The sequence below is a fragment of the Mesorhizobium liriopis genome (assembly GCF_024053505.1).
Lineage (GTDB): Bacteria > Pseudomonadota > Alphaproteobacteria > Rhizobiales > Rhizobiaceae > Mesorhizobium_B > Mesorhizobium_B liriopis.
Genome location: NZ_JAMXQS010000005.1, coordinates 283343 through 339237, shown reverse-complemented (window position 1 = coordinate 339237; position 55895 = coordinate 283343). Strand labels below are relative to the sequence as shown.

Annotated in this window: 55 protein-coding genes, 1 tRNA gene, 2 pseudogenes and 1 other annotated feature (1 of these 59 cut by a window edge); of the genes and pseudogenes, 19 read left to right on the top strand and 39 right to left on the bottom strand. The window is 63.5% G+C overall.

Features of this window, described 5'->3' with window-relative positions:
* Positions 1-968: the 5' portion of a phospholipase D family protein gene (locus NGM99_RS11620; RefSeq protein WP_252819042.1), read on the bottom strand. Its footprint begins 598 nt before the window's first position; 968 of the gene's 1566 nt are visible here — the first part of the coding sequence; it begins with the start codon at positions 966-968; its stop codon lies beyond the left edge, outside the window.
* 312 nt (positions 969-1280) lie between these two features.
* Here NGM99_RS11620 and NGM99_RS11615 point away from each other — a divergent pair, with 312 nt between their 5' ends.
* Positions 1281-2039, top strand: a complete 759-nt coding sequence (locus NGM99_RS11615) for an endonuclease/exonuclease/phosphatase family protein (RefSeq protein WP_252819217.1) — start codon at positions 1281-1283, stop codon at positions 2037-2039.
* 22 nt (positions 2040-2061) lie between these two features.
* Here the strand turns inward: NGM99_RS11615 and NGM99_RS11610 are convergent, their stop codons facing one another.
* Positions 2062-3540: a SulP family inorganic anion transporter gene (locus tag NGM99_RS11610; RefSeq protein ID WP_252819040.1), complete on the bottom strand. Its 1479-nt coding sequence runs from the start codon at positions 3538-3540 to the stop codon at positions 2062-2064.
* A gap of 71 nt (positions 3541-3611) precedes the next feature.
* Positions 3612-3667 (bottom strand) — a sequence feature (sul1 is cis-regulatory element that is thought to sense ions involved in sulfur or methionine metabolism; They are found in Alphaproteobacteria).
* A 60-nt stretch (positions 3668-3727) separates the two neighbouring features.
* Positions 3728-4726 carry an adenosine kinase gene (locus NGM99_RS11605; protein ID WP_252819038.1) on the bottom strand — a complete coding sequence of 333 codons (999 nt, stop codon included), beginning with the start codon at positions 4724-4726 and terminating at the stop codon, positions 3728-3730.
* A gap of 122 nt (positions 4727-4848) precedes the next feature.
* Between NGM99_RS11605 and NGM99_RS11600 the strand changes: the two genes are divergently transcribed.
* Positions 4849-5301 carry a DUF2214 family protein gene (locus NGM99_RS11600; RefSeq protein ID WP_252819036.1) on the top strand — a complete coding sequence of 151 codons (453 nt, stop codon included), beginning with the start codon at positions 4849-4851 and terminating at the stop codon, positions 5299-5301.
* On the opposite strand, the gene nth is transcribed toward NGM99_RS11600, so the two are convergent.
* On the bottom strand, positions 5298-6068 hold the full coding sequence (gene nth / locus NGM99_RS11595; protein WP_252819034.1) for an endonuclease III: 771 nt from the start codon (positions 6066-6068) through the stop codon (positions 5298-5300). The two genes, NGM99_RS11600 and nth, sit on opposite strands and share 4 nt — an antisense overlap.
* A 43-nt stretch (positions 6069-6111) precedes the next feature.
* Here nth and NGM99_RS11590 point away from each other — a divergent pair, with 43 nt between their 5' ends.
* The gene (locus NGM99_RS11590; protein WP_252819032.1) at positions 6112-6609 is read left to right on the top strand and encodes a DUF2244 domain-containing protein; all 498 of its coding nucleotides are present in this window, start codon (positions 6112-6114) and stop codon (positions 6607-6609) included.
* 4 nt (positions 6610-6613) lie between these two features.
* Here the strand turns inward: NGM99_RS11590 and NGM99_RS11585 are convergent, their stop codons facing one another.
* Both NGM99_RS11585 and NGM99_RS11580 read right to left on the bottom strand, forming a co-directional pair.
* Positions 6614-6913: a type II toxin-antitoxin system RelE/ParE family toxin gene (locus NGM99_RS11585; RefSeq protein WP_252819030.1), complete on the bottom strand. Its 300-nt coding sequence runs from the start codon at positions 6911-6913 to the stop codon at positions 6614-6616.
* Positions 6906-7109: a hypothetical protein gene (locus NGM99_RS11580; protein ID WP_252819028.1), complete on the bottom strand. Its 204-nt coding sequence runs from the start codon at positions 7107-7109 to the stop codon at positions 6906-6908. The genes NGM99_RS11585 and NGM99_RS11580 overlap by 8 nt, the downstream gene beginning before the upstream one ends.
* A gap of 64 nt (positions 7110-7173) precedes the next feature.
* Here NGM99_RS11580 and NGM99_RS11575 point away from each other — a divergent pair, with 64 nt between their 5' ends.
* Entirely contained in the window at positions 7174-8619 is a 1446-nt protein-coding gene (locus tag NGM99_RS11575; protein ID WP_289852460.1) for an amidase, read from the top strand.
* Between the two features lie 10 nt (positions 8620-8629).
* Here the strand turns inward: NGM99_RS11575 and NGM99_RS11570 are convergent, their stop codons facing one another.
* Positions 8630-9565, bottom strand: coding sequence for a nucleoside hydrolase (locus NGM99_RS11570; protein WP_252819025.1), 936 nt, complete (start codon positions 9563-9565; stop codon positions 8630-8632).
* Between the two features lie 150 nt (positions 9566-9715).
* Between NGM99_RS11570 and NGM99_RS11565 the strand changes: the two genes are divergently transcribed.
* On the top strand, positions 9716-10147 hold the full coding sequence (locus NGM99_RS11565) for an Hsp20 family protein (protein ID WP_252819024.1): 432 nt from the start codon (positions 9716-9718) through the stop codon (positions 10145-10147).
* 72 nt (positions 10148-10219) lie between these two features.
* Positions 10220-10474, top strand: a complete 255-nt coding sequence (locus tag NGM99_RS11560) for a BQ00720 family protein (RefSeq protein ID WP_252819022.1) — start codon at positions 10220-10222, stop codon at positions 10472-10474.
* Positions 10475-10537: 63 nt separating this feature from the next.
* Here the strand turns inward: NGM99_RS11560 and NGM99_RS11555 are convergent, their stop codons facing one another.
* Complete coding sequence (locus NGM99_RS11555) at positions 10538-11035, bottom strand: methylated-DNA--[protein]-cysteine S-methyltransferase (RefSeq protein WP_252819020.1); 498 nt, start codon at positions 11033-11035, stop codon at positions 10538-10540.
* 93 nt (positions 11036-11128) lie between these two features.
* On the opposite strand from NGM99_RS11555, the gene NGM99_RS11550 reads away from it, so the two are divergent.
* Complete coding sequence (locus NGM99_RS11550) at positions 11129-13897, top strand: [protein-PII] uridylyltransferase (RefSeq protein WP_353937407.1); 2769 nt, start codon at positions 11129-11131, stop codon at positions 13895-13897.
* A 681-nt stretch (positions 13898-14578) separates the two neighbouring features.
* Positions 14579-16153 carry a murein biosynthesis integral membrane protein MurJ gene (murJ, locus tag NGM99_RS11545; protein WP_252819018.1) on the top strand — a complete coding sequence of 525 codons (1575 nt, stop codon included), beginning with the start codon at positions 14579-14581 and terminating at the stop codon, positions 16151-16153.
* 65 nt (positions 16154-16218) lie between these two features.
* Here murJ and pncB read toward each other — a convergent pair whose 3' ends face one another.
* Positions 16219-17523, bottom strand: a complete 1305-nt coding sequence (pncB, locus tag NGM99_RS11540; RefSeq protein WP_252819016.1) for a nicotinate phosphoribosyltransferase — start codon at positions 17521-17523, stop codon at positions 16219-16221.
* 117 nt (positions 17524-17640) lie between these two features.
* A complete protein-coding gene (locus NGM99_RS11535; protein ID WP_252819014.1) occupies positions 17641-19077 on the bottom strand; it encodes an MATE family efflux transporter in 1437 nt (478 codons plus the stop codon).
* Between NGM99_RS11535 and NGM99_RS11530 the strand changes: the two genes are divergently transcribed.
* A complete protein-coding gene (locus NGM99_RS11530) occupies positions 19064-19327 on the top strand; it encodes a hypothetical protein (RefSeq protein WP_252819012.1) in 264 nt (87 codons plus the stop codon). The genes NGM99_RS11535 and NGM99_RS11530 overlap by 14 nt on opposite strands.
* A gap of 34 nt (positions 19328-19361) precedes the next feature.
* Here NGM99_RS11530 and NGM99_RS11525 read toward each other — a convergent pair whose 3' ends face one another.
* Entirely contained in the window at positions 19362-19745 is a 384-nt protein-coding gene (locus NGM99_RS11525) for a hypothetical protein (protein ID WP_252819010.1), read from the bottom strand.
* A gap of 295 nt (positions 19746-20040) precedes the next feature.
* On the opposite strand from NGM99_RS11525, the gene ilvD reads away from it, so the two are divergent.
* A complete protein-coding gene (gene ilvD / locus NGM99_RS11520; protein WP_252819008.1) occupies positions 20041-21885 on the top strand; it encodes a dihydroxy-acid dehydratase in 1845 nt (614 codons plus the stop codon).
* Position 21886: 1 nt separating this feature from the next.
* Here the strand turns inward: ilvD and NGM99_RS11515 are convergent, their stop codons facing one another.
* The 9 genes from NGM99_RS11515 to NGM99_RS11475 form a co-directional block, all read right to left on the bottom strand.
* A complete protein-coding gene (locus tag NGM99_RS11515; RefSeq protein ID WP_252819215.1) occupies positions 21887-23485 on the bottom strand; it encodes an FGGY-family carbohydrate kinase in 1599 nt (532 codons plus the stop codon).
* 2 nt (positions 23486-23487) lie between these two features.
* Positions 23488-24186, bottom strand: coding sequence for an HAD family hydrolase (locus NGM99_RS11510; RefSeq protein ID WP_252819006.1), 699 nt, complete (start codon positions 24184-24186; stop codon positions 23488-23490).
* A gap of 4 nt (positions 24187-24190) precedes the next feature.
* A complete protein-coding gene (locus NGM99_RS11505; protein WP_252819004.1) occupies positions 24191-25669 on the bottom strand; it encodes a mannitol dehydrogenase family protein in 1479 nt (492 codons plus the stop codon).
* A gap of 66 nt (positions 25670-25735) precedes the next feature.
* Positions 25736-26506: an L-iditol 2-dehydrogenase gene (locus NGM99_RS11500; RefSeq protein ID WP_252819002.1), complete on the bottom strand. Its 771-nt coding sequence runs from the start codon at positions 26504-26506 to the stop codon at positions 25736-25738.
* 31 nt (positions 26507-26537) lie between these two features.
* Complete coding sequence (locus NGM99_RS11495) at positions 26538-27542, bottom strand: ABC transporter ATP-binding protein (RefSeq protein ID WP_252818999.1); 1005 nt, start codon at positions 27540-27542, stop codon at positions 26538-26540.
* A 72-nt stretch (positions 27543-27614) separates the two neighbouring features.
* Positions 27615-28439, bottom strand: coding sequence for a carbohydrate ABC transporter permease (locus tag NGM99_RS11490; RefSeq protein ID WP_252818997.1), 825 nt, complete (start codon positions 28437-28439; stop codon positions 27615-27617).
* Positions 28440-28457: 18 nt separating this feature from the next.
* Positions 28458-29327, bottom strand: a complete 870-nt coding sequence (locus NGM99_RS11485) for a carbohydrate ABC transporter permease (RefSeq protein ID WP_252818995.1) — start codon at positions 29325-29327, stop codon at positions 28458-28460.
* Between the two features lie 323 nt (positions 29328-29650).
* Complete coding sequence (locus tag NGM99_RS11480) at positions 29651-30961, bottom strand: ABC transporter substrate-binding protein (protein ID WP_252818993.1); 1311 nt, start codon at positions 30959-30961, stop codon at positions 29651-29653.
* Between the two features lie 85 nt (positions 30962-31046).
* Positions 31047-32003: a LysR substrate-binding domain-containing protein gene (locus NGM99_RS11475; RefSeq protein ID WP_252818991.1), complete on the bottom strand. Its 957-nt coding sequence runs from the start codon at positions 32001-32003 to the stop codon at positions 31047-31049.
* A 109-nt stretch (positions 32004-32112) separates the two neighbouring features.
* Here NGM99_RS11475 and NGM99_RS11470 point away from each other — a divergent pair, with 109 nt between their 5' ends.
* Positions 32113-32319, top strand: a complete 207-nt coding sequence (locus NGM99_RS11470) for a hypothetical protein (protein WP_252818989.1) — start codon at positions 32113-32115, stop codon at positions 32317-32319.
* Here NGM99_RS11470 and NGM99_RS11465 read toward each other — a convergent pair whose 3' ends face one another.
* Positions 32320-33282 carry a sugar-binding transcriptional regulator gene (locus NGM99_RS11465; RefSeq protein ID WP_252818987.1) on the bottom strand — a complete coding sequence of 321 codons (963 nt, stop codon included), beginning with the start codon at positions 33280-33282 and terminating at the stop codon, positions 32320-32322. It lies immediately after the preceding gene.
* A gap of 209 nt (positions 33283-33491) precedes the next feature.
* Here NGM99_RS11465 and NGM99_RS11460 point away from each other — a divergent pair, with 209 nt between their 5' ends.
* Positions 33492-34127, top strand: a complete 636-nt coding sequence (locus NGM99_RS11460; RefSeq protein WP_252819212.1) for an HAD family hydrolase — start codon at positions 33492-33494, stop codon at positions 34125-34127.
* Between the two features lie 38 nt (positions 34128-34165).
* Positions 34166-34354: a hypothetical protein gene (locus NGM99_RS11455; protein ID WP_252818985.1), complete on the top strand. Its 189-nt coding sequence runs from the start codon at positions 34166-34168 to the stop codon at positions 34352-34354.
* Positions 34355-34475: 121 nt separating this feature from the next.
* Here the strand turns inward: NGM99_RS11455 and NGM99_RS11450 are convergent, their stop codons facing one another.
* The 3 genes from NGM99_RS11450 to NGM99_RS11440 all read right to left on the bottom strand — a co-directional run bounded on the left by NGM99_RS11450 (position 34476) and on the right by NGM99_RS11440 (position 36927).
* Positions 34476-35639, bottom strand: a complete 1164-nt coding sequence (locus tag NGM99_RS11450; RefSeq protein WP_252818984.1) for an L-dopachrome tautomerase-related protein — start codon at positions 35637-35639, stop codon at positions 34476-34478.
* A 73-nt stretch (positions 35640-35712) separates the two neighbouring features.
* The gene (locus tag NGM99_RS11445; RefSeq protein WP_252818983.1) at positions 35713-35949 is read right to left on the bottom strand and encodes a hypothetical protein; all 237 of its coding nucleotides are present in this window, start codon (positions 35947-35949) and stop codon (positions 35713-35715) included.
* 237 nt (positions 35950-36186) lie between these two features.
* The gene (locus tag NGM99_RS11440; RefSeq protein WP_252818982.1) at positions 36187-36927 is read right to left on the bottom strand and encodes a Crp/Fnr family transcriptional regulator; all 741 of its coding nucleotides are present in this window, start codon (positions 36925-36927) and stop codon (positions 36187-36189) included.
* A gap of 397 nt (positions 36928-37324) precedes the next feature.
* On the opposite strand from NGM99_RS11440, the gene NGM99_RS11435 reads away from it, so the two are divergent.
* Together NGM99_RS11435 and NGM99_RS11430 are read left to right on the top strand one after the other, a co-directional pair.
* Positions 37325-39187 carry an HWE histidine kinase domain-containing protein gene (locus tag NGM99_RS11435; RefSeq protein ID WP_252819210.1) on the top strand — a complete coding sequence of 621 codons (1863 nt, stop codon included), beginning with the start codon at positions 37325-37327 and terminating at the stop codon, positions 39185-39187.
* Complete coding sequence (locus tag NGM99_RS11430) at positions 39184-39741, top strand: DNA-3-methyladenine glycosylase (RefSeq protein ID WP_252818981.1); 558 nt, start codon at positions 39184-39186, stop codon at positions 39739-39741. The genes NGM99_RS11435 and NGM99_RS11430 overlap by 4 nt, the downstream gene beginning before the upstream one ends.
* A 61-nt stretch (positions 39742-39802) precedes the next feature.
* Here NGM99_RS11430 and NGM99_RS11425 read toward each other — a convergent pair whose 3' ends face one another.
* On the bottom strand, positions 39803-40711 hold the full coding sequence (locus tag NGM99_RS11425) for a hypothetical protein (protein ID WP_252818980.1): 909 nt from the start codon (positions 40709-40711) through the stop codon (positions 39803-39805).
* Between the two features lie 95 nt (positions 40712-40806).
* Positions 40807-40959 carry a hypothetical protein gene (locus NGM99_RS11420; protein WP_252818979.1) on the bottom strand — a complete coding sequence of 51 codons (153 nt, stop codon included), beginning with the start codon at positions 40957-40959 and terminating at the stop codon, positions 40807-40809.
* Positions 40960-41091: 132 nt separating this feature from the next.
* Here NGM99_RS11420 and NGM99_RS11415 point away from each other — a divergent pair, with 132 nt between their 5' ends.
* Together NGM99_RS11415 and NGM99_RS11410 are read left to right on the top strand one after the other, a co-directional pair.
* Complete coding sequence (locus NGM99_RS11415; protein ID WP_252818978.1) at positions 41092-41796, top strand: glutathione binding-like protein; 705 nt, start codon at positions 41092-41094, stop codon at positions 41794-41796.
* A gap of 59 nt (positions 41797-41855) precedes the next feature.
* Positions 41856-42194 carry a hypothetical protein gene (locus NGM99_RS11410; RefSeq protein ID WP_252818977.1) on the top strand — a complete coding sequence of 113 codons (339 nt, stop codon included), beginning with the start codon at positions 41856-41858 and terminating at the stop codon, positions 42192-42194.
* A 153-nt stretch (positions 42195-42347) separates the two neighbouring features.
* Here the strand turns inward: NGM99_RS11410 and NGM99_RS11405 are convergent, their stop codons facing one another.
* Together NGM99_RS11405 and ggt are read right to left on the bottom strand one after the other, a co-directional pair.
* Positions 42348-42992 carry a nucleoside triphosphate hydrolase gene (locus tag NGM99_RS11405; RefSeq protein ID WP_435371426.1) on the bottom strand — a complete coding sequence of 215 codons (645 nt, stop codon included), beginning with the start codon at positions 42990-42992 and terminating at the stop codon, positions 42348-42350.
* Positions 42993-43048: 56 nt separating this feature from the next.
* Entirely contained in the window at positions 43049-44788 is a 1740-nt protein-coding gene (gene ggt, locus NGM99_RS11400; RefSeq protein WP_353937406.1) for a gamma-glutamyltransferase, read from the bottom strand.
* 295 nt (positions 44789-45083) lie between these two features.
* Between ggt and NGM99_RS11395 the strand changes: the two genes are divergently transcribed.
* Positions 45084-45160: transfer RNA gene (locus NGM99_RS11395), tRNA-Arg, on the top strand.
* Positions 45161-45536: 376 nt separating this feature from the next.
* Positions 45537-45810 (top strand): annotated as a pseudogene (locus NGM99_RS11390) (aldehyde dehydrogenase (NADP(+))); the annotation flags it as partial.
* A gap of 142 nt (positions 45811-45952) precedes the next feature.
* Here the strand turns inward: NGM99_RS11390 and NGM99_RS11385 are convergent.
* From NGM99_RS11385 to NGM99_RS11335, 11 genes and pseudogenes are all read right to left on the bottom strand, one after another.
* A complete protein-coding gene (locus NGM99_RS11385) occupies positions 45953-46921 on the bottom strand; it encodes a dihydrodipicolinate synthase family protein (protein WP_252818975.1) in 969 nt (322 codons plus the stop codon).
* Positions 46922-47574: 653 nt separating this feature from the next.
* The gene (locus tag NGM99_RS11380; protein ID WP_252818974.1) at positions 47575-47754 is read right to left on the bottom strand and encodes a hypothetical protein; all 180 of its coding nucleotides are present in this window, start codon (positions 47752-47754) and stop codon (positions 47575-47577) included.
* Positions 47755-47973: 219 nt separating this feature from the next.
* Entirely contained in the window at positions 47974-48993 is a 1020-nt protein-coding gene (locus tag NGM99_RS11375) for a PAS domain S-box protein (protein WP_252818973.1), read from the bottom strand.
* Positions 48994-49299: 306 nt separating this feature from the next.
* The gene (locus NGM99_RS11370; RefSeq protein WP_252818972.1) at positions 49300-49629 is read right to left on the bottom strand and encodes a DUF6894 family protein; all 330 of its coding nucleotides are present in this window, start codon (positions 49627-49629) and stop codon (positions 49300-49302) included.
* Entirely contained in the window at positions 49622-49990 is a 369-nt protein-coding gene (locus tag NGM99_RS11365; protein WP_252818971.1) for a response regulator, read from the bottom strand. The genes NGM99_RS11370 and NGM99_RS11365 overlap by 8 nt, the downstream gene beginning before the upstream one ends.
* Entirely contained in the window at positions 49983-50864 is an 882-nt protein-coding gene (locus NGM99_RS11360; RefSeq protein ID WP_252818970.1) for a sensor histidine kinase, read from the bottom strand. The genes NGM99_RS11365 and NGM99_RS11360 overlap by 8 nt, the downstream gene beginning before the upstream one ends.
* A gap of 30 nt (positions 50865-50894) precedes the next feature.
* On the bottom strand, positions 50895-52022 hold the full coding sequence (locus NGM99_RS11355) for a GAF domain-containing protein (RefSeq protein WP_252818969.1): 1128 nt from the start codon (positions 52020-52022) through the stop codon (positions 50895-50897).
* Entirely contained in the window at positions 51961-52311 is a 351-nt protein-coding gene (locus NGM99_RS11350; RefSeq protein WP_289852458.1) for a PAS domain-containing protein, read from the bottom strand. Before NGM99_RS11350 ends, NGM99_RS11355 begins: the two co-directional genes overlap by 62 nt.
* 12 nt (positions 52312-52323) lie before the next feature.
* A pseudogene (locus tag NGM99_RS11345) lies at positions 52324-53070 on the bottom strand (GAF domain-containing protein); the annotation flags it as partial.
* Between the two features lie 15 nt (positions 53071-53085).
* On the bottom strand, positions 53086-54000 hold the full coding sequence (locus NGM99_RS11340; protein ID WP_252818968.1) for a PAS domain S-box protein: 915 nt from the start codon (positions 53998-54000) through the stop codon (positions 53086-53088).
* A 513-nt stretch (positions 54001-54513) separates the two neighbouring features.
* Positions 54514-55326, bottom strand: a complete 813-nt coding sequence (locus tag NGM99_RS11335) for a DUF1206 domain-containing protein (RefSeq protein WP_252818967.1) — start codon at positions 55324-55326, stop codon at positions 54514-54516.
* Between the last annotated feature and the right edge of the window lie 569 nt (positions 55327-55895).

Below are 55895 nucleotides of genomic sequence, written 5' to 3'. Positions count from 1 at the left end.
ATGGCGCGGCTGATCCAGTCGCCCTCATGCTTGTCGAGGATTTTCTCCGGCGGGTCGGAAATGACCCGCGCCTCGGTAGTCCAATGGAACGCCGCCTGGCCGTTCACCACTGCGGCGACATCCGCTTCCCGATGCAGGCGGTCGAGATAAGGCTTGGCCGCCTCGCCCTTTGCCACCTTTTCGAGCTTGGCGCGCAGGCGATCGAGCTGCCGTGCGCGGCGAGCGGGCCGTGTGAGGTGAAAGGCGCTGATGGGCAGAACCGTGTCGCTGTTCCAGAAGCGGTCGAAGATGGCTTCCGTCTCGCCCACGGCCGGGCCGACCATGCAGAGATCCATGTCGCGGAAATTGGCGCTCTGGTGCGCATCGAAATAGGCGTCGCCGATATTGCGTCCGCCGACCACTGCGATCCGCCCATCGGCGATCCAAGCCTTGTTGTGCATGCGCCGGTTGACGCTGAACGCGCGGAGAACAAGCTCAATCCCTCTTTTGAGCGGGCTCGTGCGCGAACGGCTCGGATTGAACAGCCGCACCTCAATGTGGGGGTGGCTGTCGAGGATGGCATAGGTCCTGTCGCCCGTGCGCGTGTTGATGTCGTCGATCAAAAGACGCACGCGCACGCCGCGATCGGCCGCTGCCAGCACCTCGCGGCCGAGCAGGCGACCGGTGAGGTCGTCCCTCCAATAATAATATTGCAGGTCGAGGCTCCGCCCCGCCTGGCGCGCGGTGAGTGCGCGCAAGGCGAAGGCCTGGGTGTTGGAGGACACCAGCATCAGCCCGCTATGGTCCGGGTTTTGCTCAAGCCGTGGCCGGATCGTGCGGTCGAGCGGGGTTGCGTCATCGGCAACGGGCAATGCGGTCGCAGGCGCGCCCTTGGCGCTGCGCGCGAAGCGGCCATAGGAATAGACTGTCGCAAAGGATGCGGCTGCAAACAGCGCGACCCACGACAGAACCATCCACACAACTGGCATTCACGACTCCTTGACCGACATCTCTAACGAAATTGCGGCATTTCGGTTCGCCGAAACCCATTCCTTCGTTCCGCATTAACCAAGCCATGCCAGCCTTTCGCCATGCGAGTTCCGTATCCTCCCGCCTTGCGGCTTTTCGCGCGGCCTCTACAACATGACGGCAAGACGAACCGGGAAGCCGCCTGCATGACGTCGCCGAAGAGCCGAAAGGACAAGAACCGCTCCCGCGAGGCTCTTGCCAGCGCCTGCGAGGGTGCGGGCATCGGACGGTTCGGCCCATTGCTCGCTTCCGCCATCCGACAGGACCGGAAGATGTATACGGCGGTGGAGGGCGGCTCGGGCGATATTCTGGTCGCCTCCTACAACATCCACAAATGCGTCGGCCTCGACCGGCGCTTCGACCCGCACCGTATCGCGACCGTGATCAAGGAGATCGACCCGGACGTGATCGCGCTCCAGGAAGCCGACCAGCGCTTCGGCGAGCGCGTCGGTCTGCTCGATCTCAAGATGCTCAAGCGCGAATGCGGTCTCGTCGCGGTTCCCATGTCGATCCCTCAGCCGGGTCATGGCTGGCATGGCAATGTGGTCCTGTTCCGCGACGGGATCGTGTCGAACGCGACGCAAATCGTCTTGCCTGGCGTTGAGCCGCGCGGTGCGCTGGTGGTCGATCTCGAGCTTGGCGCGGGCCCGATCCGCATCATCGCAGCCCATCTGGGGCTGTTGCGCCGCTCGCGCGCCCAGCAGGTCGAGACGCTTCTGGCCTCCGCCCAGCCGGAGGACGGTCGCCCCACCGTGCTGATGGGCGATCTCAACGAATGGCGCCTGGGCGAGCGCTCGGCACTTCAGAAGCTCGCGCCCTCATTCGGCCCGCTCCATGCGGCGATCCCGAGCTTTCCCTCGCGGTTCCCTGTGCTGGCACTCGACCGCATCCTCAGCCTACCGGCCGGCGCCATTGCGGGCGTGCGCCTGCATGACACGCCGCTTGCGCGCATCGCCTCCGACCACCTGCCGCTGAAAGCCGCGGTCACCCTGCCTCGCGCGGCGGCCGCCAAGACCAGCGCCGCCGCCTGAGCCAACCCGGTCTCCCGGTCTCTCAATGCCCGAAGGCGCGCTCCAGCACCTTCGGATCGTTGTGAACCGCAAGCTTGTCCATGATCGTGGCGCTCGCCTGGTTCATGCCGACCACCTCTGCTTCCACGCCGAGCTTGCGAAATTTCAGCACGGCCTGATCGACTGCGTTCACCCCCGTCAGATCCCAGATATGCGCCGCTGAGACATCGATCACGACATGCTTGATCGGCTCGCGGAAATCGAAGCTTTCGAGGAAAGACTCGGCTGAAGCAAAGAACAGCTGGCCTTCCACGCGGTAGGTCCGTGTTGCGCCTTCGAGCACGGACGAGACGCGGAAAATCTGCGCGACCTTCCAGGCAAAGAAGATGCCGGACAAGAGCACGCCGACGCCCACGCCCAATGCAAGGTTGTGCGTGCCGACGACCGTCAGCACGGTTGCCACCATCACGACGCTCGACCGGCGCGGATGCTTGCGCAGGTCGTTGAGCGAACCCCAGTTGAAAGTGCCGACTGAGACCATGATCATGATGGCGACGAGCGCCGGCATCGGAATGATGCGCACCCAGTCGGCAAGCAGCAGCAGAAGCACGATCAGGAAGGCGCCGGCCACGAAGGTCGAAAGCCGTCCGCGCCCGCCGGAGCGCACATTGATCACCGATTGCCCGATCATCGCGCAGCCCGCCATGGCACCGAAGCAGCCCGAGACGAAATTGGCGATGCCCTGGCCCACCGCCTCGCGGTTCTTGTCGCTCGGCGTGTCGGTCATCTGGTCGACGATGGATGCGGTCAGCAGGCTTTCGAGCAGGCCGACAGCTGCCACGCTGATCGAGTAGGGCAGGATGATCCAGAGCGTCTCGAGGGTCATCGGCACCTGCGGCCAGAGCAGTGTCGGCAAGGTCGAAGGCAGTTCGCCCAGGTCGCCCACCGTGCGCACCTCGACCGGCACGAAGAGCGTGAAGGCGGTAAGCAGCACGATCGCCACGAGCGGTGAAGGCACGGCGCGGGTCAGCCTCGGAAACAGGTAGATGATGGCGAGTGCTGCCGCGATCATCACATAGGTCGCGGGCGTCACGTTCGTCAGTTCAGGCAGTTGCGCCATGAAGATCAGGATGGCGAGAGCATTGACGAAGCCCGTCATCACCGAGCGCGACACGAAGCGCATCAGGACGCCGACCTTTGCCAAGCCCATGACCACCTGAAGCAGGCCGGCCAGAACCGTTGCCGCCAGGAGATATTCCAGCCCATACTCGCGCACGAGCGTGCCCATCAGCACGGCTGTGGCAGCCGTTGCCGCCGATATCATGCCCGGCCGCCCGCCCGTGAACGCAATCACGATGGCGATGATGAAGGAGGCATAGAGCCCGATCTTGGGATCGACGCCCGCGATGATCGAGAAGCCGATGGCCTCCGGGATCAAGGCCAGCGCCACGACGATGCCGGCGAGCACGTCGCCGCGAATATTGCCGAGCCAGTCCCGGCGAATGGTTTGAAGGGAAGTCATGGTGGTCCGAAGAAGTCACAGCAAGGCCGGCCGCATGGGAATGGCGACGGAAGACGATAATGGCTTGCTGGGATTGTCCGGCGGATCGGCGGCCGGAAGAGCCACCCGGAATTTCACCGGGTCCAGGATGGATGGGGAGTGATTAGCTTGGAGGAGGGGTGGGTGGCAAGGCCATAGTTCGGCGGGCTCACCCTGCCATCAAGCCCCGCGCCTCAGCCTCCCGCCGCAAATCCTGCTTCGGGCGAGGCCCGATCTGCTGGATCACGAGCCCTGCTGCCAGCGACCCCAGCCTCCCGCAATCGCGCAGGGAGCGGCCCGTCGTATAGCCGAACAGAAAGCCCGCCGCGTAGAGATCGCCCGCGCCGGTCGTATCCACCAGCCGCTCGATCTTTATCGCCTCGACCACTTCCGTCTCGTCCCCGCGCACCACCACCGAGCCGTGTTCTGAGCGCGTGACCGCCGCCAGCTTGCACTCTTTTCGCACGCGTTCCAGCGCGTCCTCGAAGGACTGCGTCTCGTAAAGCGATTTCAGTTCGCTCTCATTGGCGAACACGATGTCCACCGTGCCTGAGCGCATGAGGTCCAAGAACTCGTCGCGATAGCGGTCCACGCAGAACGGGTCCGACAGCGTCATCGCGACCTCACGGCCGCCCTCATGGGCGAAATGCGCGGTCTGGCGGATCATCGTCTTTGCGAGCGGCGGGTCCCACAGATAGCCTTCGAAATAGGTGACGGAAGAGTTGCGCGCCTTGTCTTCCTCGACATCGTCGGGCCCGAGTTCGAGGCACGCACCGAGATAGGTGTTCATGGAACGCTCGCCGTCGGGCGTCACGAAGATCATCGAGGTCGCGGTCGGCGGGCCGTCAGAAAGCGGTTCGGTGTCGAAAGAGACGCCCTGCGCGCGGATGTCGTGGCGGTAGAGCTCGCCCAGCTGGTCGTTGCGCACCTTGCCCGAAAACGCCGCGCGTCCGCCAAAGCCCGCGACGCCCGCGGCCGTGTTGCCCGCACTGCCGCCCGACGCTTCCACATGCTCGCCCATGCGGCTGAGCAGCAGCCCCGAGCGCGTCGCGTCGATCAGGTTCATCGCACCCTTCACCACGCCGTTTGTGACAAGGAAATCCTCGTCGCAAGGGGCGAGAATATCGACAATCGCATTGCCGATGCAGAAGACGTCGAACTGGCTCATGCGGGAAGGGGGCTCCGGCGGGTTTCTCCGGGAAGGGCTTGTCACACAGCGTCGGGCATCCGTCCAGCTTGCCGCCGTTTCACGGCCTGATAAGCTCGCGCTGCCTGAGGAGACCAAACCCGATGCTTCTCGATTGGACGCTCGCATCCCTGCACCATCTTCTGGTCTTCCCGCTTTTCGCGGTGTTCGTGGCGGAAGCGGCCCTCCTGCGGGCTGGGCTGTCGGGGCCATCGCTCGGACGGCTGGCGCGGCTCGACATGTTTTACGGTATCCTGTCGGTGCTGGTGATCGCGGTCGGCGTGTTGCGCGTGATCTACGGGCTGAAGGGCTGGGAATATTACGCGGCCAACCATGCCTTCTGGGGCAAGATGGCGGCCTTCGCGCTTGTCGGCATTCTCTCGATCTGGCCGTCCAAGGCCATCGTGCGCTGGCGCAAGAACCAAAGTGCTGATCCCGCCTACTCGGTCTCTGCCGAGGAGATCAGGCATGTGCGCCGCTTCGTGCATTTCCAGGCGCTCTTCTTCGCGATGATCGTGATCTTCGCGGCGGCCATGGCGCGCAATATAGGCGGCTAGTCGAGCTGAACGATCGGCGCGGGCACGCTGTTGGTCTTCACCTCCGCCTTGCAAAGATCGGCGATGATGCAGCGCTCGCATTCAGGACGGCGTGCCTTGCACACATAGCGGCCGTGCAGGATCAGCCAGTGATGGGCGTGAAGCAGGTATTCCTGCGGAATGACAGCCAACAGCCCGCGCTCCACCTCGTCGGGCGTCGCACCCGGTGCCAGATGGATGCGGTTGCCCAGGCGAAAGATATGCGTGTCGACGCCCATGGTCGGATGCCCGAACGCGTTGTTGCGCACAACATTCGCCGTCTTGCGCCCCACGCCCGGCAGCCTGATCAGCTCTTCCTCGGTCTGGGGCACTTCACCCCCATGGTCACGGATCAAGGCTTCGGAAAGAAGCTGCACGTTCTTGGCCTTTGCCCGCCACAGACCGATGGTGCGCACATAGCGGCCGATCTCTTCTTCGCCGAGCGCTGCCATCGTCTCGGGCGTATCGGCCACCTCGAAAAGCGGCGCGGTCGCGATGTTCACGCTCGCATCCGTGGCCTGGGCTGAAAGCACCACGGCGACGAGCAGCGTGAACGCGTTGATATAAGTGAGATCGCTTCGGGGGTTCGGCCTCTGCAGCTGGAAGCGGCGGAACATCTCGTGAAGTTCGGCCTCAGAATAGAGGCACCCTTCGCCGGGCTTGAGTTTCCCGGCTTTGACCGGCTTCGCCGCCGGCGCGGTCTTCACTTTTGCAACAGCTTTGGTTGCCCGGGCTTTCGGCTTGAGCATCGGCACCCTATAAATAGGCTGGTTTCACACGGAAGATTGTCCGATGGCTGAACCCGCGCCATCCTCATATGCAGGTGACGAGCCCTTCTTCAAGGCGTTGCTCACCCCGCACCGCTCGCTCGGGCGCACCGGCTTTCTCGTGCTGATGGGCACGATGCTTCTCGCCTGGGCCTTCACGGCGGCGATCTTCCTGTTCAATGGCGCATGGCCGATCGTCGGCTTCTTCGGGCTCGACGTCATCGGCCTCTGGCTCGCTTTCCGCCTGTCCTACCGTTCTGGCCGCATGCGTGAGGAAGTCTCCGTCTCGCGCGAGCACTGCGACATCCGCAAGATCGCGCCTTCGGGCAGGTCGGTTCTCCACCGCCTCAACCCCTTCTGGTGCCGCTTCACGGTGCGCCGCCACTCCGAAATCGGCATCACCGGCATGATGGTGGAAACCCGCGACCAGCGCGTGCCGATCGGGGCTTTCCTGAACCCGGACGATCGCGAGAGCTTCGCAAAGGCCTTCGGGCAGGCGCTGGCGACGGCCAAGGCGCGGTGAGGCGTCAGTGCCAGTCTTCGCGACCGAGGTCGCGTCCAGCATAGAGAACGCGCACGATATCGACGCTTGCCGATGAGACTTGATAGAAGATCGTCAGTCTTCGCTCGAATGCGAGCGACCGAATGCCAGAGCTGAGATCGTCACGCCGTCTGCCTCGATCCGAAAAGCTTTCAAGGGCGAGAACCGCTTGTTCGACACGCGCGATGAAGCGGGCCGCAGTGGTCTCGCCAGCCGCGTCTGCAATGAAATCATAGATGGAAAGAAGATCGTTTTCGGCTTCGCGCCCAAAACGCACATCAGGCATCGGGCAGTCGGCCCCAGCGCTGCTGATGACGCTCGCGAAGTTTTGCGATCATCTCCCGGGCCGAAATGCCAGGCTGCTGGTTCTCCAATCCCTCTGCGACAAGCGTCTTCACTCGCTCGCTGGCGCCTGGAGTCTCTCCGCCTTGAATCGGCGTCGGATCGGTGGCCTGCGGCTGGTTCGATGCTGGGCGCGGCATGGCACCTTTCCTGTTCGTTCTCAGCTTGGCATGAAGCCATCTCCAAGTCGAGGAGAGCCCTATCCTGCCCCGCCCCAGCAACAAGCACGGCATCGCTTCGCCTTCCGGCCCTTGTGCGCTTTCCGCGACCGAGCTCGTCCGGGCTATCCGCAAAGGCCGGTTTTCCGTGGTCGAGGTCACGAACAGCTTCCTCGACCGCATCGAGGCGGCAAACCCGCATTTGAATGCGGTGGTCTCCTCACGCCCGCGCGAAGAGGTGCTGGGCGAGGCCGAAGCCGCCGACCGCACGCTCGCACAAGGCGCCGTGCCTGGCGCGCTGTTCGGCCTGCCCGTCGCCATCAAGGATCTTGCCCTCACCAAGGGTATCCGCACCACCTTCGGCTCGCCGATCTTCGCCGACCATCTGCCGGACGAGGACGAGATTTTCGTTTCGCGCATGAAAGCCGCAGGCGCGATCGTGGTCGGCAAGACCAACACACCCGAATGGGGTCTGGGTTCGCACACCTTCAACCCGGTCTTCGGCACGACGCTGAACGCCTTCGACCCCACGCTTACCGCTGGTGGATCGAGCGGCGGCGCGGCTGTCGCGGTCGCGCTGAACATGGTGCCGCTGGCCGACGGAAGCGACTTCGGCGGCTCCCTGCGCAACCCTGCCGCCTTCAACAATATCTATGGCATGCGCCCGAGCCAGGGCGTGGTGCCAGGCGGGCCATCAAGCGAGCTCTTCATCACGCAGATGGGCGTCGAGGGCCCGATGGCGCGCACCGTGGCCGATCTGGCACTGCTGCTTGAGGTGCAGGCCGGATACGACCCTCGCGCGCCGCTCTCTTTCGATCTTGATGATCTCAGCCTCGACGGTGCGGCCAAGCCATGGCGCATCGGCTGGCTGGGTGATCTCGGCGGGCACTTGCCTTTCGAGGCCGGTGTGCTGAGCCTCTGCGAAGACACGCTGAGACTGATGGAGACTGGCCCGTTCACGGTCGAGCCCTGCTTGCCGCAATTCGACTTCGAACGCCTCTGGCAGAGCTTCGTCACGTTGCGCCAGGCGACGTCCGGCGCGGCGCTCAAACCGTATCGGGACGACCCCGCCAAGGCCGCCCTTCTCAAGCCCGAAGCCGTGTGGGAAGCGGAGGGTGCGGCGCGTCTGTCCGCCCTCGATGTTTACGAGGCCTCCACCACCCGCTCGGCCTGGTATCTCCACATGCTCGAACTTTTCGAGCGCTTCGACTTGATAGTGCTGCCCACCGCCCAGGTCTTCGCCTTCGACGCGAATTTACGCTACCCCACCGAAATCGCCGGCCGCACCATGACGAGCTATCACCGATGGATGGAGGTCGTGTCCTATGCGACATTGGCGGGATGTCCCGCAGTCTCCGTGCCGGCCGGTTTCGCGCCGGATGGCCGCGCCATGGGCCTGCAATTCATCGGCCGTCCACGCGGCGACCGCGACGTGTTGCGCGCCGCAGCCGCATGGGAAGCCATGTGTCCGTGGAGAACGGGCGCTGCCTGAGCGTTAAAGCCTAGAGCCGTCCCACCCGCTCGGTGAGCAGGGCGAAGAAGCCATCCGCATCGATGTCGCGCATCACGGTGGCGTTTTTCGGCCTGTCGGTGACGCCCCACCAGTCGATCACCGTCATGCCCAGCGTCAGCTCCGAAACGAGTTCGACCGCGACATTGCAGGAGCGGCCACCGAACAGTTCGGGCCTGAGGAGATAGGCCACGGTGCAGGGGTCATGCAGCGGCCCGCCATCCGTGCCGTATTTCTCCTCGTCGAAGCGTTCGAAGAAGTCGAGCAGCGCCACGGCGGCATCGCCTGCCTTCGTGCCGAGCGCGCGGAACGCATCGATGCGGCTTTGCGTGGTCAGCGCCTTGTGGGTCACGTCGAGCGGCATCACCACGATCGGTGCGCCGCAGCGGAACACGATGTCGGCCGCATGCGGATCGACATAGATATTGAACTCGGCCGCCGGCGTGATGTTGCCGCCTTCGAAGAACCCGCCGCCCATCAGGACGATTTCCTCGATGCGCTGGGCGATCTCCGGCGCGCGGATCAGCGCCTGGGCGATGTTGGTGAGCGGCCCCAGCACCACCAGCGATACCGTGTTGGGTGCCTCTTCCTTCAAGCTGCGGATGATGAAATCGACTGCCGGCTCGTCCTGCAAAGGCATCGTCGGCTCGGACAGGTCGGGGCCGTCGAGGCCGGTCTTGCCATGCACGTGCTCGGCGGTGACGAGCGGGCGCATCAGCGGGCGGTCCGCACCCTTGAACACCTTGACCTCCGGACGGCCCGACAACTCGCAGATCTTGCGCGCGTTCTTTTCCGTCAGGTGAAGCGGGACGTTGCCGGCGACTGCGGTCACGCCCAGAACGTTTAGTTCGTCGGGACTGCCGAGCGCCAGCATGATCGCGAGCGCGTCGTCCTGGCCCGGATCGGTGTCGATGATGATCTTACGCATGAATGTCCTGAAGAGGGGTAGGCGAATCTTGCAACCGGCAAGCGGCGCGACCATATCAGGGGCGTGGTCGCGAATGCCATCCGGGTTCGCTGGCTTAGAGGTTCTCTGCAACCTCGATATGTCGCTCAATTCGAGGACACGTGTGAGAGTATGACGCGCATGACGCCCTTTTCGAGCCCGCTTTTGCTCGGGTTCGATACGATGGAAAAGACACTCGAACGGCTCGCCAAGAGTGGTGATGCCTATCCGCCCTACAATATCGAGCGCCTCCGCAGCGAGGACGGCAAGAACACGCGGCTCCGCATCACCCTGGCGGTGGCGGGCTTCGCGGAGCCGGACCTCGAAGTCTCCACCGAAGAGAACCAGCTCGTGGTGCGTGGCCGACAGTCCGACGAGTCCGAGGAAACGCGCGAATTCCTTCACCGCGGCATTGCCGCCCGCCAGTTCCAGCGCTCCTTCGTGCTGGCCGACGGGATGCGGGTCGTAGGTGCCGGGCTTCGCAACGGACTTTTGTCGATCGATCTCGACCGGCCCGAGCCCGAGCGGCTTGTACGAAAGATAAACATATCGGTGAAAGACTGATTGTCCCAGGAACAAACATCGCCCACGGCGAATTGCTCCAACAGGGATGTTCCTCGATCAGGAGGTGCTACGATGACTGAGATCCATGAAACTGTTCTGACCCCTTCGGAACTCGCCCATCTGGGCGAGGGCGTCGTGGCCTACCTGCGCGAGATGCAGAGCGACGAGCTAAAGAGCAAATTCCCCGGCCTGCCTGAGATTGCCTCCGGCACCCGCCTTTGGGCGCTCTTTGCAGCGAATGGTCAGCCCATTCTTTTGTCGGACGAAAAGGACCGCGCGATCGCCGGCGCCTTCGAGAACGACCTGACGCCCGTCGCCATCCACTAAGCGAAGCGTCTGTTCCTTATCAGAGCCGTTCGCAGCCCTCCCGCTGCGGGCGGCTTTGTTTTGTCAGAACAGGGAAGGCTGGGTCTGCTTCTTCTCATGGGCAAGCAGCCAGATCTTGGTCGGCAGTCCGCCGCCGAAGCCTGTCAGGGCGCCGCTCGTGCCGATCACCCGATGGCAAGGCAGCACGATCGGCAGCGGGTTGGCCCCGTTCGCCGCGCCCACAGCCCGGCTGGCGAGAGGTCGCCCGATACGTCGCGCGAGTTCGCCATAGGAGATCGTTTCGCCCGACGGAATGCTTTTCAACGCGTCCCAGACCGAAAGCTGGAACGGCGTGCCGCGTGGGGCGAGCGCGAGATCGAACCCCTCGAGTCGGCCCGCGAAATACGCCCCGAGCTGCTGCCGCGCTTGCACAAAAGCCTCGTCATCGCGCTTCCAGTCTTCTTCCGGCGCGACCTTGCCCTTGCCGCTCGGAAAGCCGATCCGCGACAGCCGCTCGCCATCGCCGGCCAGCAGAAGCGGGCCGATGGGGCTATCCAGAAAGGTGTAGAGCGTCGCGGACATCGGACCAGTCTGCCTCATCGCGCCTCGCAAGTCGCGCCTCACGCACGTTTTGTTCAAGCTTTCTTTGCCGCCATTCCGCTATAGGAACCTCCCATGCGCGGCACCATCAGAAAAGCACGTGAAACACAGCAGGACGAGCAGTCCGGCGTTCCCATCCTCGACGGGCTCGACCGTGCCGAGCAGAGCCGCCTTTTGAAGGATTATCTCGCCGCCGGCCGTGCGGAAGCCGAGCGCATTCTGCACCGCAACGGCAGCGGTCGCGCCTGCGCCGAGCACATTTCCCTTCTGATGGACGGCATCATCGAAACGCTCTTCGCGGGCGGCGAGAAAGCGGCCGATCCGGCCTCCGAACGCATGGCGCTCGCCGCCGTCGGCGGCTACGGACGCGGCACGCTGGCGCCCGGCTCCGACATCGACCTGCTCTTCATCCTGCCTGCCAAGAAGACGGATGCCGACACGCGCACGGTGGAAGCCGTCCTCTACATGCTCTGGGATCTGGGCCTCAAGGTCGGCCATGCCACGCGCACAGTCGAGGAATGCGTACGGCTGTCGCTGTCGGACATGACGATCCGCACCGCGATCCTCGAAGCGCGCTATCTCGCGGGCTCGCGCACGCTCTTCGACGAACTCGCCAAGCGCTTCGACCGCGATGTGGTGGCCGGCACGGGCGCCGACTATGCGCAGGCCAAGCTCGCGGAGCGCGACGCCCGCCACGAGCGCGTCGGCGAAAGCCGCTATCTCGTCGAGCCCAACGTCAAGGAGGGCAAGGGAGGCTTGCGCGACCTCCACACATTGTTCTGGATCGGCAAATATTTTTATCGCGTCGCGTCGGGCGCGGACCTCGTCGCGGCCAATGTCTTCACCGGCGAGGAATATGACCGCTTCCTGAAAGCCGAGGATTTCCTCTGGGCCGTGCGCTGCCACATGCACTTCCTCACCAACCGTCCCGAGGAGCGTCTGCATTTCGACATCCAGCGTGAGGTCGCGGAACGCATGGGCTATCATGCCCATACCGTGCCCGGCGTCGAGGGCGAGCCCGGCACGCCGGCGGCCGTCGAGCGCTTCATGAAGGAATACTTCCTCACCGCCAAGGAAGTGGGCGATCTCACCCGTATCTTCTGCTCGGCCCTCGAAGAGGAGCAGGCGGGCCATGTGTCCGGCTTCTCGCGGCTGTTCCTGTCGTTTTCGCGCAAGCGCCGCAAGCTCGCCGGCACCTCGGATTTCACCGTCGACAATGGCCGCATCGACGTCGCCGACCCCGACGTGTTCCGGCGCGATCCCGTCAACATGCTGCGGCTGTTCTGGTTCGCCGACCGGCACGGGTTGGAATTCCACCCCGATGCGCTCAAGCTCCTGTCGCGCTCGCTGCATCTGGTGACCAAGGCCCTTCGCCGCGACAGGCAAGCGAACCGGCTCTTTCTCGATCTCCTCACCTCCGACCGCAATCCGGAACTCAACCTGCGCCGCATGAACGAAGCGGGCCTGCTTGGCCTGCTGATCCCGGATTTCGGCGCGGTGGTCGCCATGATGCAGTTCTCGATGTACCACCATTACACGGTGGACGAGCATCTGATCCGCTGCGTCGGCGTGCTCTCCGAACTGGAGCATGGCGGGGGCGAGAAAATCCACCCGCTCTCGCATTCCCTGATGCCGACGCTGAAAGGCAGCCGCACCGCGCTTTATGTGGCGGTTCTGCTCCACGATATCGCCAAGGGACGTCCCGAGGACCATTCGGAAGCCGGTGCTGCGCTCGCGCGCCGGATCTGCCCTGCGATGGGGCTCTCCGCCATCGAGACCGAGACCGTCGCCTGGCTGATCGAGCACCACCTCTTGATGTCGATGACGGCGCAGACGCGCGATCTCAACGACCGCAAGACGATCGGCGATTTTGCGGCCATCGTGCAGTCGGTCGAGCGCCTGAAACTGCTGCTCATCCTCACCGTCTGCGACATTCGCGGTGTGGGCCCCAATGTCTTCAATGGCTGGAAAGGCCAGCTTCTGCGCACGCTCTATTACGAGACCGAGCTGCTTCTGACCGGCGGATTCTCGGATATGTCGCGCGCCGAGCGCACACGAGGCGCGCGCGAGGCCTTGAGCGAGGCGCTCGCCCACCAGCCCGAGCCGTGGAGCGACGAGGACCGCACGGCCTATGCCGCCATGCATTATGAGAACTACCTGCTTTCGGTCGATCTCAAGGACCAGATCCGCCACGCCAATTTCGTGCGCACTGCGCGTGCTGCCGGAAAACCGCTTGCGACCGCAGTCGAGATCCACAAATTCGAGGCCGTCACCGAAATCACCGTTCTCGCCCCCGATCATCCGCGCCTACTCTCGATCATTGCGGGCGCTTGTGCTGCGGCCGGCGGCAACATCGTCGATGCCCACATCTTCACCACCAGCGACGGCCGCGCACTCGACACGATCCTGCTTGCCCGCGAGTTCGAGCAGGACACCGACGAGCAGCGGCGCGGCGAGCGCGTCGGCAAGCTGATCGAGGACGTGCTGTCGGGCCGCGACTATCTCCCCCAGATGCTCGCACGCCGCACCAAGCCCAAGCGCGGCACCAAGGCCTTTCGCATCACGCCCCGCGCCGAGCTTCGCAATTCGCTCTCCAACCGCTTCTCGGTCGTCGAAGTCACCGGCCTCGACCGCCCCGGCCTGCTGTCCGAAATCACCGGCGCGCTCTCCGACCTCTCGCTCGACATCGCATCCGCGCACATCACGACCTTCGGCGAAAAGGTCGTCGACACCTTCTACGTGAACGACCTCACGGGCGGGAAGATCGATAGCCCCGCACGCGTGGAGGCGATCCGGACGCGGCTGGTGGGGGTTCTGGCTGGCGAGGATGGATCTGCACTCTGAATTCCGTTTCTCGATCTTCGGGCAGCTGGCTGTCCGGGCGGGTGAACCGCTTGCCGCTTCGCCCTGACACTTTCGGGGGTTCATGGCCCGAGCGGGGCCATCTTCATGGATGCGCGTCGTCGCTGCCGCGCTCGATCTTCGAGCCGGGCTATGGGGTGGTTCGGGTTCAGGAGACGGCGCATGGCGCTGGCCTCTGGACTTGAGTGAAGTGCATGACCCGCGCCATGCGCCGCTTTCGGTGTTCTTGCCCTAGGTCCACAGAGCAGGGCGCTACCCACCGCTCCTCACTTGGGGCCCGGACTTAGGGGCTCATCACCCAGCCGCACTACGTTGGCACGACCAGTCCGGCACCGTCCGCTTCACAGATGCGCCGTCGCGACCTGGCTCCCGATGAAGCGGTAAGCGAAATCTACGCGAAGGCGCGGAGGGGGTGGATGAAGAAAAGCCCTGAGCCCGGAAGCCCAAGGGCTTGCGCGGCGGTTGGCCAGGATTTTGTCCATCACCGTGGCAGCTTCCGTCCGCGCCTTTCGGAAGCGGACGGACACTCGATTTCTTCTGTATGCCGGCTTTCCGGACGGTCAAACCGGTTGGACCATCGGCGGGAGATGGCGCACTTATTTCTGTCTTTCATCGACTCGCATGCTAAAGCCCCGCGAAAGCACCCCGCCTTAGGCATCTTCCATGAGCCTCGCCCGAAAATTCGCGACCGTCGCCTCCGGCACGCTCGTTTCCCGTCTTCTCGGCTTCACGCGCGAGATGCTGATGGCGGCTGCCGTGGGTACGGGGCCGGTGGCGGATGCGTTCTACGCGGCGTTTCAGTTCCCCAACACCTTTCGCCGGCTGTTCGCAGAGGGTGCCTTCAACGCGGCCTTCGTGCCGCTTTTCGCCAAGGAGATCGAGGCCAACGGCGTGGAAGGCGCCAAGCGCTTTTCCGAGGAAGTGTTCGGCGTGCTCTTCACGACGCTGATCGTCTTGACGATCGTCATGGAGCTGTCGATGCCCTTCATCGTCTCCTCGCTGATCGCGCCGGGCTTCGCCGACGATCCGTTCAAGCTGGGCGTGACGACCACGTTGGCGACGATCATGTTCCCTTACCTGATCTGCATGTCGCTGGCGGCGATGATGGCGGGCATGCTGAATTCCCTGCGCCGCTATTTCGCGGCGGCGGTCGCGCCGGTCTTCCTCAACGTGATCCTGATCGGTGTTCTCGGCTACGCCTGGTGGAAGGGGCTCGACGGTCGCGCGGTGGGGTTGGGCCTCGCCTGGGGCGTGCTCGCGGCAGGTGTGGTGCAGTTGGCCATCGTCTGGGTCGCGGTGCGCCATGCCGGCGTGCGCATCGGCTTCACCCGTCCGCGCATGACGCCCAACGTCAGGCGCCTGCTCTGGCTGGCCCTGCCCGCGGCCGTCACCGGCGGCATCACGCAGATCAACACGCTGGTCGGCACGGCGATTGCCACAGGCCAGAACTCGGCGGTGGCCTCGCTCAATCTCGCCGACCGCGTCTACCAGCTGCCGCTCGGCGTGGTCGGCATCGCGGTCGGCATCGTGCTCCTGCCCGAGCTCGCCCGCGCGCTCAAGGCAGGCAACGAGGCGGAAGCCGCGAGCCTGCAGAACCGCTCCGTCGAGTTCACGCTGCTGCTGACGTTACCGGCCGCCGCAGCGCTTCTGGTGATGTCCGAACCCATCGTGCGCGTGCTCTACGAGCGCGGCGCCTTCACGTCGGAAGATACGCTGGTGGTGGCGCAGACGCTGGCCGTGTTCGGCTTGGGCCTTCCGGCCTTCGTGCTGATCAAGGCCTTCACGCCCGGCTATTTCGCGCGCGAGGACACCAAGACGCCGATGGTCTTCGCGGGCATTTCGGTCGCCGTGAATATTTCCACGGCGCTCTGGCTCTTCCCCACGCTCGGGGCGCCCGGCATTGCGACGGCCTCGGCCATTGCCGGCTGGGTCAATGCGGCGATGCTCTATGGCGTTCTGCAATGGCGCGGGCATTGGCATCTCGACCAAGGCCTGATCCGCCGCGCGCCCTCGCTGCTGCTCGCCTCCGCGGTGATGGCCGCAGGTCTCTGGTTCGCGCTGCCATACTTCGGCACCATGCTGACGCCCGCCGCCTCGTTCCTGCATCAGGCGACGGCGCTGGGGATTCTGGTGGGGGCGTCGTCGGTGACCTATTTCGCGATGGTGGTTCTGTTCGGCGGCGCGGACAAGGCCATGGTGCGGCGGGCGTTGAAGCGGGGCAAGGCTGCGCCGGGGTAGCTTCTGCGGGATTGGTGTGACGTGGCCGCCCGCGCTAACGCTTCAGACCATCCCGACCCGACCCCCTAAACCACCACCTCATGCTCCACCCGGGCCTCGTCCCCGAACACCCGCAAATACCGCTCGATCTCGCTCAGATCCCCCGTCGCCTTGGCCGGATTGTCCGAGAGCTTCACCGCCGGGCGCCCGTTCACGCGCGTCACCTTGCACACCAGCGAGATGGCCTTCAGCCCCGGCGCGGGCATCGGCGCGCAGCCGTCGAAATCGTTGGTGAGGTTGGTGCCCCAACCGAAGGACATGCGCACCTTGCCGTTGAAGTGGCGCCACGTTTCCTCGATGGTCTCGGTGTCGAGCCCGTCCGAGAAGATCAGCAGTTTCTTGCGCGGATCCACGCCCTTTTCGCGCCACCAGTTCATGACCTTCTCGCCCGCCTCGATCGGCGGCGCGCTGTCGGGGCGGAAGCCCGTCCAGCCGGCGACCCAATCGGGCGCATCGCGCAGGAATGAGGCGGTGCCGAAGGCGTCGGGCAGGACGATCAAGAGATTGCCGCCATAGTAGCGCTGCCAGTCCTTCAGCACCTGATAGGGCGAGGCACGCAATTCGTCGTCGGAATTGGCAAGGGCTGCCAGCACCATCGGCAACTCATGCGCGTTGGTGCCGAGCGCTTCCACATCCGTGTCCATGGCGAGCAGCACATTCGAGGTACCGGTGAAGGCATCGCCGATACCTTCCTTCAGAGCCTCCACGCACCAGCGCTGCCACAGGAACGAGTGCCGCCGCCGCGTGCCGAAATCCGAGACCAAGAGGCCCGGCAGTTGCTTGAGCCGCTCGGTCTTCGCCCAGAGCTTGGCCTTGGCGCGGGCATAAAGCACGTCGAGCGCGAAGGGCCCGAAGGATTTGAGCGCCGCGCGCGAGCGCAACTCGTTGATGATCGAGAGTGCCGGGATTTCCCAGAGCGTCGTGTAGGACCACGGCCCGTGGAATTCTAGCTCGTACTGCCCGTCGCGTTTGGAAAGTTCGTATTCCGGCAGGCGGAAATTCGAAAGCCAGTCGAGGAAGTCGGGCTCGAAGATCTGCTTGCGGCCATAGAAGGTGTTGCCCGCCAGCCAGATCATCTCCTTTTTGGAAAAGCGCAGCGTGCGGGCATGGTCGAGCTGGGCGCGCAATTCGCCTTCGTCGATCTCGTCCGCCAGCCGCACCTTGGTGGTGCGGTTGATGAGCGAGAAAGTGACGTTCACGTCTGGATACATGCCACGGATCATCTGCAGCATCAGGAGCTTGTAGAAATCCGTGTCGAGCAGGGAGCGCACGATCGGATCGAGCTTCCAGGTGTGGTTGTAGACCCGCCGGGCGATGTCGATCTTTGCCATACTCTGCCCTTCTCATGCGCGAGGCCGCGCGGTGATAGTTGCGCGCGCGGCCATGAGTTAAAGCATTAATCCGTCAAGGCAAATCCTTTGCCGGGCCTGGCTCAATCGAAGCCCGGCTCAGTGAAGCGCCAGTATCGACGGCTGGCCATCGCCCACCACCGGCGCGCCATGGGCGAAACGGTCGCGGCGCAGCCAGCGCGACACCAGAAGGATCGCCACCACGAAGAGCCCCACGCAAAGCCCCAGCCAGATGCCGTTGCCGCGCATGCCTAACGGGAATGCGAGAAAGAGCCCGAGCGGCATGCCGATCACCCAATAGCCGAAACCGGCATAGATCATCGGCAGCTTGGTGTCGTGCAGCCCGCGCAGCATGCCGGCCCCCACTGCCTGAGCGCCATCCACGATCTGGAAAAGGGCCGCGAAGGCCAGAAACGAGACGGCGATCGGAATGACCGCGGCATTGGCCGGATTGGCGCTGTCGAGGAAGATGCCGATCAGATGGTGCGGAATGAGAAGCATGGTCAGTGCCGCCAGGCTCATGAAGCCGATGCCGAGGCTGAGCGCCGTCCAGCCCGCACGGCGCACGCCTTCGCGGTCACCCGCGCCATAGGCCAGCCCGACGCGCACCGTCGCAGCCTGGCCCAACCCCAGCGGCACCATGAAGGTGGCGGCCGCGATCTGGATCGTGATGGCGTGCGCGGCCAGTGACGGCGTGTCGATCAGGCCCATCACGAGGGCTGCGCCGTTGAACAGGCCGACCTCGAAGGCGAGCAGTCCGCCGATCGGCAGGCCGAGCACGACCAGCATGCGGAAGCGCGGCCAGTCCGCACGCCAGAAGCGGCCGAACAGGTGATAGCGCCGGAACTTCCTGTGGTTCGAAACGACCAGCGCGAGGCCCACGAACATAATCGTGTTGGCGAGCGCCGTCGCCAGACCCGATCCTTCGAGCCCGAGCGCGGGAAAACCCCAATGGCCGAACACCAGCGCCCAGTTGGCAAGGGCGTTGAAGATCACGGCGACCACCATCACGGCCAGCGCCCAGCCGGGCCGCTCGAGCGCGGACACGAAGGAGCGCAGGACGACGAAGCCGAAAAAGGGCAGGATGCCCCATTGCAGCGTGCTCATATATTGCCCAGCCATGGCGGCGAGGCGCGGGTCCTGACCCATGGCATTCATGATGGCTTCGGTCTGCCAGAGCAGGATCCACATCGGCAGGGCGACGAGGATCGCGAGCCACAGCCCTTGACGCACGGTGCGGCGCGGGTCGCGCACGGAAGTGGACCTGCGCCCGAGCTCGGTCGCGATCATCGGTTGGGTGGCCAGCATCAGCCCCATGCCGGCAACGAGCGGCAGGTAATAAAGGTTCGAGCCCAGCGCGCCCGCGGCCAGCGAGTCCGGTCCCAGCCGCCCGAGGACGATCACGTCCGTCGCCGTCATCGCCGTCTGGGCGAGATTGGTGAGGATCATCGGCCATGCCAGCTTGAGCGTGGCCTGGATTTCGCCGCGCCACGAATGGGACGCGGCCGGGAAGGTGCCGGCAGTGATCGCAGACATGGTGTGCCTGCCTTTTCCAGAAATGTTCTTGCGGGTGAAAGACGGCGAGAACTGCAAAAAATTCGCTGAAAACGCGGCCGGCAGCGCAAAAGCATGCCCCAATAGCGTTCGCAAACCCGATTTCGACCGCCTGGAGGCTGCTTTTCGCCGAAACCGTTGCGGAAGGCAAGACGGGGAAAAGAGCAGTAATTTTGATGGAGGCATCAAAAAGGCGGCCCGGAGGCCGCCTTCAGGAAAGAAAGTCACGTGACCGAATGGCCTCGTAATCCCTCCGGACCGGACCCTTAGAGCCGCTGGTTGCGCGCCAGCAAGACGGACGAAACCGCCGCCAAAGACAAGCCGATGGCAAGACCGGCAATGCCCAGAAGGCGAGCCGTTTCTCGCTGTTCCTCACGCCGGATCAGGCGCTGACGCTCGGCATTGCGCTGCGCCGTTTCCCGCTGACGTTCGGCGCGCTGCCGCGCCAGCACTTCGTCGGTTCCTTCCAGCTTCTTGGCCTTGCCCGAGATCGTGGTGGAAACCACCGAAACCGGGTCGCTGGCCGGAAACGTGTCTTCGAGACCCGTGTCCAGCTGTTCATCCAGAGTAAACGGGTCTTCCGAGCGCCCGGGGGTGCGGCGGAGCGACAGGTTTTCCGGACGTTCGGACTTGCGTTGTGCTTCAGCCATGAACAAAGCCTCCTCGCGTGATGCGAGCAAAGCAACGTCTTCAATGAAGGCCGGTTCCCCGATGTGATGCGTGTCGGATGGAAGAATAGGCTGACGCTGCGGCCATATGGCTGCCGTCTTTGTGTTCCACACGCGCGCTCTCGCGACACCGGGCGCCATTGACAGACGCGCGAGCCGCGAGCACCAAGCATTCTTTCGCGAAGACGCCGTTCTGCGCAGGCGGAGGGCAGTCTGGCGAACGAAAACTTTCCGGATATTGCCGGAAGGCTGAAAGCCCCAAGCAGGAAGCACGACCATGCCAGCCTATCGTTCACGCACCACCACTCACGGCCGCAACATGGCGGGCGCTCGTGGCCTTTGGCGCGCGACGGGCATGAAGGACAGCGATTTCGGCAAGCCGATTATTGCGGTGGTCAACTCGTTCACCCAGTTCGTACCCGGCCATGTCCATCTCAAGGACCTCGGCCAGCTCGTGGCGCGCGAGATCGAAGCGGCGGGCGGCGTGGCCAAGGAGTTCAACACGATCGCGGTCGATGACGGCATCGCGATGGGGCATGACGGCATGCTTTACTCGCTGCCCTCGCGCGAACTGATCGCGGACTCGGTGGAATACATGGTCAACGCGCATTGCGCGGATGCCATGGTCTGCATTTCCAACTGCGACAAGATCACCCCCGGCATGCTGATGGCCGCGATGCGCCTCAACATTCCCGCGGTTTTCGTGTCCGGCGGCCCCATGGAAGCCGGCAAGGTGCTCCTGAAAGGCCGTCAGGTCGCGCTCGACCTCGTGGATGCCATGGTGGCCGCCGCCGACGACAAGGTGTCGGACGAGGACGTGAAGATCATCGAGCGCTCGGCCTGCCCGACCTGCGGCTCGTGCTCCGGCATGTTCACGGCAAACAGCATGAACTGTCTCACCGAGGCGCTCGGCCTGTCGCTGCCCGGCAACGGCTCGACGCTCGCGACCCATGCCGACCGCCGCCGCCTGTTCGTGGAAGCCGGGCATCTGATCGTCGATCTCGCCCAGCGCTATTACGAGCGCGACGACGAAACCGTCCTGCCGCGCAAGATCGCGTCCAAGCCCGCCTTCGAGAACGCGATGGCGCTCGATATCGCGATGGGCGGCTCGACCAATACGGTGCTGCATATCCTCGCGGCCGCGCATGAGGGCGGAATCGATTTCAGCATGGACGATATCGACGCGCTGTCGCGAAAAGTGCCCGTGCTGTGCAAGGTCGCGCCCGCCAAGCAGGACGTCCACATGGAAGACGTCCACCGTGCCGGCGGCATCATGGCGATCCTGGGCCAGCTCGACAAAGCAGGCCTTATCAACCGCGACCAGCCGACGGTGCATGCCGAGACGCTCGGCCACGCCATCGAGCACTGGGACATTTCGCAGACCAACAGCTCCAAGGTCCGCGAGTTCTTCTCGGCGGCACCCGGCGGCGTGCCGACGCAGACCGCCTTCAGCCAGAGCAGCCGCTGGGACGATCTCGACCTCGACCGTGAAGCGGGCGTGATCCGCTCGGCCGAAACGCCGTTCTCCAAGGATGGCGGCCTCGCCGTTCTCAAGGGCAATCTCGCGCTCGACGGTTGCGTGGTGAAGACGGCGGGCGTGGACGAGTCGATCCTGAAGTTCACCGGCCCCGCCATCGTCTTCGAAAGCCAGGAAGCGGCTGTGAAGGGTATCCTCGGCAATGAGGTGAAGCCGGGCGAGGTCGTGGTGATCCGCTTCGAAGGCCCACGCGGCGGCCCCGGCATGCAGGAAATGCTCTATCCCACGAGCTACCTGAAATCGAAAGGCCTGGGCAAAGCCTGCGCGCTCGTGACCGATGGCCGCTTCTCGGGTGGCAGCTCGGGTCTTTCCATCGGCCACGTCTCGCCGGAAGCGGAAGAGGGCGGGCTGATCGGGCTGGTCGAGACCGGTGACACGATCGCCATCGACATCCCCAACCGTACGATCGAGCTCAAGGTGGACGAGGCCGAACTGGTGCGCCGCCGCGAGGCGATGAACACGCAGTTCGGCAGGAACTGGTGCCCCAAGCTTCAGCGCCCGCGCAAGGTCACCACCGCTCTCCGCGCCTATGCCATGATGGCGACGAGCGCGGCCAAGGGCGCGGTTCGGCAGATCCCGGAATAAATCAGAGGGCCTCTTCGGAGGCCCTCATCATATCGTCCAGGACCCGACGCTGCCGGTGCATCTCCAGAAAGATGCGGTAGTCGCGCTCAAGCCGCTTCTGCGCCGCAGGGTCTGGTTCGCGCACCGCGCCCGGCTGCCGCATGGCCGCACAGGCCTCGCGCAAGGTCGGATAAAGCCCCGCCGCACTCGCTGCCGCCATCGCCGAGCCGCGCAGCACGGCTTCGTCGTTGCGCTGTTCCTCGACGCGGCAGCCCGTGGCATCCGCGTAAAGCTCCATCAGAAGCGAATTGCGCGTGTGCCCGCCCGTCACATGCAGGACATCCACGCGCGGACCCCGCTCGCCCATCGCGTCGAGCACATGGCGCAGGCCAAGCGCCAAGGCCACGGCCGTGCGCCAGTAGAGCCGGCAGAGCGCGTCGAAGGAACTGTCGAGGCTCAAGCCACTCACCACGCCGAGCGCGTTCGGATCGGCATAGGGGGAACGGTTCCCGTGAAAATCCGGCAGCACATGGAGTTCGGAGGCGAGATCGGGCCCTTCCGCCCCGCGCATGGCCTCGACCCGCGCGATGATGCGCCGATGCGTTTCGCCCGTTGGCGGGAGCCCGCCGCCGGTCAGCTGGATCACATGGTCGAGCAAGGCGCCTGTGGCCGACTGCCCGCCTTCGCTCAGCCAGAGATCGGGCAGGGCAGCACCCCAATAGGGACCCCAGGCGCCCGCGAAGCGGCGTGGCGCGGTGGTCATCGCCATCACGCAGCTCGACGTGCCGGCGATCAGCGCCGCATGGCGGTTGAGAGTCTTCGGTGGCAGGCCGCCCAGAAGCCCCAGCGCGCCCGCATGGGCGTCGATCAAGCCGCAGCCGACACGCGTTTCGGGAAGGAGACCGAGCGCGCGCGCCGCATCCGGCGTCAGCGATCCGAGATCGGCACCGACCGGCGTCGCATGATCGGGAAGCGCCCCACGCTCGCGCATGTCCGCAAGGCCGACCTCGCCCAAGAGATCATCCTGCCAGCCGGCATCGCCGTCGGCGAGATAGGCCCATTTCGTGCCGAGCGTGCATTGCGAGCGCGCGAGGCTGCCTGTTGCCTTCCATGACAGAAAATCGGCGAGATCGAAGAAGAAGCCGGCCTGCTCCCAAGTGGCGGGCAGCTCTTCCTTCAGCCACATCAGCTTCGGCGTCTGCATTTCCGGGCTCATGCGGCCCACCCGCGCGATCAGCGGATGTCCTGTCGCCGTGCAGCGCTCGGCTTGGGAAAGCGAGCGATGGTCGAGCCAGACCAGCGTGTCCCACCGGCTTTCACCGGACCGCGAAACCGACACCGGCCGGCCGTCCCGGTCGCGCACCACGAGCGAGCAGGTGGCATCGAAGGCAATGCCTTTGACAGCGCGCGCCTCCACCCCAGCACTTTTCCGCGCTGCCCGCACAGCACCGCAGACGGCGTTCCAGATATCCTCGGAATCGTGCTCGGCATGGGCCGGCTCGGGCTGGTTGATGAGGATCGGGTGCTCGGCGCGGCCGAGCAGGCGGCCGTTGAAATCGAAAATGCCGGCACGCGCGCTGCCCGTGCCGACATCGACCCCGCAAACGAGACCTTGGCCCAAGCTCAAGCGTGAGCTCGCGCCCGGCGTGGGGCTTTGTCCTCGATAAGGGCGGGAAGGTCGGCCATGTGCGAGAAGATCAGATCGGGCGCTGCCTGGTGGAGTGTCGCTTCGAGCCGGGCGGGGGCCGCATGGCTGCCGCCGGTGAAGCCGAACACGCGCATGCCCGCCGCCTTGGCAGCTTGGACGCCCGCCGGGCTGTCCTCGACCACGAGGCAGCGCGCGGGTTCAACCCCCATCGCCTGGGCTGCGTGGAGGAAGAGATCGGGCGCGGGCTTGCCGTTTTTCACCATCTGCGCACTGTATAGATGAGGTGCGAGAAAAGGCAAAAGCCCCGCGATCTCCAGCGACAAGGTGATCCGTTCGAGCGAGGACGAGGACGCGACACAGGCCGAACAGGGCAGCTGCTTGAGCGCCTGTTCGATCCCCTCGACCGACTTCAACTCGGCATGAAAACGCTCGTAAAGCCGCGCCCGCAACGCTTCGCTGTGGCGTTCCGTGAAGGCGAAACCGTATTTCTCGTCGAGAATGGCGATGGCGGAGGCCATGGAGCGGCCGAGCATCTGGGAGAAGATCTGCTCCTCGCTGATCGTGCCGCCCGCTTCCGTCACCACCTCGCGCAGCACCGCGACAGAGATCGGCTCGCTGTCGACCAGAACGCCGTCGCAGTCGAAGATCACAAGCTCCGGTGCGTGTCCGCTCAAGGGATCAGCCCTGCTGGCCGAGATAACGCTGGAGCACCGCCACCGTGCCGTCCGCCCAGAGCGCCCGGAGCGCGCCCGAGAATTCGCGGGCGAATTCCGGCGAGCGGCCGACCGCGCCATAGATGTCTTCCATGGCAAGCCATGCGGACGGATCGCTCTTTGCCTGCTTGGCCGTCGCCTGCATGCGGTCCCAGTTCGGATCGTTGGGCTCGATCAGGGTGCCCGCATCGCTTTCGCCATAGCAATAGCGGCACCAGAGCGCGGATTCGAGCGCGAGACCTTCGACCGACTGATTGGCCTTCAAGCGGTCGGCGACCGTCGGGATGATGAATTTCGGCTGGCGGTTCGAGCCGTCGAGGCAGAGCCGGCGCACGGTGTCGCCGATCTTGGGGTTCGAGAAGCGGCTCTCGATGAGCTGGTAATAGTCTTCCAGAACCACGCCCGGCACAGGGGGAACCGTCGGGATGATCTCGGTGCGCTCGAGCTTGGCCAGAAAGGCGCGGATCAGCGGATGCTCCATCGCCTCATGGACGAAATGGATGTCGAGCAGACCGCCCGGATAGGCGATGGTCGCATGCCCCCCGTTCAGGATGCGGATCTTCATCAGCTCGAAAGGCGACACATCCTCGACGAACTGCACGCCGACCTTTTCGAGGGCCGGCCGCCCGAGCGGAAAGTGGTCTTCGAGCACCCACTGCTTGAAGGGCTCGCAGAAGACCGGCCAGCCGTCGTCCACGCCGAACTGGTCGCGTGCGATGGTGCGCTCGCGGTCGGTGGTAGCCGGTGTGATGCGGTCCACCATGCCGTTTGGAAAGGCGACATGGGCCTCGACCCACTCGGCCAGTTCGGGATCAAGGAGGTTGGCGAGCCCGCACACCGCATCGCGCGTGACATGGCCGTTATGAGGGATGTTGTCGCAGCACATCACGGTGAAAGGCGGCGTGCCCGCACCCCGCCGCGCCTTCAGCCCCGCGAGGATAAGGCCGAACACGGTCTTCGGGTCTGTGGGGTTCGCCGCATCGCGCGCGATGTCGGGATGCTTGGGGTCGAAACGGCCGGTGGACGCGTCGATGAAATAGCCGCCCTCGGTGATGGTCAGCGACACGATGCGGATGGCCGGATCGGCGAGCTTGGCGATGATGGCCGCGCCATCGCCGGGCACGAGGAAATCGATCATGGAGCCCGTGACCCGCGCATCCATCACGCCCTGGTCCTGCTCCACCACGGTGGTCAGCCAGTCTTGTGCTTGGAGCACATCCCGCCCGCGCTTCTCGCCCTCGAAGACGCCTGCGCCGACGATCGCCCAGTCATGGTCCTCGTTTTGGTTGAACAGGGCATCGAGATAGACGGCCTGATGGGCGCGATGGAAATTGCCCAGTCCGAAATGGACGATGCCGGGCGAGAGCGCCTCGCGCGCATAGGACGGCTTCGCAACGGATGGGGGCAGCGCGGAAAGGGTTTCGAGGGAGAGCTTGGTTGCCATGGGTGTTCTTCCTTCGAAGTCTTGTGAAGGGATGTCGGAGGTGGTTGGGGTGACGAGGCGTTCCCCTCAACTCATCCAGTTCCCGCCATCCACATTGTAGGTCTGCGCCACCACGTAATCGCTGTCGCGCGAGGCCAGGAAGACTGCCATCCCGACCAGATCCTCGGCCGTGCCCATGCGCCCGTAGGGCACCGCTTCGCCGACCAGCCGCTTCTTCTCGCCGATCGGCCGGTTCTCGTATTTCGCGAAGAGCGCATCGACGCCCTGCCAGTGCTCGCCGTCCACCACGCCCGGTGCGATCGCGTTGACGTTGATCTTGTGCTTGATGAGGTCGAGCCCGGCCGATTGCGTGAGCGAGATCACCGCGGCCTTGGTGGCGCAATAGACGGCGACGAGTGCTTCACCGCGACGGCCCGCCTGGCTCGCCATGTTGATGATCTTGCCGCCCTGGCCCCGCGCGATCATGCTTTTCGCTGCGGCCTGCAGCGTGAACAGCGTGCCCGCGACATTGATCGCAAACAATCTGTCGAAGCTCGACCGCGGGATTTCCACGATCGGCCCCATGTCGAAGAGGGCCGCATTGTTGACGAGAACATCGATCCCGCCGGCCTTCTCCTCGACCGTGCGGATCGCTTGTTCGATGGACGCCTGATCCGTCACGTCCATGCGCACGGCATAGGCCTTGTCGCCGATTGCGCGCGCGGACTGTTCGGCCCGTTCGAGATCGATGTCGGCGATGGCCACGGTCGCGCCCTCGCGCACATAGGCTTCCGCAAAGGCGCGGCCGATGCCGCGCGCGGCACCGGTGATGAGGGCGGATTTATTTTCGAGTCGCATACTTATTCTCTCTGCTTGGCGCAGTTTTCCTTCAGCGAAGCGCCAGACCGCCCGCGTCGAAGCGGTGGACCTTGGACGGGACGGGTGTCAGGAACACCGTCTCCCCGTGCTCCAGGCCCACCTCGCCATCGGCGCGCACCGTGATCGGCCCGGCCTGGTCGGTCTGGACATGGAGGAAGGTGTCGGAGCCGAGATGCTCGGCCACGCCCACCGTGCCGCGCCATGTGCCGCTGTCGCGGCTGATCTGGATATGCTCGGGCCGCACGCCGACGGTGGCGGCCCCACCCATGCCGTCCGCCGCCTGACCGGACACGAGGTTCATGCGGGGTGAACCGATGAAGCCCGCCACGAAGAGATTTTTCGGGGAACGATAGAGTTCGAGCGGCGAGCCGACCTGCTCGATATTGCCGGCGTTCAGCACCACGATCTTGTCGGCCATGGTCATGGCTTCCACCTGATCGTGGGTCACATAGATCATGGTGGTCTTGAGCTGCTGGTGCAGTTCCGAGATTTCGAGGCGCATGGTGCCGCGCAGGGCCGCGTCGAGGTTCGAAAGCGGCTCGTCGAACAAGAAGGCCGAAGGCTGGCGCACGATGGCGCGTCCGATGGCGACGCGCTGACGCTGGCCGCCCGAGAGCTGGCCGGGACGGCGGTCGAGATAGTTGGTCAGGTTAAGAACGCGGGCGGCGTCCGTCACCTTCTTGTCGATGACCGCCTTGTCCTCGCCCGCCATCTTGAGCGGAAAGGCGATGTTGTTGCGCACGGTCATGTGTGGGTAGAGCGCATAGGACTGGAACACCATCGCAAGCCCGCGCTTGGCCGGTGCCTCCTGGGTCACATCGCGCCCATCGATCATGATCTTGCCGCCCGACACGTCCTCGAGCCCTGCGATCAGGCGCAGAAGCGTGGACTTGCCGCAGCCGGACGGGCCGACGAACACCACGAACTCGCCATCCTCGATGGTGAGGTCGATGTTGGGAATGATGCTCGTCGCGCCGAAGCTCTTCGAAACGTTCTGAAGGGTGATGTTGCCCATGATGTCTCCCCTTAATCTTTTGATCGGGTCATGATCCCTGTCCGAAAAGTCTGCGACTTTCCGGGGACATGCCTACTTGACGGCGCCGAAGGTCAGGCCGCGCACCAGCTGGCGCTGCGAGAACCAGCCCATGATGAGGATGGGTGCGATGGCAAGCGTCGAGGCCGCCGACAGCTTGGCCCAGAACAGGCCCTGTGGGCTCGAGAACGACGAGATGAAGACCGTCAGCGGCGCGGCATTCGTGGTGGTCAGCTGGATCGTCCAGAACGCCTCGTTCCAGGCCAGGATGATGTTGAGCAGCATGGTGGAGGCGATGCCGGGCACCGCCATCGGCGTCAGCACATAGACGATCTCGTTCCAGAGCGAGGCACCATCCATGCGTGACGCCTCGAGGATTTCGCCGGGAATCTCACGAAAGTAAGTGTAGAGCATCCACACCACGATTGGCAGGTTGATCAGCGTCAGCATGACCGTGATGGCGACGCGGTTGTCGAGGAGGCCGAGCCGCGCGAAGATGAGGTAGAGCGGCACGAGCACGGCGACCGCCGGCATCATCTTGGTGGACAGCATCCACATCAGCACGTCCTTGGTCCGGCGCGTCGGCGAGAATGCCATGGACCAGGCCGCCGGTACCGCGACCACGAGCGCCAGCAGGGTCGAGCCGACGGAGATGATTACCGAGTTGAGGAAGAAGCGGAAATAGCCGCGCTGCGCCTCGACCTCGGCATAGCTTTCCAGCGTTCCCGAGGGGATCAGGTTGAAGCCCTGGATCGCCTCAGTTTCCGACTTGAAGCTCGTGATGATCGTGTAAAGGATCGGGAAGAAGATGAGCAGGGCAATGATCCACACGACGACTGTGGTGACTGCCTTCTGACGGTTGGTGACGGTGCGCGCCATGTCTGACCTCCTTCTCGCTCAACGATCCAGATTCTTGCCCACCGCGCGCATCAGAAAGACGGCGACGATGTTGGCGAAGATCACCGCGAGGATGCCGCCCGCCGATGCCAAGCCGTAGCGCACATCGGCCACGCTCTTGGCGATCTGAAAGGGCAGGTTGACGGATGCATAGCCCGGTCCGCCGCCGGTGGTGACGAAGATCTCGGCATAGATCGAGAGCAGGAAGATGGTCTGGATGAGCACCACCACCGTGATCGCACGCGCGAGGTGGGGCAGCACCAGATACCAGAAGCGGCTGAAGAAGCCCGCGCCGTCCATTTCGGCGGCTTCCTTCTGCTCGCCGTCGAGCGACTGAAGCGCGGTCAGGAGGATCAGCGTCGCGAAGGGCAGCCATTGCCAGGCGACGATGATGATGATCGAGAACAATGGGTAGGATGTCAGCCACGCAATCGGCGTGAAGCCCAGTGATCGCGCGATGCTCGCGAACACGCCGTAGTCGGGCGACATGATCATGTTCTTCCAGATCAGCGCCGCGACGGGCGGCATGACGAAGAAGGGCGAGATGATGAGGATGCGGACGATGCCTTGTCCCCAGACCGGTTGGTCGAGCAGCATCGCGAGCATGATGCCGCCGATCACGGTGATCAGGAGAACGCTCACCACGAGGATCAGCGTGTTGATGATCGACTGCGAGAAGGCCGGATCGTTGAAGGCGAGGAGGTAGTTGGAAAAGCCGACGAACCCGTTTCTGGCAGGGTTGGCCGGATTATAGCGCTGAAACGAAAGCCAGAGCGTCGCCACCAGCGGCACGATCATCCAGATGAACAGCATGATGACAGACGGTGCCATCATGATGCGTGCGAGGGATCGGGTTTGTTGAGTGGCCATTTGCGGAATACCCCTCCTCAGGTCGATGCCGCAGTTGCGCTCTGTGCGGGCGCGTTCGATCGCGCCGCAGCAACTTCTGAAGCCCGCCGGATCGTGCCCCTCGGAAAGACTGAAAACAGTCTCCGCCGCCTGTCATGCGGAGAAGAGGCTTGGGCGAGCACGGCCGCGAGGCCGGAATACGGATCAAGTTGAATGTCGCGTGGCTTGGCCGTCAACCCTGCAGCGCGGCTCTCCACCGCTCATGCATCAGTGAAGGATCGGCATCAGGTGAAGGATCGGCCGCCCGGAAACGGGCCGGGCGGCCTGAAACATCGGGAGGATGTTTACTGGATGTAACCGCCTTCGGTCATGGTGCTGGTGGCAGCCGTCTGAGCCTGAGCGAGTGCGTCGTCGACGCTCATCTGGCCGGCAAGTGCCGCCGAGAAGAGCTGACCGACCGTCGTGCCGAGGCCCTGGAATTCAGGAATGGCCACGAACTGGACGCCCGTATAGGGCACCGGCTTCACGGTGGGCTTGGTCGGGTCCGCCGCGTTGATGGAGTCGATGGTCATCTTCGCGAAGGGCGCTGCCTTCTGGTAGTCGGCATTGGCATAGAGCGACTGGCGGGTGCCCGGAGGCACGTTCGCCCAGCCTTCCTTGGACGCGACGAGTTCGCCATAGGCCTTGGAGGTCGCCCAGGAGATGAACTTCTCCGCCGATTCGACCTTCTGCGAGCCCGCGGGGATCGCCAGCGACCAGGCCCAGAGCCAGTTGCCGCGCTTGCCGAGGCCCGTATCGGGTGCCAACGCGAAGCCGACCTTGTCGGCAACGGTCGAGTCGGCGGGGTTGGTCACGAAGGATGCCGCCACCGTGGCGTCGATCCACATGCCGCATTTGCCCTGCTGGAAGAGCGCGAGGTTCTCGTTGAAGCCGTTGGAGGAAGCGCCCTCGGGGCCGGCTTCCTTCATCAGGTCGACATAGGACTGAAGCGTCTTCTTCCATTCCGGCTGGTCGAACTGGGGCTTCCAGTTCTCGTCGAACCAGCGCGCGCCGAAGGCGTTCGCCGTGGCCGTCAGGAAGGCCATGTTCTCGCCCCAGCCGGCCTTGCCGCGAAGGCAGATGCCGTTGATGCCGTTGGCGCGGTCGGTCATCTTGCGCGCGGCGTCCGCGACCTGATCCCAGGTCGGTGCCTCGGGCAGGGTGACGCCGGCCTTCTCGGCCAGATCCTTGCGATACATGATGAAGGACGACTCGCCGTAGAACGGCGCGGCGTAGAGCTTGCCGTCGGAGGAAAGGCCATTGCGGATGGCCGGGATCAGATCGTCGACGTCGTAGTCGGCGCCGAGATTGTCGAGCGGCACGAGCCAGTCGTTCTTCGCCCAGATCGGAACCTCATAGGTGCCGATGGTCAGAACGTCGAACTGGCCGCCTTTGTTGGCGATGTCGGTGGTGACGCGCTGGCGCAGCACGTTTTCTTCGAGCGTGACCCAGTTGAGCTGAATGTCGGGGTTGGCCTTGGTGAACTCGCCGGCCAGCTTCTGCATGCGGATCATGTCGCCATTGTTGACGGTGGCGATGGTCAGCGTCTCGGCATGCGCTGCGACCGCGAGCAGGCTCGCGGTGCAGAGTCCGAGCGTGAATGCGAATGGTCTCATCAAACTTCCTCCCTTGCGCAAGGCCTGCCGGAGACATGAGCAATTGCCTTGGATGTGGGCAATTACCCACGGCGAAGAAGCGCTGTCAACTTCCATTCGATGCTGCAGCGCAGCAAGAGAGCGGATGAACCGTTTGAACTCCTCGGTCTTCCTTCGCGAACTCGCCGAGGATCCATTCCCGAAAAGTCCTGATCTTGCGCACGTTGCGGCGTGCTTCGGGATAGGCAAGCCAGTAACCGCCGTTCCGCCCGTCGTCTGACAGTTCCGCATAGGGCTGCACCAGACGACCCTCCGCCAGATCGCGCTCGAAGAAGCGTCGGGTGAGGATGGCGACACCCTGGCCGGCCATGGCGGCGTTGGCCGCATAGATCTGGGTGCCGAGGCTGTTGAGCGGCCGCTTTCCGAGCTCGCCCGCATCGACGCCCATCTTGGCGAACCACAGCTGCCACCAGTGGTCGTCGGGGTCGAGGATCGGCAGCTTGAGGAGATCGGCAGGCGTCTTGATGTCCGCTTCGGCGGCAAGCGCGGGACTCAGCATCGGGGCGAAATCGTATGGAATGAGCCGGTGCGCCGCGAGGCCGGGCCACTGGCCGACCCCGCCGCGGATCGCCATGTCGGCCTCGCCGCGCAAAAGGTCGAGATTCCGGTCGAGCGCATCGAGACGCACCGCGATCGTGGGATTGGCGAACTGGAAGCGCCCGAGATTCTGCGCCAGCCAGATGCCTGCAAAGGTCGCAACGGTGGTGAGCGTCAGCGTCACGCCCTCCGCACCTCGTGCCTTGGCATAACCCTCCGTCAAGCGGTCGAAGGCGTCACGCGCGGCCTCGGCCAGCGTCTGGCCCGCTTCCGTCAATTCGACGCTGCGCGCGCGGCGCACGAAAAGCGGACTGCCGACCCGGTCCTCCAGCACCTTGATCTGATAGCTGACCGCCGCCTGCGTCATGCCGAGTTCTTCGCCGGCGCGCGTGAAGCTTAGCAGGCGGGCGGCGGCCTCGAAGGCGCGCAGCGCGGGAAGGGGTGGCAGGTGCCGGAACTCAGCCATCAAACCAGTCTATGGGTCTAGTGCGACATTCGATTGGAATTCCGCCGCCATTCGTCTCAGATTATGGGCAGAACAGACACCCACGGCAACATGCAAACGAGGCGTTCCCATGAACTCGCCCGCCGAACTCCTGTTGACCAAACACGCACGGTCACGAATATCGGGACAGCAATGGCTTTTATGGCTTGCCGCGTTCCGCTCAAGTCTCTCGCGCCTACGCCGCAAGCCCGATCCGCGCCTGCTCTCGGACTATCTGCAACGCGACATCGGCTTGATCGACGCGGCCGACCCGTTCAGCCCGCGCCGCTGCGACTGATCATGGTTGCAAAAGGCCCTCTGCCGTCGCCTCGTCGGTGATCAACCCGTTGACGAGGCGGCGCGCGGCGGCCGCCTTCAAGCCCGGCAGCTTGCGCTCGCCCTTGCCCAGCACGATCACCAGTCCGGTCTCGCGCGAGGGAAGAGGGGCGGAGGCCACGCGGTCGTTGGTGACGCCTTCGATCAGCTCGCCTTCGCGGTCGAACGCCCAGCCGACAAGTTCGCCGACGGCGCCCGCCTTCTGCAATGCCTTCAACTCATTTTCCGTGATGAATCCGTCTTCGAACAAGGGCGCATTGGGGCCGAGATCGCCGATGCCCAGGAATGTTACCTCGGCCTTGGCTGCGAGTTCGAGCGTCGAGCGGATCATCGGTTGAGAATGCAGCATCTCGCGCTCCTCGCTGGACGAGGCGATGACGGGGAGCGGCATCGGGAAGGAGCGGCACTTCACACGGTCGGAAAGGGTGAAGACGACATTGTAGAAGGCCGCCGAGCCGTCCGGCGCGATATTGCCGGTGAGCGACACCACCTTGTGCTGCGGGCAGGCCATGGGTGGCAGTTGTTCGATGGCCGCCTTCAGCGTGCGCCCCGTGCCCATCGCCATGGTGGAGGGTTCAGAGCTGCGCAACCGGCGCTCGAACTCGGCGGCACCCGCTTCCGCGATGCCGATCGTGGTGGAGGCCGAGCCTGGATCGGTGGGAACCACTTCAACGAAGTCGAGCCCGTAGCGGCTCTTGAGCTCGGTGCCGAGTTCCAGGCAGCGTGCAATCGGGTGGTCGAGGCGCACGCGCACGAGGCCCTCGGAAACGGCTAGGGAGACCAGCCGCTGCGCGGTCTGACGCGACACGCCGAGCTTGCCTGCGATCTGGTCCTGCGTATTGCCCGCGACATAGTAAAGCCAGCCCGCGCGGGCCGCATCGTCCAGCCGGTTCCGATCCGGGTCGTTTCGCGCAATCGTATTCATACCTGCGCTTCTTTCTCCACCCACGCATGCTCCCCGGTTGCGCATTGCCAAGCATTGCAGGCTTGATGCGTGGTAGCAATTGCCAAACGCTTGGGCAAATGCCGAGGGTCTTCAGCCAACGGAGGCTTGCCCGCCTCTGGCATCTGCCCAAGTTTGCCTCTATGCCCGGGCTCAAAGGCCTGCAAGTGCAAGGAAAGCTCCCGATGTCAATCAACCCCAAGGCCGTGTTCTGGGACATGGACGGCACGCTGGTGGACAGCGAGCTGCTGCATGATGCTGCACTCGAACATGCGATCCGCAGCCTGGGCCTCACGCCGCCAGAAGACCTGCATGAGCGCGTCCTCGGCCAGGCCGCATGGCCCGTTTACCAGATGATGCGCGCGGAACTGGGCGTTTCCATCCCCTTCGAAGACTGGATCGCGCGGAAATACGATTATTATTTCGAGCATGCGCCGAAGTTGAAGCCGCGCGAAGGCGCGGTCGAAATCTTTCGCGCCTTGGAAGACGCCGGCGTCAAGCAGGCGATCGTTTCGAACTCCGATCGCCTCGTCGTGGATGCAAACCTGCGCGCGGTCGGCCTGTCGCGCAACGGTTTCATCTCGGTCAGCCGCAATGATGTGCGTCTGGGCAAGCCCGATCCCGAGCCGTTCCTACGCGCCGCCTATCTGCACGGCGTCGAGCCGCAGGAGTGCGCGGTGATGGAGGATTCGCAGACGGGCGCCTCGGCTGGTGTCGCCGCCGGCATGACCACGATCTTCTGGCCGCAGATGGATTTGGAACCACCGGCGGGGGCTCTTTATTTCCGAACGGCGGAAGAGGTGCGCGCGGCCCTCTTGGGCGATTAGTGCCACCAGCATAGCCGCGCCGGGAGGAACGGTCGGGCATGGGCGCGATAACTGAAAATCTCTGGCTGATCGTGGTCGCGGGCGGCCCGATCCTGATCGCGGTGCTGATCGTCTTCGCGCTGACCCAGCGCCGCAAGCGCACGGCGGCCGAAAAGCAGGCCACCGAGCGCGCCACCGCGGAACTCTACTCGCCACGTGATCGTGGCGCCCCGCCGCACAACAACTAGCGAGCAGGGCTCCACCGGCCTCAGAATCCGGTTTTCGAGCCGATCTCCTCTTGGGATCCGCTACAATTTCCGGCCTATCGTGAAGGAGGGCGGCGGATGGTCATCCACCCGCCGCCGAAGATCACTGCTGCCGGGCGGGAATACGCCAGAGCTGGGTCGGCAGTGCAATCGGCGCGTCAGGCTTGAAGAAAGACATGTCCTGAATGCGCGATGTGGTCACATAGATCGCGCCGTCCGACGCTTCGCTGAGCGTATCGGGCCAGCGCAGGCGATCATCGGCGATCCATTCGACGGGTTCCTTGTCGAGCGTCTCGCGCACGAACAGGGCATTGCCCTCGGGTGCGGTGACGATCATGCGTCCGTCGTCAGTGATGAGCAGGCCGTCCGCCACGCCATTGACGCCTTGTGCCTGAACCTTCTGCCCCAGCTCTTCCGACGACAGGCTTTCGTTGCGGAGCGAAGCGGTGTCGACGCGATAAAGCGTTCGGCCCTTGATGGCCTGCCAATAAAGCCAGTCGCCATCCTTGGAGAGCGCGATGCCGTCGGCCGAGAACTCGACGCCCCGCCCGTCAGGCTGACGCAAGACCTTACCATCGGCCTTCACCTGCACGTTCGGCTCCACCTGCGTGGACGGGTGTCCGGCCAGCAGGCGGCGGGCCTTGCCGCTTTCAAGATCGACCACGACGATGGCGCCGACCAGGCCTGAATCGGTGATGTAGGCGGTTTTGCCATCGGGGCTCAGGCGCACATCGTTGAGATAGGAGCCCTGCGGCGCGATCGTCTGGTCGAAGGACCATCTCTTCACGACGCCATTGGTCTTGAGGTCGATCTGCACGAGCTTCGGCCCACCGAGGACGATCTTGGCCTGCGCGGGGGCGGCGGGGTCGAGCACGAAGAGGCTGCCGCGCTTGTCGGCCACCACGCTTTGCACGCAGATGAAGTGGCTTTCAGGCGCGAACTCCGCCTTGCGGGCGTTGCGCCACATATTCCAGGTCTCGTTCGGATAGGGCCTGATCTCGCCATCGACCACTTCGGCCACGGAGACGGGAGAGTCTTCCGTCCAGCGCGGGAAGTTGACGAAGATCCGGTTGTCTTCCGAAACGGTGACGCCGGTCACCTGATGAGGAAACTCGGCGACCTGCTCGAGCTGCGGTTTGCCCGTCTGGGCCTGGTCGGTCAGGGCCTGGTCGGTCCGCGCCTGACCTGTCTGGGTTTGCGCGACCGCCGGTGCGGCGGCAAAGCAGGCCCAGGCGGCCGTGGACAAAAGAAGGGTTCGAAGCGACATCGGACGAATCTCCAGCAAACGGGAGTCCGCTTAAGGCCGGCTTGGAGGGCTGGTTCCCTAGTTTTGGAGGGCCTCAGTGCCGCGTCTGCGACAGGCCGGCGCCCATGCGATCGCGGTCGAAAGCGACGCCAAGACCACGCTCGATGGCCGCAATGGTGACGATCTGCGCCAGCTCGTCGTCTTCCAGCTCGCATTTCGGCAGATCGACGCGGATCGCCTGCACGGCATCCGTGACGGACACCGGCCAGCCGGCCTTACGCTTCTTTTCGAGATAGGTCTTGAGGACCTGGTGAACTGTTTTAGGCGACATTTATCTCACGCGAACAAGAACAAGCCCGTTCCAACCAACACCAACCGACCGGGCCGGCAAGAAATGCTCAGTCCGGCATTCGGCTCCATCGGGAGATACGATTTCCACGCGCCAATGCAATCCCCACAAAACGAGGTGGGAGAAATGGTTGGGCTCGGCTCTGAATTGATCCGGTGCTGTCGTGCCGGTCGAGAGACCGTCCGCCCTGCCGCTCTCTTGAAGCGACCGGCCTGAAGCCTACCGGCCCCGCAAGCCGATATGCTCGTAGAAATGCAGATAAGACGGGTTGAAGCCGGCAATCGCCTGCAATCGTTCGGGGTCGTGGATCGTCAGATAGCCGTTGGCGAGCGTGAAGATGCCTTCGGTGCGCAATCGCTGGAGGGTGCGGTTGATGTGCACGATGCTCATGCCCAGCGTATCGGCGAGTTCCTGCTGGGTAAGCGGCAGGCGAAAGGCGCGGTCGGCGGCGTGGCCGACGACCGACATGCGCAGAAACAGTTCCCAGATCAGGTGGGCGGCCCGTTCATAGGCCGTGCGGCGGCCGACATTGACGATCCACTGGCGCAGCACGGCTTCATCGACCAGGGTGGACCACCAAAGCGCACGGGTCAGCGCCGGGCGGCGGTCGGTGATATCCATCACCACCTGGCGCGGGACCTTGGCGACGCGGCTGAGTGTCAGCGCGCCGATGGAGTGATCCATCTCCTTCAACAGAAACCCGTGCAGGTCGCACATGTCGCCGGGCACGAGGAAGGCGGTGATCTGGCGGCGGCCGTTTTCGAGCACCGTGTAGCGGCACAGCATGCCTTCCACGACCACGTTCACCCAATCGACGCGCTGGCCTTCGCTGACGACATCGGTATCGGACTCATAGGTTTCGGTCTCGGCCACCAGCCGGTCGAGGATCTCGACATCGTCGTCGGCAAGGTCAGTGAATTGGCGAAGCTTGGCGGCCCAAGGGTTTCTGGGCAGCTTCATCGCGCGACCGCTTCAAACAGAGGGACGGATGCGGTGCCATCGGGCAAGGCAATGGCGTGAGAGCAGGAGGGGAGCGGGCAATGACGCTCGGCAGAAACGGGGCCAAGCACTCTCATTGCGAGCGGTCCTGGCACGGATCGATGGCTGGCATTCGGCTGGTCGTCTCGAACTCTCTGGTGGTTCAGGCGATCAACCAGGATTGTCCGCCCCCATGCTCTGGCTAGCGTCATGTTCGCGATGGCGAAATATCATAGGATATTCTTCCGGCCTCCCCGATCAAATTACTCATTCGACGCGAAGAGAAAGGAACCACTTTTGCCGTCTTGCGGTTTGCGGGTCACTTCCGCCGTCAAGCCTATCAAATGTTTGAAAAATGCAGCGAGACAGTGATTTGGATGTGAGTGTCCAGGGCATGGGTGCCTTGATCGAGTCTCATGCCTGGGCAGAGACATCCCTTGGGCCCGTCGCGACATGGAGCGAGGATTTTCGCCATTCCCTCGACATCTGCCTGTCCGCGCCTTTTCCGATGGCGATATGGTGGGGGTCCGATCTCGTTCAGCTTTACAACGATCCATTTCGCCATGCCATCGGAGCGGAGCTTCACGCGACCAACTTCGGCAAGCCACTTTCACACGGCTGGCGCACGTTCTGGCCGCTCGTCGCTCCTGCCGTCGAGGCCTTGGTTTCGGGTCGGGAAAAGAGTGCGCTTGTGGAAACGCTGCCGTTCCTCGAGACCAGTCAGAGTGGCGCCAGCGGGTCGATCTTCGCCATGTCGCTGACGCCCTTGCGTGGCCGGCAGGACGGCGTCGCCGGTATCATGGCGACCTGTCGGGAGGTGGTGCCTGGCAGCATCGTCGATCAACGCCGGGGCACACTGGTTGCCCTCGACGATCTTCTGTCCCCCCTCGACCTTCCGGAAGCGGTCGCAGCGCGCAGTTGTGAACTGCTCGGCCTGCAACTCGGCTTGTCGAGCCTGTTTCTGGTCGAGGTGGATGAAGAGGCGCGCTTCGAGACATGGCCAGGCTGGCCTGCTTCCGCCCTGAAGCCAGATTTCGGGCGGCTGTCGGATGCCGCGCTGGACGCCCTGCATGGCGGCAGGCCCTGCCTTCTGGGATCAGACGGCGACACGGTTCTCTTCATGCCGGTGCTTGTGGACAACCGTCTGGCCGCCATGCTGGTGGTAGAAGGCGGCGAGGCGAAACGCGAAACGATCGGTCTCCTGAGCGAAGCGCTCAAGCGGATCGACATTTGCCTGAAGCGAGCGCGCGCCCACCAAAACGAGCAGGCGACAGCACGTTCGCTCAAGGCCGCGATTGCCAACGCGCCGCCTTTGCTGTGGCGCTCCAAGCCCCGGGGACACTGGTTCTGGTCGAGCACGCGCTGGGAAAGCGTGACGGGGCAGACGGCCGAAGAAAGCCACGGGCAGGGCTGGCTCGCCGCCTTTCACCCGGATGATCATGTGGCGTTGCGCGCCGCCTGGACCAAGGCCGAGGAAGGCACAAGCCTGCATGCCACCGCACGGCTGAGGGTTGCAAAGGACGCCGAGTATCGCTGGTTTCAGGTAGACGCCGCATCGGTGGGGCGTGGCGATCAGGAGCAATGGTTCGGGTCCTGCACGGAAGTCGATCATCTCTGGAAGGACCGCGAGGCGCATAAATCCGCGCTCGACGAGATGCATCATCTCGAGCGCTCCTCGCTCGCCCTGGTCCGTGCCATCGCCAGGCGTAGCGCGGAGGAAACCGGGGATGCGAGCGATCTCGCCATGCGTCTCGATGGCCGGCTCGAAGCGCTGGCGCGCATACAGGGCGTTCTTTCACGCGAACCGCAGGGCGAGGTCGGGCTGGATTTCCTGATCGCGGAGGAACTCGCAGCACATGGCGCGTATGAGGACGGCGTGATCCGCCTCGAAGGCCCGCCGGTTTCAATCCGACAATCGGCAGCCCAGGCGGTGGGCCTCGCCATCCATGAACTGGTTTCGCATGCCGTTCAGAAAGGCGCGCTCTTGCACGACGACGGATCGATCCGCGTCGGCTGGCGGATCGAGCACGATAGTGGCATGGGCGAGCTTGCGTTCTCATGGGATGAAACAAGCGAGGCCGATGAGGACAGCAGTCTTACGAAGACGGACTTCACTTTGCTCCAGAAGCTTCTGACCACGGAAATCGGCGCACGTTTTGCCATCGAAGCGCAGCCACGCGGTTTTCTTGCCAGTATCTCCGTGCCGCTTTCTCCCGATTTCCTCCACAGGATACCGGCTTGACGCTGACGCCCGCCTTCTTCGCGCGCGACCCGCTCGGCGTCGCGCATGACCTGATCGGGGCGGAAATTCTTGTCGATGGTGTGGGCGGCACGATCGCCGAGACGGAGGCCTACCGCACCGATGATCCGGCCTCGCACAGCTTTCGCGGACCCACGCTTCGCAACCGCGCGATGTTCGGCGAGCCGGGCCACGCCTATGTCTACCTGTCCTATGGCATGCACTGGTGCCTGAACTTCGTTTGCCTGCCCGGCAGTGCGGTTCTGATCCGTGCGCTCGTACCCGAACATGGTTTGGAGCGGATGGTGGAGCGGCGAGGGCTGGAAGACAGGCGCAGGCTCTGTGCAGGCCCGGGCCGGCTCGCCCAGGCGCTTGGGCTCGACAAGAGCCATGACGGCCTGTCGCTCTTCGCGCCACCTTTCGAGCTGAAGGAAGCGGGCACCGTTCCGATGGTCGCCGCGGGGCCGCGCATCGGTATCACCAAGGCAGCTGATTGGCCCTGGCGGTTCGGCCTGAAGGACTCGCCCTATCTGAGCAAGCCATTTCCGAGGCCATGAAAAAGGCCTCCGAACGCAGGGTTCGGAGGCCTCAGGGCAACTGGAGGGTTGCGAGAGACGGTTAGCGGCGCGACCAGCCGGCGACAACGGTGCCCTGGTCACGATGACGGCCGCCCAGCGTTGCGCCGAAGTAAGCGCCGACAGCCGCGATCAGAAGCGAGGCGGCGGTGGCAAAGGCTGCGATCAGCGTCGCCTTGCGAGCCTTTTCCGCTGCATCGCGTGCGGCCTGCTCGGCCTGCTGAGCTGCGGTCACGAGATCGTTGACGCGCGCTTCCGCAGTCGGCTGGTCGATGCCGGTGCGTGCGGCCAGCGACTGGGCGAGATAGGTGCGGTCGTCGGCCGAGATCTCGCCATCCGCCAGCGTGTTGAGGATGCGACCGACTTCTTCACGCGAACCCTGCGGGGCTGCGCTTTCAGCCGTGCCGTTGCCACGCAGGTAACGATCGATCAGCGTGTCGAAGTTCGGGCCGTCCGCCTGGGCACCGAAAGCCGCTGCGGCAGTGGTGGCCGTGCTGGCAGCGCCGCCGGCGGCAGAGCCGACTGCGGTCGCAGCCGTCGAAACCGCACCGGTCACGCTCGACACCAGAATTGTCGCGCCGATGAGAACGCCGAGCCCCCAGACCACGAGGCCGTGCGAGCCGTCGCGCACATCGGACTCGTCTTCCGTCGCATCGAACTTGCGGCGACGCAGGCGGCCCGTGAGATAGCCGCCGGCAAGGCAGGCCGAGACCTGAACCCAGAGCAGCCACAGACCGGCGATGACGGCGAACCAGAAGGCAGACACGCCTTCACCGCGATAAGGCGACGCGAAGCTCAGGCCCAACGCCGAGCCGAAGGTGAGAAGCAGAAATGAAATGGCGAGCGAAATGACGGTGCCGGCCAGGATCGCGGGCCAATCGACATATGATGTCTCGTCACGCTCGGTGCCGGTTTCGACGACGACCGCGCCGGGGGTAGGGGATAGAGCCATGGTGGAACTCCGAAGTGATGTCGCGCGGCGTGCCGGATCGAAACGAAAGCGATGCGGCTGGCAGCGAGAGCGTTACGGCTTCTTCAGCCTGGATCTCAGCGCAGGCCGAGCAGCGACAGGACCGCGAGAACGATGACCACGAGGCCGACGAGGTAGATGATGCCGTTCATGACGAAACTCCGTGAAGACGGCCCCCGGCATGGATCACCAGGGGCGGACTGAAGCAGAGAACCATCGAGCGTGAACAATGTTCCGTGAGCGAGGCGTGAAAAGAGCAGTCTTCGCGTTAGGCGACGGCGCGGTTGATGCGTCAGGGCTGACGACTATCTGAACTGCCTGCGCCGTATGGTTTCCGGAAGCTTAACAGAGGACTATTCGCGATGGCCGATCTTTCCGCTTTTCCGATCACGAAACGGTGGCCAGCCTCCCACCCCGACCGCATCCAGCTCTACTCGTTCGGGACGCCCAACGGCGTGAAGGCCTCGATCGCACTGGAGGAGCTCGGCCTGCCCTATGAGACGCATCTCGTGTCGATCATGAAGGACGAGCAGAAGACGCCTGAATTCCTGTCGCTCAATCCGAACAACAAGATTCCGGCGATCCTCGACCCCAACGGTCCGGGTGGCCACCCGCTGGCGCTTTGGGAATCGGGTGCGATTCTGATTTATCTTGCCGAGAAGACAGGCCAGCTCCTCCCCGCCGACCCTGCGAAGCGGCTCGAGACCCTGCAATGGCTGTTCTTCCAGGTCGGCGGCGTCGGGCCGATGTTCGGCCAGTTCGGCTTCTTTTACAAATTCGCGGGGCGCGAGATCGAGGACAAGCGGCCTTTGGAGCGTTATCGCGACGAGAGCAAGCGCCTGCTCGGCGTGCTCGACAAGCAACTGGACGGCCGGGAATGGCTGGCGGGCGACGCTTACTCCATCGCCGACATTGCGACATTCCCCTGGGTGCGCGCGCTGAAGACCGGCTACGGCGCCGAGGATGTCCTGGGCCTCAGTGCATTCGGCCACGTCACGGCCTGGCTCGACCGGGCGCTCGCGCGGCCTGCCGTTCAGAAGGGGCTTGAAGTGCTCAACGCGAAATAGTGCTGCAACCTGTTCCGCTCGGTCGCCGTTCTGCAGGCACCCGAACAGGAGAGTTTCCCATGAGCGACCAGAGCGTGAACTTCGACGAGAACCGCCTGCCGGCCGAGGATTTGGCCGCCGAGGATCGTGCGGCCCTCGACATGGAACAAAGCGGTTTGCCGACCGACCGCGACGATCTCTCGATCGACGATTGGGACGGCATCAGCCCCGGATCGGAAGAAGTCTCGCTGGAAGAGTTGGAAGCCGGCGAAGCAGCAAGCGACGGCGATTGGGAAGACGATGACGACAACCCGATGAACGACAGCGACGAAGCGCTGCCGGAAGACAGCGAGGAAGCCGCGATCCGTCAGGATTTGATGGATACGACCGAGCCGAACAGGTTCGACGACGGGCAGTAAGATTTGGGCTGGCTATGGCGTTAATGAAGCCAGTTCGTTGAGGTTACCTCACCCTCTATCCTCCTCGCGGGAATATAGAGGGTGAGATCTCCATAGTTGCGGCATTCCAGTTTTAATTCGAGCACTGTCTTCTGCCGCTTAGTCCCCTGCCGCTCAAACCACCCAATTAGCCGGCCGCCTCTTCGCCCGCACCCGATCGATGTTCGGCATGTCGTTGGTCTCGATCCAGTGCCGCGCTGCCGCTTCTTCCCGCCCATGGAAGCGCCAGCGCTCGACCATGCGCCGTTCGAGCTCGTCACGCTCCACATCCAGAAACACCGTCAGGTCGAAGAGTGAACCGAGATCCCGCCAGGGTGCTTCGTCCAGAAGCAGGTAATTGCCTTCCACCACCACGATCGGCGTTTCAGGTGTCACGAGGGCCGCGCCCGCCCGCGCGAGCTCCATGGACCGGTCGAAGACCGGCACGGCGATCTCGGGCTCGTTCGCCCTGATGCGCTTGAGCAAGGAAGCAAAGCCGGCAAAGTCAAAGGTCTCGGGCGCGCCCTTGCAATGCGACAGGCCTTTGGCCTTCAAGACCACATCGTCGAAGTGATAGCCGTCCATCGGCACCAGTGCCGCGCGGGCGCCGAGCCGATCGACCAGTGCCGCAGCTAGCGTCGACTTGCCGGAAGCCGGCGGGCCGGCAATGCCGACCACGAAGCGGGGCGCATTCTCGGCTTTTTCCGAAACGAGTGTTGCCAGCCGTGCCAGAGTTTCCTCGGAAACGGGGGAGGGGTCCGATGCCAAAGCGCTCTCCATCACCATCAAGAGTGCCAGCCTCTAGCAGGCACCTTCGGCCGAGAAAAGCAGCAAGGCTACTCGCCCAGCGCCACCCCTTCGCGTCGCGCATCCGCGCCGCCGATCAGGCCGTCCGGCGTCACCACGATGGCCTGAATGCCGGAATTCATGTCCATCAGCTTGACTTCATGGCCTTTGGCTTCGAGCGCAGCCTGCCACGTCTCGGCATTGGTGTGCGCTTCCAGCTCGGTCGGCCCGTTGCGGCTGCCGAAATTCGGCAGATCGGCCGCCTGTTGCGGGTCGAGCTTCCAGTCGAGCAACCCGACCAGCGTCTTGCCGACATAATTGATGATCTGGCTTCCACCCGGTGAGCCGAGCACGGCGTAGAGTTTGTTGTTCCCGTCAAGCACGATGGTTGGCGCCATCGAGGAGCGCGGCCGCTTGCCGCCTTCCACGCGGTTTGCGACCGGCTTGCCCTCCTCTTCCGGCGCAAAAGAGAAGTCCGTCAGCTCGTTGTTGAGCAGAAACCCGCTTTTGGTCATCAGTCGCGAGCCGAACCCGTCTTCGATGGTGGTCGTCATCGACGCGGCATGGCCCTCGCGGTCCACCACCGAAATATGACTCGTGCCGAACTCGATGCCGTTGGATGGCGCGAAGCGGAACTCGGTTTTCTGGAAGGGCGGATCGCCTGCCTTGGCTTCGCCGATCGACCGCGTGGGGTTGAGGAGCGCGGCGCGGGTCTTGATGTAGCCCGGATCGATCAGCCCTTTGACCGGTACGTTCACGAAAGCCGGGTCGCCCAGATAAAGCGCACGGTCGGCGAAGGCGAGCCGCCCGGCTTCCGATATCCAGTGAGCGGCTTCCGCACCGGGTCCCATTTGGGCAAGGTTCTGCTCTTCCAGCACACCGAGCATCTGTTGCACGGCAATCGCACCCGAACTCGGCGGGCCCATGCCGCAAATTCTGTAGCTGCGATAGGTGCCGCAAACCGGTTCGCGCTCTTCGACGCGATAGGCGGCAAGGTCTTGAAGTGTGATGTCGCCCGGATTGGTGGGGTGCTGCGTGACGGTCGTCACGATGTCCTCGGCGACGGCTCCCCCATAGAAGGCATCGGCTCCCTTGTCGGCAAGTGCACGCAGGGTCTTGGCGAAAGCCGGGTTCTTGAGCACCGTGCCGGTCGCTTTGGGCGAGCCGTCGGCTTCAAAGAAATAGGCCTTTGCAATCGGATCGCCGGCCAGATATTTTTCCTGCGCGAGCAAACCGTTCAGGCGTGGCGAAATGGGAAAGCCCTCTTCCGCGATGCGGATCGCGGGTTCCGTCAACCGCTTCCATGGCAGCTTGCCCCAGCGCTTGTGCGCTTCTTCGAGAAGCATCGGCGTGCCGGGCACACCGACCGAGCGTCCGCCCACCACAGCGTCATAGAATTTCAGCGTCTTGCCGTCGGGCCCGACGAAACGATCGGGCTTGGCGGCTTTCGGCGCGGTTTCCCGCCCGTCCAGCGTCTTGACGGTCTGGCCGTCCCACACCACCAGAAACGCGCCGCCGCCGATCCCCGAGCTTTGCGGCTCTGTCAGGTTCAGCACGAGCTGCACGGCAATCGCGGCATCCACCGCGCTGCCGCCTTCGGAGAGCACCGCGCGCCCCGCTTCCGCCGCCAGCGGATTGGCGGCCGCGACCATCTCCCGTTTCGTCGTGACCGCCTGTTTGGCCGTCACTCCCGTCGCCGCTTCCGGCAAGGGCCGCGCTTCCTGCGCAAGCGTGGGAAAGCCTGCGAGGAGCAGACCTGCCACGAGAAGATTCCGCAACATCTGTTGCATGCTGTTCCTCCCGAACGCGTCCACCAGCTGGCGCAGTGCAACACAATTGTTCGTCTCGCGCCACCCGTGGCGCACGAAGCGCGACGGCCTTCGAGCATTCTCCTTGAGGTGCCCAAGACCTCTTGGGCTCGTCCTGTTGCGATCCTGCCTGCACTCATCCATGCCATGCGGATTCAAGAGCCAGCCCGTCCGGGCGAGCGTGCCGCGTTCTCGTGCTGTGCCTGCCCCTCATATCCGTTCATCGAGATTCGCCCGTTGCCGCCGCTCCACCTCTGCGCTAAGGATGCAGCCGTCCGCACCCGTAGCTCAGCTGGATAGAGCGCTGCCCTCCGAAGGCAGAGGTCACAGGTTCGAATCCTGTCGGGTGCGCCAGCAAGATCGACGGTTTATGGCAATCCGTGTTTGTGAGGTTTTGGGATTACTCACCAAACACTCACCAATGTGCGCGGCGCGAGTGGAAGCCACACATGCGGGAAAGCCGAATCGATCCGCGTGGAAGATGCGGTGGACAAGTTGTCCGTTTGAATGGGAGTCGGGCGGGTTGAAAAGCCGCGCAATCGCGTTGACTTTGGACTGGCATATCCGACAGGCGTGACGGGTTTTTGGCGCAGCGGGATCGTAGCCGTCACGACATTGCTCTCTAGGTCGGCTACCTTTGCTTCATGTAGCAGCGCAATCATCGCCTTTCGGAGTTCCCGCGGATACTCTGTCGGCCCTAAGATTAGCCGGTTTAAAAGCGTTGATGGACTTGCCTGAAAAAGCGGGCCGCCTTCTGGTGAACGGGTTCGGTACGGGCGTCGAGGTCAGTCATGCCATGGTCCATGGCGGGCCATTCCCGGCAACCTCCGACAGCCGCTCGACCTCGGTCGGCAAGTGTTGCCACTGCCAGCTTCCTGCGCCCGGTTTCCTACCAGGACATGCCCGAGGATATGCTCCTCGCAGCGCTCAAGAACGATAATCCAGTGACGGTGCCAGTTTGCCGTGACGCACGCATGACCGAGCGGGCTGGGAGAGGATGTTAACGCTGGTTCCGGTCAGCGCAGTGCCTGAACAAGGTCCGTCCGAGGCAAGAAACGGATGCCTCGCCGCGTGGATCATTCCAGGCGCGGCGAGGGGCGCGCAACGAGCCGTCTCAAAGCGCCTGATGTGCGAAAGGCCTGCCGATCAGGCTGCTATCCCGCGATAGTCAGCCGCTTCGTCATTCTTCAACCAGTTCGAATACCAATTGTCGAACAAGGCCATCTGGGCCTCGACGTAGCCGCGCTGGCTGTCTGTCAGCGCATCGCTCTCGTTGAAGTGCAGGGCATATTCCTGATCGCCTTTCAGCACCATCATATGTTTGTAATACAACACCAAATCCGGGCCCTCGTCGAAGGAGGAGAGAACGGCAAGCGCCTGCTCGAGCTCGAGCACCTTCCTGCGGGCCACGGCATCACCGTTGGCCGCGGCCTGCGAGAGCTCGCACAGGTGGATGACCTCTCGGGGCAGGACGTTTCCGATGCCCGTGATCGCGCCGGTCGCTCCGCAGTTGATGAATCCGTGCACTACTGCCGTGTCGACGCCAACCATCAGCGAGACGTCGTCCGAGGCGCTGGTGATGAACTCCGCTGCGTAGCGCATGTCGTCGGGTCCGCCAAACTCCTTGAAGCCCACGAGGTTGGGATGCTCTGCGCGCAAGGCGAAAAATAAGTCGGCGCGGGTCACAAAGCCATAATAGGGGCTGTTGTAGATGATGGCCGGAACATCGGGGGCCGCGGAAAGGATGGCCTTGAAATGCGCTTTCTGGGCGACGGCCGACGAACCGCGCGAAAGCACGCGTGGAATCACCATCAATCCCTGGGCTCCTGCCTTCTGAGCGTGCGCGGCATGCGCCGTCGCCGACGCCGTATTGACCGCCCCGGTACCGACGATCACCGGAATTCCGGCGTCTACCAGCTTGGATACGCCTTCCATTCGTTGTTCGTCCGTCAAAAGCGGCCAATCACCCATCGAGCCGCAATAGACGACTGCCGACATCCCCTTGGCGATGAGTTCCTCGGCCTTTCGGACCAAGGCATCGAAATCCGGTGAGCGGTCCTTTGTGCAGGGCGTCATCAGCGCCGGAATGACTCCGGAAAAGATCGGTTGTTTCATCTCAGGCTCTAAATGCGTCAGTGGATGTGGATTCGGGGGATGTGGGCTCGGAGACTGGCATCAGGCAATGGCTCACCCAAACGCTGATTTGGGAGTAAGCCACCACCTTCTACTCAAAGCAGCATAGTAGTTCTGCTCGTGGCTATCGGTTTCTGATTACCTATGTCGCGGAGTGAGGCTTGATGCAAGATTGGCTGGGCCAAATCGGCGTTGGGCTTTTTGCTTGCCTTGCCCGGTGTGAAGCCAAAACCAACGGGCTTTTCTCTGTGGGATGCGGCTAAGACCATCGCCAACCAAGCGTTACCTAGCCACGAATCCGAGAGGGAGCATGCTAAACGCTGCCGTCATGTTGTCGTCGGAGCAGGAATTCGACTCGCCGAAAGCATCGATGCTGGCCAGGGACTGAAGTTTCAACAGCATCATATGAGGGCATCCACGCCAGCGATCAGCGTGTCCGATCTTGATGGCTGGATATCCGCCTGACCATGCGGCTCAAGCGCACCGATCCTTCCTCACATGCTGAGCATGCGCCCCGACGTGTTCAGTTGTCAGGCGACCGACGCGGCCAAGTTTATCAGGTCGATGCCTCAGCGTGGCCACTGGGCGATTTCAGCGTGGAAATCTGCAAGTGGTACATTGCGCGATATGAAGCGTTACCGAGCGGGCAAGTCTTCTTCCCTGTCTCGCAAGGTCGCGCGGTCGAGTTGCTCGAGCAGGCGGCTGAAGCGGTCGGGAAGGTCGAAGTCCACCTGGAACAGCGAAACGTGTTCCATCGCTTCGCGCACGCGTCCCCTGACGGCTTTGCTGCCCAATGTTCCGGTCTCACCCTTCATGCGCCTTCGCCCACATGCCTCTCAGCCTTTTCAGACTTAAGTCGTGCTTAAGACGAGATAGAGCAGGAAGTTCCATCACTTCTGCTGCTCGCTGGCTCACGGTGCTCCTGTATTCTTTCGCAGCCTCGACCGGCTCAGCGAGCGGTCCAGGTCAGCTCTGACAGCGGTTTCAACGCGAAGCGCGCTTGGTCGCAGTGTGGTTATTCGCCGGCCTGTCGATCAGCTATCGCTGCCGAGAACAACCGCCGATGCAGGTGCCGTGAGTGTCCAGATGAGCTTGCCGGACGTGCGGCTGCGTATGGCTGTTCCGCTCAGCGCAAGCGGCGCCACTCGTTCGAGGACTGTGGTGCCAAAGCCCATGCGCGATGTCGGTTGGGTGTCGTCCTCGATCGACTTCGCTTCTTCGCTCCACGTGAACCGGAAACACGGTTCTGAAGCGCTTTGCAGTTCCCATGAAGCATTCACGCGCCCGGCCGGCGTAGAAAGCGCGCCATATTTGGCCGAGTTCGTGCCGAGTTCATGCAGAGCCATGCCGAGATACTGGACGGCGTTGGTCTGAAGGTGAACCAGGGGGCCTGACAGCGTGATCTGGTCTGGCCTGCCAAACGGTGAGAGTTGCTGGCTGACAAGCTCATGGAGACTGGCTCCGGCCCATTGCGAGGAAATCAACAGATCCTGCGAGCGAGCAAGGCCCATCACTCTGTCGCGCATGCCTGCTTCGAACTCGGCAACCGTTCGCGAGGTTCGTCCAACTTCCTTGAGAATGGAAAGGATCACGGTGAACTGGTTCTTGGTCCGGTGATTGACCTCTTGCAGCAAGACAGCGATCCGGCGCTCGCTTTCCTTGGTGGCGGTGATGTCGCGCGCAAACTTGGATGCCCCCACGATCTCGCCGTTTGCGTCGCGGATCGGAGAAACGGTGATGGAGATCGAAACGAGCGAGCCGTCTTTGCGGCGCCGTGTCGTCTCATAGCTTTCGATCCGCTCACCGCGCTTGATGCGCGTGATGATATCGGTCTCTTCGCTCAAGAGGTCTTCGGGGATCAGCATGGTGATGGAACGGCCAATCGCCTCATCGGCTCTGTAGCCGAAAAGGCGTTCAGCCGCGCTGTTCCACGACAGGATGATGCTGTTCAGGTCCTTGCCGATGATCGCATCATGCGATGACTCGACGATCGCTGCCAATCGGGCTGCAGCCAGAGGGTCGTGGGGCGCCAAGGCTTCGGAACAGTCGGTCATGAGTTCACTGGATGGATGTGACAGGCAGCGATGACAACCTCAAATGACACCGGGAGCCTCTGATCAAGCCTGATATGAAATGCACTGCGCCGATAGGCTCCGCAACATCTGCAACATGGAAATCGGACGCCGGGAAGCCGGAAGGCGCCATATCTGTCTTTTTGAAGAGCCACGGTAGAGGCGCCCGTCTCAACTGAGGCAATCGACTGCGTCGGAGCGGGTGATCGCCTGGAAACCGGCGGACGCTGTGCGCAGTGGTCGTGTCCACGCGTCCAGCACAAAGCTCATGTCCCGCATGTTTGGGACTTACGTATGCCGTTCCTCGACCCGCAGCGACATGATCCGATCGCCTTGGTCGTTGTCGATTATCAACTCATGTGCGCCTGCAAGAGCTTCAACGAGCGTTCCGGCAGCCAGCATGTCGCTCACCAGTTCGCGTCCGTAAGCGCGAGCCGCTTCAACATCGGCAAACTCGGCGCCGATCGCGTCGGGGCGCCATTCACCGTCGAAGACGTGGAAGAAATATCGGGCCATACTCGGCGCTATGCGGCAGGCCAACGGAGAATGATAGGCAAAATGATAGGGGACGCGCCTGGTCACCGCTTCAGCTGGTGATGGGGCGTTGGCGTCAGACAAGTGTTCCGGCGAGGGCCTTGACGATATTGTCGGGATCGACCGGCTTCTCGCATCGCTTGATCTCGGCGAGACGCTCAGGAATATCGCGCTCGCTGTAGCCTGTCGTGATCACAAGCGGCACGCCACGGGCGACAAGCGCGTCAGCCACGGAAAATGCAAGCTCGCCGCCAAGGTTGAGGTCGAGCACGGCTGCATCGATTTCAGTCTCAATGGCTATTTTCCTTAATGCGTCCCCGACATTGCCAACGGGGCCGACAACGGTGCTGCCTTGCTCCTCGAAAGCCCGTCTCAAGTCGTCGGCAAGCATGTACTCGTCTTCAATGACGAGGATGCGCCTGCCTCTCAGTCCGGTGCTAGGCATCTGCTGTTTCCGCCCTTGTTCGTTCCGACACAGGCAAGCTGATCGTACAGTGCACGCCGTTGGGCTCCATGACATAGGTTGTCCTGGCACCGAGTTGGTGGGGAAGGGCCCGTTCGATCAGCTCTCGCCCCAATCCGCCGCCTTGGGCGGGCGCGCCTTCGGGGGGCATGGCGACACCGCATTCTCGCCAGTCGACATGAAGCCAGGGCACACCACCTTCGCCCGAGATTTCAAGCTGCCAACTGATCAAGAGCCGTCCCGCTTCCTGTTTAAGCGCACCGTATTTCAAGGCATTGGTGGCAAGCTCATGCAGCGCCATGGAGAATGTCTGCACGGTGGACGAGCGCAGCATGACGTTTGCCGGCCCGTCGAGCACGACACGCTCGCTTTCCGCATCGAGCGCCATGAGCTCGGTGCGGATGAGCTCATCGAAGGTGATGCGCTCCCACGTGTTCATGCGCGAAAGGAGGCCTTGCACGCGGGCCAGCGCCAGCAACCTGTCCTTGAAGGCTGGCGTGAAATCATCCAGGCTCGTGCTGCGCCGCAAGGTCCGGTCGGCCATGGAGCGCACCACGCCCATCAGATTGCGCGTGCGGTGCTGAAGCTCGGCGACAAGCACCTGAAGTCTTTCTTCGCTTGCGCGCAGTTTCTGGTCGGCAAGCTTCTGTTCGGTGACATCGAAGCTGACGCCGTTGATGATCCAGGGTGTGGCCAGTTCGGCACGGCCGCGCAGCTCCACCCATCGACTGGATGTCGGACCTCTGGCCACTTGCACCTGGGTGTGGAACTCCTCACCAGGCGCGATATTCTTGAGAGCCACATCGGCCAACCACATTGCGCCCTCGGGGTGCATGAGGTCGGCGTACAGCGACACGGCGTGGGGCTGTTCGTCGGTCGAGACGCCTCAAAGCTTCTGGACGACCGTGTCGGCTCGCACCGTGTTGGTCCTGGTGTCCCACGTCCAAGCGCCCATCCCGCCGCTGTCCAGCGCAACGCGGCGTAGCGCCTCGCTTTCGCGAAGCGCCTCATCTTTTCGTCTTTGCTCCGTTACGTCGAAAGTCACACCGTGGAGCATGAAGGGGTTGTTTGCCTGAGCACGTCCGCGCCAGCGGATCCAGCGCCCCGCCGTCGGCCCTTCGACAATCGCGAGCTGGCCGTCGAACTCCTCACCAGCCTCGATAGCTTTCGTGACAATGATCTCCATCTCGGCTGCGCCTTCTGGCGACATACGGTCCGTGAAGCGGGAAAGCGCGTGGAGGTCATCGGATGGTGGCAAGCCCCATAGTGCCAGGAACTTGGCGTCGCCCCAGATCAGGCGCTTGTCGAGGTCCCATCGCCATGCACCCATGCCGCCGCCTTTCAGCGCGATGCGGCGCAAGGCTTGGCTCTCGCGCAACGCCTCCGCTGCCCGCGCGCGGTCGACGGCAGCCCATATGCGCTCAGCCGCCTCCTCGATTAACTTCAGTTCGTGTTCCATCCAGTCGCGCGGGGCTGCGGTCTGGACGACGAGGACGGCGACTAGCTCCCCACGCTTTATCAGCGGCACGCCGACGGAGCCGATGACGTTCAACGCCTCGTTGATCACGCGCTGGGCCGGCTCGTACCGGTCGTCGGCGCGTACGTCGCGAACGACCAGCCGCCGCCCCGCACGGAACTCATCGATGATCCAGCGGCCCAGCGACTCTGCCGGGTGCGTGCCGGCAAGCGGCTGCGCGACGTCGTGCTCGAAAAGGGTCACAACGTTCACGGCCTCCCACTTGCTGTCCTCATCCTCGACGTAGAAGGCGCGGTTGACCCGCAATTGCTCACCCAACACGCGGCCCGCAGCGGCCTGAATTTCGGCAGGTCCGGCCAGTGGCCGCAGCGCGTCGCTGAGCTTGAGCAGGAACGCTTGCCGCTCCTCGCTGTCGCGCAGGGCAGCTTCTGCCCGCGTACGCTCGGTGACGTCATCGAAGACAATGGCGATGCGGTCATGTCCACGAACGGGCGAAGCCTGGACGTTGTACCATCGGGAGGTTGGCGCATTGTACATCTCGGCGCGCTCCGCGATGCCGAAAGTTGGATACCCGATGGAAGAGTTCCAGCCAGTACGGTTCGACATTGGGCATGAACTCGCTGCCGAGTTTGCCGACGGTTTCGGGTGGCAACCCCGTTGTGCGTTGGTGAGCTGGGTTGGCTTCAAGCAAACGATAATCGACGACCTGACCCCACTCGTTCCGTACCATCTCATGGATCAGAAACCCTTCGTCGATCGACTCGAATACAGTGCGGTACTTTTCTTCGCTCTCGCGCAACGCTGCTTCAGTGCGCGCGCGCTCCATAGCCGCCCACGCGCGCTCCGCTACGTCCTCGACAAGTGCGATTTCTGCAGAACTCCAGTGTCTTGGACGAGACGAGACCGCAACCATCGAACAGAGTGGGTTGCCCGCGCCTTTACGTATCGTCGAGGCAAGCATCGCTCGCATCCCCAGAGCTTCGCTATTGGTGCGCTCTGCTTCCGACAGGCCATGCCTTTCGAGGTTGTCATTAATTACGAACGTCTTTTCGAGGACCTGTTCGTAAGCCTCGGGAAAATCGGATAGTCTGACACTGGACGGGAGAGGTGGAACCGTGTCGTTGCCGATTTGGTACGGAAAGTCCGCCTTATCATCTTCGGGCCTGTAGAAGGTGATGTAGGATCGATCGAGCGCCATATGATCGGACAGCAACCGAATGGCACGGTTCGCAACGGCATCGACGGTGGGCTCTGCACGAAGCGCATCACTTAAGGCGAGGATAAACGCTTGCCTTTCCTCGCTCTCGCGTAGCGTCGCCTCAGCACGCTTGCGTTCGGTCACGTCTGCAAACACGCTGGCGACCAGGCGGCTGCCCCGCTCTCCAATGATGGAAGCGTAAACGGAGTACCACCGGCCACTGTCGGGATGATATTGCTCGAACCGAACCGGATCGCCTGAGCGAACGACCGCATCATAGGTTGCGAGCCACGTCGGAGCGGAAGCCGGCACATAATCGCTACCGAGCTTGCCGGTGGGATCGTCTTGTCCGGTCTGCTTGAGAAAGGCCGGATTGACCTGGACGTAGCGGCAATCTCGCGGCTAGCCTCCCTTATCGTACAGAACTTCCAAGACGCAGAACCCTTCGTCGATGCTCTCAAACAAGGTGCGGTACTTGTCCTCGCTCTCGCGCAATGCCGCCTCGGCGCGCTTGCGGGCATCGATGTCGATGTTCATCCCGGCCCACTTTTCGATCCGTCCTTTGGTATCGAGCACGGGAGCCGCGCGCACATTGGTCCATCGCCACCCGCCATCTGGAGCACGCAGACGGAACTCGGCATCGACAGGAGTGCGCTCTGTGATCGCCTCGCGCCATTGCTGCTCGGTATGGTCGCGATCATCGGGATGGATGGCGTTGAGCCACCCGTAGCGGAGCCACTCTTCAAGGGTTTGCCCGGTATAGGCACGCCAGCTGGGACTGTCGGAAACAACGACGCCGTCGGCATCGGTTTCCCAAACCGCCTGGGGCCAGTTCTCGATCAGAAGGCGGTGCCTTGCCTCGCTGAGCCGCAGAGCATTTTGCATCAACACGTGCTGCGTTATCTCTTTAAGTGTCCAAAGAACGCCGGCAACCTGTCCCGTTTCATCGTGGACGGGGGCATAATCCACATCGAACCATGCATCCTGCAGCCGGCCCTCCCGAAAAACCGGATAGCGTTGCGCGAGAAGTCGCGCGGATCTGCCGGCCATGCCGGCAGCCACGTCGTCGGCAAAGACATCGCGCGAGCGGGCAAAGGTCTCGAACGCCGATCGTCCCAGCGCGAGCGTGCGGTGCTCGTGGAGGAGATCGGCGAAGCGGTCATTGTAGAGATGGATCGCGTTTGGACCCCAGACGAGGCTCATCATGCTGGGCGAGCCGAGCATCAGCTCGACGATGGTCTTCAGGCTCTGCGGCCAGCGGGTGACGGGGCCGAGCGGTGTTGCTGCCCAATCCTGCTTGCGGATGAGACGCGCCATCTCGCCGTCGCCTGGAGGCCAAAATTGATCCATTCAGCCCTGCTCCGCTTCAGCCCAGCTGCGCATAGGATCGCCAAGCCGACCGCAACAAATGACAGCTTTGGAGACACGCAGTTCCCGCTGGCAGTTTGGATTTGAAACGTAAGGCATCGCTCCATCAAGCCTATCACACCGCGAAAGCTTTGGGCCCTCCTTCAACCATGGGCAGCAAGCAGATCGGCAGCATATCTGCGCTTGGGCCGATGAAGGCAGCGCCGACATATTGTGCCGCCAGTTCGGGTGCTGTGCCGGCGAATGCAAAGGTGAGCGTGAGTGAGGCGAAGCGCGTCCCGACTTCCGGATCGCGGATGAAGTCAGCCGTGAGAACGACATCCGGTTTCGGCCCGGACCGATCCCGCGCCGTCTCATGAACGATACCCAGGCCAATCGCTTGCGCGGGCTATCCGAAGCGTGCGGGAGGGCTATTGGAAAGGCGTCGAAAGGGACTGGCCGACAATCCCCTATCGGCCGACCTCAGAGGCTCGGCACGCCGCCTGGGACCTTTGATCTCAGGTCGTTGAGGTCCGGGGCATCGATCCGGCGGAATGCTGCGACAACCAACTGGAAGGCACCAAAGGCAAAGAGACCCAATGCTGTGAACGCGAACAACAGCCATCCATAGGGTTGATCTGCGAGAGCCCTCAAGGCCCCCGTCAGCCCGGTCGCCTCCGCAGGATTGGCATGAAGGGCCGCCAGCATCAGGAAGCCTCCGATAATGAGGAACACAAGACCGCGGGCGACATAGCCTGCTTTTCCCATAAGCCCGGCCCACCGGCGCTGCCGCGCACCCAGCTCAAGATGTTTCAGCACATCGCCCTTCACGGCTTTCCAGCCCAGAGCAAATCCCGTACCCACAATCGCAAGCCCTACGGCAGCGACGAGCCAGCGCCCGAAGGGAGCCGCCATCAGTGTTGCGGTCCAGTCCTGTGCAGAACTTTCTCCGTTCCCCGAAGTCGCATTGCCCAGAACAATTCCGGCCGCTGAAACGGCGAGAGCGCCGTTCATGATCGCGCTGACACCGCAGCTTATCCGCCGCAACACGGCCTTGCCGTCAGTGCCGAGCCGGTCGGCATCGAAGAGGGACTGAGCCACACGCCAAAGGGCAAAGCAGAGGAGACCGAAGGCCACGATGGCGAGAAGGAACTCCCCGAACGGTTGTGAAATGATCTCCTGAAAAACACCCTGCGTGTCGGTGACGGCTCCGCCCGAGCCGAGAGCTGCGACGGACGCCAGTCCTCCAAGCACCAGATAGACAACCCCTCGGGCCGCATAGCCGACGCGAGCCAAATGTGTGGCTGTTCCACGCTGCAACAGTTCGTCTCCCTCGCTTCAAGCCGAAGCCGGCAAATGGCATTGGTAAACACGCGAACTGCCCAAATGATCCGCTGCGCTCGCAGGCGCGAGCACATCGGAGACAGCAAGCGGGAAGCGCAGAAGTGAGAAATGCAGGTCGAGGTGGAGCCTGAAAACGGGACCGCAACCTTCGGTCAATCTCGACTTGAACCCGACACGCGTTGCCGGCTCAATCCCAGACCCTGTTCGTAAGTTCGACGGTTCCGATCCTCGGAATACTTGGTGGCGAACGCGGTCCGCCTGTCGCCCTCAGACGCGTCCTGTAATCATTGCCGCGTAAAGCAGGACCCCGCCAAGCGTCAGAAGACCGAGAGCTGCGGCCTGAAGCGCATGTTTAGATTCGTTTGACATGGCAATTCCTCCCAGATGCTGTCTCGTTTCGAGACAACGAAAAGAGAGGGTGCAACTCTTGTGCCGGGACCTTCGAGCGGAGGGTCCGTGCCGACAGGCTGAAAGTTAGAAGTCTGCGAGGATAACGAGGGCGGTCAGCCCAGCGAGACCCA

Bases quoted from the DNA above. Each gene is read 5' to 3' on its own strand.
- NGM99_RS11415 (WP_252818978.1), top strand. From the start codon at position 41,092: ATGGCCGATCTTTCCGCTTTTCCGATCACGAAACGGTGGCCAGCCTCC.
- NGM99_RS11525 (WP_252819010.1), bottom strand. From the start codon at position 19,745: ATGGCTGAAGCACAACGCAAGTCCGAACGTCCGGAAAACCTGTCGCTC.
- NGM99_RS11615 (WP_252819217.1), top strand. From the start codon at position 1,281: ATGTATACGGCGGTGGAGGGCGGCTCGGGCGATATTCTGGTCGCCTCC.
- NGM99_RS11375 (WP_252818973.1), bottom strand. From the start codon at position 48,993: ATGACCGACTGTTCCGAAGCCTTGGCGCCCCACGACCCTCTGGCTGCA.
- NGM99_RS11465 (WP_252818987.1), bottom strand. From the start codon at position 33,282: ATGAATACGATTGCGCGAAACGACCCGGATCGGAACCGGCTGGACGAT.
- NGM99_RS11555 (WP_252819020.1), bottom strand. From the start codon at position 11,035: ATGTCCGCGACGCTCTACACCTTTCTGGATAGCCCCATCGGCCCGCTT.
- NGM99_RS11450 (WP_252818984.1), bottom strand. From the start codon at position 35,639: ATGTCGCTTCGAACCCTTCTTTTGTCCACGGCCGCCTGGGCCTGCTTT.
- NGM99_RS11355 (WP_252818969.1), bottom strand. From the start codon at position 52,022: ATGTACAATGCGCCAACCTCCCGATGGTACAACGTCCAGGCTTCGCCC.
- NGM99_RS11535 (WP_252819014.1), bottom strand. From the start codon at position 19,077: ATGTCTGCGATCACTGCCGGCACCTTCCCGGCCGCGTCCCATTCGTGG.
- NGM99_RS11600 (WP_252819036.1), top strand. From the start codon at position 4,849: ATGCTTCTCGATTGGACGCTCGCATCCCTGCACCATCTTCTGGTCTTC.
- NGM99_RS11445 (WP_252818983.1), bottom strand. From the start codon at position 35,949: ATGTCGCCTAAAACAGTTCACCAGGTCCTCAAGACCTATCTCGAAAAG.
- ggt (WP_353937406.1), bottom strand. From the start codon at position 44,788: ATGCAACAGATGTTGCGGAATCTTCTCGTGGCAGGTCTGCTCCTCGCA.
- NGM99_RS11480 (WP_252818993.1), bottom strand. From the start codon at position 30,961: ATGAGACCATTCGCATTCACGCTCGGACTCTGCACCGCGAGCCTGCTC.
- NGM99_RS11405 (WP_435371426.1), bottom strand. From the start codon at position 42,992: ATGGAGAGCGCTTTGGCATCGGACCCCTCCCCCGTTTCCGAGGAAACT.
- NGM99_RS11425 (WP_252818980.1), bottom strand. From the start codon at position 40,711: ATGGCTCTATCCCCTACCCCCGGCGCGGTCGTCGTCGAAACCGGCACC.
- NGM99_RS11500 (WP_252819002.1), bottom strand. From the start codon at position 26,506: ATGCGACTCGAAAATAAATCCGCCCTCATCACCGGTGCCGCGCGCGGC.
- NGM99_RS11385 (WP_252818975.1), bottom strand. From the start codon at position 46,921: ATGAAACAACCGATCTTTTCCGGAGTCATTCCGGCGCTGATGACGCCC.
- NGM99_RS11610 (WP_252819040.1), bottom strand. From the start codon at position 3,540: ATGACTTCCCTTCAAACCATTCGCCGGGACTGGCTCGGCAATATTCGC.
- NGM99_RS11570 (WP_252819025.1), bottom strand. From the start codon at position 9,565: ATGCGTAAGATCATCATCGACACCGATCCGGGCCAGGACGACGCGCTC.
- NGM99_RS11350 (WP_289852458.1), bottom strand. From the start codon at position 52,311: ATGGAGCGCGCGCGCACTGAAGCAGCGTTGCGCGAGAGCGAAGAAAAG.
- NGM99_RS11565 (WP_252819024.1), top strand. From the start codon at position 9,716: ATGACGCGCATGACGCCCTTTTCGAGCCCGCTTTTGCTCGGGTTCGAT.
- NGM99_RS11505 (WP_252819004.1), bottom strand. From the start codon at position 25,669: ATGGCAACCAAGCTCTCCCTCGAAACCCTTTCCGCGCTGCCCCCATCC.
- NGM99_RS11485 (WP_252818995.1), bottom strand. From the start codon at position 29,327: ATGGCCACTCAACAAACCCGATCCCTCGCACGCATCATGATGGCACCG.
- NGM99_RS11410 (WP_252818977.1), top strand. From the start codon at position 41,856: ATGAGCGACCAGAGCGTGAACTTCGACGAGAACCGCCTGCCGGCCGAG.
- ilvD (WP_252819008.1), top strand. From the start codon at position 20,041: ATGCCAGCCTATCGTTCACGCACCACCACTCACGGCCGCAACATGGCG.
- NGM99_RS11455 (WP_252818985.1), top strand. From the start codon at position 34,166: ATGGGCGCGATAACTGAAAATCTCTGGCTGATCGTGGTCGCGGGCGGC.
- NGM99_RS11585 (WP_252819030.1), bottom strand. From the start codon at position 6,913: ATGCCTGATGTGCGTTTTGGGCGCGAAGCCGAAAACGATCTTCTTTCC.
- NGM99_RS11550 (WP_353937407.1), top strand. From the start codon at position 11,129: ATGCGCGGCACCATCAGAAAAGCACGTGAAACACAGCAGGACGAGCAG.
- nth (WP_252819034.1), bottom strand. From the start codon at position 6,068: ATGCTCAAGCCGAAAGCCCGGGCAACCAAAGCTGTTGCAAAAGTGAAG.
- NGM99_RS11475 (WP_252818991.1), bottom strand. From the start codon at position 32,003: ATGGCTGAGTTCCGGCACCTGCCACCCCTTCCCGCGCTGCGCGCCTTC.
- NGM99_RS11490 (WP_252818997.1), bottom strand. From the start codon at position 28,439: ATGGCGCGCACCGTCACCAACCGTCAGAAGGCAGTCACCACAGTCGTC.
- NGM99_RS11440 (WP_252818982.1), bottom strand. From the start codon at position 36,927: ATGAAGCTGCCCAGAAACCCTTGGGCCGCCAAGCTTCGCCAATTCACT.
- NGM99_RS11580 (WP_252819028.1), bottom strand. From the start codon at position 7,109: ATGCCGCGCCCAGCATCGAACCAGCCGCAGGCCACCGATCCGACGCCG.
- NGM99_RS11560 (WP_252819022.1), top strand. From the start codon at position 10,220: ATGACTGAGATCCATGAAACTGTTCTGACCCCTTCGGAACTCGCCCAT.
- NGM99_RS11340 (WP_252818968.1), bottom strand. From the start codon at position 54,000: ATGGCGCGTCTCATCCGCAAGCAGGATTGGGCAGCAACACCGCTCGGC.
- NGM99_RS11470 (WP_252818989.1), top strand. From the start codon at position 32,113: ATGAACTCGCCCGCCGAACTCCTGTTGACCAAACACGCACGGTCACGA.
- pncB (WP_252819016.1), bottom strand. From the start codon at position 17,523: ATGGCAAAGATCGACATCGCCCGGCGGGTCTACAACCACACCTGGAAG.
- NGM99_RS11365 (WP_252818971.1), bottom strand. From the start codon at position 49,990: ATGCCTAGCACCGGACTGAGAGGCAGGCGCATCCTCGTCATTGAAGAC.
- NGM99_RS11605 (WP_252819038.1), bottom strand. From the start codon at position 4,726: ATGAGCCAGTTCGACGTCTTCTGCATCGGCAATGCGATTGTCGATATT.
- murJ (WP_252819018.1), top strand. From the start codon at position 14,579: ATGAGCCTCGCCCGAAAATTCGCGACCGTCGCCTCCGGCACGCTCGTT.
- NGM99_RS11380 (WP_252818974.1), bottom strand. From the start codon at position 47,754: ATGAAGGGTGAGACCGGAACATTGGGCAGCAAAGCCGTCAGGGGACGC.
- NGM99_RS11590 (WP_252819032.1), top strand. From the start codon at position 6,112: ATGGCTGAACCCGCGCCATCCTCATATGCAGGTGACGAGCCCTTCTTC.
- NGM99_RS11495 (WP_252818999.1), bottom strand. From the start codon at position 27,542: ATGGGCAACATCACCCTTCAGAACGTTTCGAAGAGCTTCGGCGCGACG.